At 54.9% G+C, this 57,671-nt stretch carries 50 protein-coding genes and 1 pseudogene (2 of these 51 running past the window's edge); 41 read left to right on the top strand and 10 right to left on the bottom strand.

Annotated features, from left to right (window positions below; genetic code table 11):
- From MUB23_RS18535 to MUB23_RS18490, 10 genes are all read left to right on the top strand, one after another.
- Positions 1-388, top strand: the 3' portion of a protein-coding gene (locus MUB23_RS18535) for an ABC transporter permease (RefSeq protein WP_244802247.1). The gene continues 521 nt to the left of window position 1, outside the view; the window shows 388 of its 909 coding nt (coding positions 522-909); the start codon falls outside the window, past its left edge; the stop codon is at positions 386-388.
- 2 nt (positions 389-390) lie between these two features.
- Positions 391-1,416, top strand: a complete 1,026-nt coding sequence (locus tag MUB23_RS18530) for an ABC transporter ATP-binding protein (protein WP_244802246.1) — start codon at positions 391-393, stop codon at positions 1,414-1,416.
- Positions 1,409-2,383, top strand: a complete 975-nt coding sequence (locus MUB23_RS18525; protein WP_244802245.1) for an ABC transporter ATP-binding protein — start codon at positions 1,409-1,411, stop codon at positions 2,381-2,383. The genes MUB23_RS18530 and MUB23_RS18525 overlap by 8 nt, the downstream gene beginning before the upstream one ends.
- Before the next feature lie 36 nt (positions 2,384-2,419).
- Positions 2,420-3,466 carry an aminopeptidase gene (locus MUB23_RS18520; RefSeq protein WP_244802244.1) on the top strand — a complete coding sequence of 349 codons (1,047 nt, stop codon included), beginning with the start codon at positions 2,420-2,422 and terminating at the stop codon, positions 3,464-3,466.
- A 10-nt stretch (positions 3,467-3,476) separates the two neighbouring features.
- Positions 3,477-4,712: a M20 family metallo-hydrolase gene (locus MUB23_RS18515; protein WP_244802243.1), complete on the top strand. Its 1,236-nt coding sequence runs from the start codon at positions 3,477-3,479 to the stop codon at positions 4,710-4,712.
- A gap of 201 nt (positions 4,713-4,913) precedes the next feature.
- Positions 4,914-6,356, top strand: coding sequence for a PucR family transcriptional regulator (locus MUB23_RS18510; protein ID WP_244802242.1), 1,443 nt, complete (start codon positions 4,914-4,916; stop codon positions 6,354-6,356).
- A 50-nt stretch (positions 6,357-6,406) separates the two neighbouring features.
- A complete protein-coding gene (locus MUB23_RS18505; RefSeq protein WP_244802241.1) occupies positions 6,407-7,459 on the top strand; it encodes an aminopeptidase in 1,053 nt (350 codons plus the stop codon).
- A 178-nt stretch (positions 7,460-7,637) separates the two neighbouring features.
- Positions 7,638-8,897 carry a PTS galactitol transporter subunit IIC gene (locus MUB23_RS18500; RefSeq protein ID WP_244802240.1) on the top strand — a complete coding sequence of 420 codons (1,260 nt, stop codon included), beginning with the start codon at positions 7,638-7,640 and terminating at the stop codon, positions 8,895-8,897.
- A 91-nt stretch (positions 8,898-8,988) separates the two neighbouring features.
- Positions 8,989-10,050 (top strand): L-threonine 3-dehydrogenase, encoded by a 1,062-nt coding sequence (tdh, locus tag MUB23_RS18495; RefSeq protein WP_244802239.1) that lies wholly within the window; start codon positions 8,989-8,991, stop codon positions 10,048-10,050.
- Entirely contained in the window at positions 10,047-11,225 is a 1,179-nt protein-coding gene (locus tag MUB23_RS18490) for a glycine C-acetyltransferase (protein ID WP_244802238.1), read from the top strand. The genes tdh and MUB23_RS18490 overlap by 4 nt, the downstream gene beginning before the upstream one ends.
- A gap of 243 nt (positions 11,226-11,468) precedes the next feature.
- Here the strand turns inward: MUB23_RS18490 and MUB23_RS18485 are convergent, their stop codons facing one another.
- Complete coding sequence (locus MUB23_RS18485) at positions 11,469-12,047, bottom strand: peptidylprolyl isomerase (protein WP_244802237.1); 579 nt, start codon at positions 12,045-12,047, stop codon at positions 11,469-11,471.
- A 300-nt stretch (positions 12,048-12,347) separates the two neighbouring features.
- On the opposite strand from MUB23_RS18485, the gene MUB23_RS18480 reads away from it, so the two are divergent.
- The 12 genes from MUB23_RS18480 to MUB23_RS18425 are packed head-to-tail and all read left to right on the top strand — an operon-like array spanning position 12,348 to position 22,485.
- A complete protein-coding gene (locus MUB23_RS18480; RefSeq protein ID WP_244802236.1) occupies positions 12,348-13,493 on the top strand; it encodes a PhnD/SsuA/transferrin family substrate-binding protein in 1,146 nt (381 codons plus the stop codon).
- Between the two features lie 10 nt (positions 13,494-13,503).
- Positions 13,504-14,286 carry a phosphonate ABC transporter ATP-binding protein gene (phnC, locus tag MUB23_RS18475; protein WP_244802235.1) on the top strand — a complete coding sequence of 261 codons (783 nt, stop codon included), beginning with the start codon at positions 13,504-13,506 and terminating at the stop codon, positions 14,284-14,286.
- Between the two features lies 1 nt (position 14,287).
- Positions 14,288-15,121 carry a PhnE/PtxC family ABC transporter permease gene (locus tag MUB23_RS18470; protein ID WP_244802234.1) on the top strand — a complete coding sequence of 278 codons (834 nt, stop codon included), beginning with the start codon at positions 14,288-14,290 and terminating at the stop codon, positions 15,119-15,121.
- Complete coding sequence (locus MUB23_RS18465) at positions 15,118-15,996, top strand: PhnE/PtxC family ABC transporter permease (protein WP_244802233.1); 879 nt, start codon at positions 15,118-15,120, stop codon at positions 15,994-15,996. The genes MUB23_RS18470 and MUB23_RS18465 overlap by 4 nt, the downstream gene beginning before the upstream one ends.
- Before the next feature lie 14 nt (positions 15,997-16,010).
- Entirely contained in the window at positions 16,011-16,433 is a 423-nt protein-coding gene (locus MUB23_RS18460; protein ID WP_244802232.1) for a phosphonate C-P lyase system protein PhnG, read from the top strand.
- Positions 16,430-17,029, top strand: a complete 600-nt coding sequence (gene phnH, locus MUB23_RS18455) for a phosphonate C-P lyase system protein PhnH (protein ID WP_244802231.1) — start codon at positions 16,430-16,432, stop codon at positions 17,027-17,029. Before MUB23_RS18460 ends, phnH begins: the two co-directional genes overlap by 4 nt.
- Positions 17,017-18,138 (top strand): carbon-phosphorus lyase complex subunit PhnI, encoded by a 1,122-nt coding sequence (locus MUB23_RS18450; RefSeq protein ID WP_244802230.1) that lies wholly within the window; start codon positions 17,017-17,019, stop codon positions 18,136-18,138. Before phnH ends, MUB23_RS18450 begins: the two co-directional genes overlap by 13 nt.
- On the top strand, positions 18,128-18,976 hold the full coding sequence (locus MUB23_RS18445; RefSeq protein WP_244802229.1) for an alpha-D-ribose 1-methylphosphonate 5-phosphate C-P-lyase PhnJ: 849 nt from the start codon (positions 18,128-18,130) through the stop codon (positions 18,974-18,976). Before MUB23_RS18450 ends, MUB23_RS18445 begins: the two co-directional genes overlap by 11 nt.
- Positions 18,960-19,796, top strand: a complete 837-nt coding sequence (locus MUB23_RS18440) for an ATP-binding cassette domain-containing protein (protein WP_244802228.1) — start codon at positions 18,960-18,962, stop codon at positions 19,794-19,796. The genes MUB23_RS18445 and MUB23_RS18440 overlap by 17 nt, the downstream gene beginning before the upstream one ends.
- A gap of 9 nt (positions 19,797-19,805) precedes the next feature.
- Positions 19,806-20,987 carry a phosphonate metabolism protein PhnM gene (phnM, locus tag MUB23_RS18435; protein WP_244802227.1) on the top strand — a complete coding sequence of 394 codons (1,182 nt, stop codon included), beginning with the start codon at positions 19,806-19,808 and terminating at the stop codon, positions 20,985-20,987.
- A 2-nt stretch (positions 20,988-20,989) separates the two neighbouring features.
- Entirely contained in the window at positions 20,990-21,685 is a 696-nt protein-coding gene (locus MUB23_RS18430) for a phosphonate C-P lyase system protein PhnL (protein WP_244802226.1), read from the top strand.
- The gene (locus MUB23_RS18425) at positions 21,682-22,485 is read left to right on the top strand and encodes a PHP domain-containing protein (RefSeq protein WP_244802225.1); all 804 of its coding nucleotides are present in this window, start codon (positions 21,682-21,684) and stop codon (positions 22,483-22,485) included. The genes MUB23_RS18430 and MUB23_RS18425 overlap by 4 nt, the downstream gene beginning before the upstream one ends.
- A 42-nt stretch (positions 22,486-22,527) precedes the next feature.
- Here MUB23_RS18425 and MUB23_RS18420 read toward each other — a convergent pair whose 3' ends face one another.
- On the bottom strand, positions 22,528-23,502 hold the full coding sequence (locus MUB23_RS18420; RefSeq protein ID WP_244802224.1) for a LysR family transcriptional regulator: 975 nt from the start codon (positions 23,500-23,502) through the stop codon (positions 22,528-22,530).
- 187 nt (positions 23,503-23,689) lie between these two features.
- Here MUB23_RS18420 and MUB23_RS18415 point away from each other — a divergent pair, with 187 nt between their 5' ends.
- From MUB23_RS18415 to MUB23_RS18390, 6 genes and pseudogenes are all read left to right on the top strand, one after another.
- On the top strand, positions 23,690-25,126 hold the full coding sequence (locus MUB23_RS18415; protein WP_244802223.1) for an SLC13 family permease: 1,437 nt from the start codon (positions 23,690-23,692) through the stop codon (positions 25,124-25,126).
- 21 nt (positions 25,127-25,147) lie between these two features.
- Positions 25,148-26,221: a uroporphyrinogen decarboxylase family protein gene (locus MUB23_RS18410; RefSeq protein ID WP_244802222.1), complete on the top strand. Its 1,074-nt coding sequence runs from the start codon at positions 25,148-25,150 to the stop codon at positions 26,219-26,221.
- Between the two features lie 156 nt (positions 26,222-26,377).
- The gene (locus tag MUB23_RS18405) at positions 26,378-26,914 is read left to right on the top strand and encodes a PadR family transcriptional regulator (RefSeq protein WP_244802221.1); all 537 of its coding nucleotides are present in this window, start codon (positions 26,378-26,380) and stop codon (positions 26,912-26,914) included.
- Between the two features lie 26 nt (positions 26,915-26,940).
- A pseudogene (locus MUB23_RS18400) lies at positions 26,941-27,066 on the top strand (DUF3795 domain-containing protein); the annotation flags it as partial.
- Positions 27,063-27,326, top strand: coding sequence for a TfoX/Sxy family protein (locus MUB23_RS18395; protein ID WP_330641942.1), 264 nt, complete (start codon positions 27,063-27,065; stop codon positions 27,324-27,326). The pseudogene MUB23_RS18400 and the gene MUB23_RS18395, both read left to right, overlap by 4 nt.
- On the top strand, positions 27,310-27,549 hold the full coding sequence (locus MUB23_RS18390; protein WP_244802219.1) for a hypothetical protein: 240 nt from the start codon (positions 27,310-27,312) through the stop codon (positions 27,547-27,549). Before MUB23_RS18395 ends, MUB23_RS18390 begins: the two co-directional genes overlap by 17 nt.
- Before the next feature lie 97 nt (positions 27,550-27,646).
- Here MUB23_RS18390 and MUB23_RS18385 read toward each other — a convergent pair whose 3' ends face one another.
- The 3 genes from MUB23_RS18385 to MUB23_RS18375 are packed head-to-tail and all read right to left on the bottom strand — an operon-like array spanning position 27,647 to position 29,867.
- Positions 27,647-27,883: a cupin domain-containing protein gene (locus tag MUB23_RS18385; RefSeq protein WP_244802218.1), complete on the bottom strand. Its 237-nt coding sequence runs from the start codon at positions 27,881-27,883 to the stop codon at positions 27,647-27,649.
- 13 nt (positions 27,884-27,896) lie between these two features.
- Complete coding sequence (locus tag MUB23_RS18380) at positions 27,897-29,195, bottom strand: sensor histidine kinase (protein ID WP_244802217.1); 1,299 nt, start codon at positions 29,193-29,195, stop codon at positions 27,897-27,899.
- Positions 29,196-29,867 (bottom strand): response regulator transcription factor, encoded by a 672-nt coding sequence (locus tag MUB23_RS18375; RefSeq protein WP_244802216.1) that lies wholly within the window; start codon positions 29,865-29,867, stop codon positions 29,196-29,198.
- Between the two features lie 273 nt (positions 29,868-30,140).
- On the opposite strand from MUB23_RS18375, the gene MUB23_RS18370 reads away from it, so the two are divergent.
- The 8 genes from MUB23_RS18370 to MUB23_RS18335 all read left to right on the top strand — a co-directional run bounded on the left by MUB23_RS18370 (position 30,141) and on the right by MUB23_RS18335 (position 43,143).
- Positions 30,141-32,465, top strand: coding sequence for an ABC transporter substrate-binding protein (locus tag MUB23_RS18370; protein ID WP_244802215.1), 2,325 nt, complete (start codon positions 30,141-30,143; stop codon positions 32,463-32,465).
- A 5-nt stretch (positions 32,466-32,470) separates the two neighbouring features.
- Complete coding sequence (locus tag MUB23_RS18365) at positions 32,471-33,313, top strand: carbohydrate ABC transporter permease (protein ID WP_244802214.1); 843 nt, start codon at positions 32,471-32,473, stop codon at positions 33,311-33,313.
- Between the two features lie 6 nt (positions 33,314-33,319).
- The gene (locus MUB23_RS18360) at positions 33,320-34,159 is read left to right on the top strand and encodes a carbohydrate ABC transporter permease (protein WP_244802213.1); all 840 of its coding nucleotides are present in this window, start codon (positions 33,320-33,322) and stop codon (positions 34,157-34,159) included.
- 16 nt (positions 34,160-34,175) lie between these two features.
- Positions 34,176-35,897, top strand: a complete 1,722-nt coding sequence (locus MUB23_RS18355; protein WP_244802212.1) for a biotin/lipoyl-binding protein — start codon at positions 34,176-34,178, stop codon at positions 35,895-35,897.
- The gene (locus MUB23_RS18350) at positions 35,894-37,135 is read left to right on the top strand and encodes an ABC transporter permease (RefSeq protein WP_244802211.1); all 1,242 of its coding nucleotides are present in this window, start codon (positions 35,894-35,896) and stop codon (positions 37,133-37,135) included. Before MUB23_RS18355 ends, MUB23_RS18350 begins: the two co-directional genes overlap by 4 nt.
- A 91-nt stretch (positions 37,136-37,226) precedes the next feature.
- The gene (locus MUB23_RS18345; protein WP_244802210.1) at positions 37,227-40,715 is read left to right on the top strand and encodes a UvrD-helicase domain-containing protein; all 3,489 of its coding nucleotides are present in this window, start codon (positions 37,227-37,229) and stop codon (positions 40,713-40,715) included.
- A 372-nt stretch (positions 40,716-41,087) separates the two neighbouring features.
- Positions 41,088-42,146, top strand: a complete 1,059-nt coding sequence (locus tag MUB23_RS18340) for a helix-turn-helix domain-containing protein (protein WP_244802209.1) — start codon at positions 41,088-41,090, stop codon at positions 42,144-42,146.
- A 115-nt stretch (positions 42,147-42,261) separates the two neighbouring features.
- A complete protein-coding gene (locus MUB23_RS18335) occupies positions 42,262-43,143 on the top strand; it encodes an NERD domain-containing protein (protein WP_244802208.1) in 882 nt (293 codons plus the stop codon).
- Between the two features lie 198 nt (positions 43,144-43,341).
- Here the strand turns inward: MUB23_RS18335 and MUB23_RS18330 are convergent, their stop codons facing one another.
- On the bottom strand, positions 43,342-44,325 hold the full coding sequence (locus MUB23_RS18330; RefSeq protein WP_244802207.1) for a helix-turn-helix domain-containing protein: 984 nt from the start codon (positions 44,323-44,325) through the stop codon (positions 43,342-43,344).
- Between the two features lie 379 nt (positions 44,326-44,704).
- On the opposite strand from MUB23_RS18330, the gene MUB23_RS18325 reads away from it, so the two are divergent.
- On the top strand, positions 44,705-47,749 hold the full coding sequence (locus MUB23_RS18325) for an AAA domain-containing protein (protein ID WP_244802206.1): 3,045 nt from the start codon (positions 44,705-44,707) through the stop codon (positions 47,747-47,749).
- A gap of 194 nt (positions 47,750-47,943) precedes the next feature.
- Here MUB23_RS18325 and arcC read toward each other — a convergent pair whose 3' ends face one another.
- The 4 genes from arcC to dpaL all read right to left on the bottom strand — a co-directional run bounded on the left by arcC (position 47,944) and on the right by dpaL (position 52,920).
- Positions 47,944-48,891 (bottom strand): carbamate kinase, encoded by a 948-nt coding sequence (gene arcC / locus MUB23_RS18320; protein WP_244802205.1) that lies wholly within the window; start codon positions 48,889-48,891, stop codon positions 47,944-47,946.
- A 32-nt stretch (positions 48,892-48,923) separates the two neighbouring features.
- Complete coding sequence (gene ygeW / locus MUB23_RS18315; protein WP_244802204.1) at positions 48,924-50,120, bottom strand: knotted carbamoyltransferase YgeW; 1,197 nt, start codon at positions 50,118-50,120, stop codon at positions 48,924-48,926.
- 152 nt (positions 50,121-50,272) lie between these two features.
- Positions 50,273-51,583, bottom strand: coding sequence for a YgeY family selenium metabolism-linked hydrolase (locus MUB23_RS18310; protein WP_244802203.1), 1,311 nt, complete (start codon positions 51,581-51,583; stop codon positions 50,273-50,275).
- Between the two features lie 104 nt (positions 51,584-51,687).
- Positions 51,688-52,920 (bottom strand): diaminopropionate ammonia-lyase, encoded by a 1,233-nt coding sequence (gene dpaL, locus MUB23_RS18305; RefSeq protein WP_244802202.1) that lies wholly within the window; start codon positions 52,918-52,920, stop codon positions 51,688-51,690.
- 331 nt (positions 52,921-53,251) lie between these two features.
- Between dpaL and MUB23_RS18300 the strand changes: the two genes are divergently transcribed.
- From MUB23_RS18300 to MUB23_RS18285, 4 genes are all read left to right on the top strand, one after another.
- The gene (locus MUB23_RS18300) at positions 53,252-54,730 is read left to right on the top strand and encodes a pyridoxal-5-phosphate-dependent protein subunit beta (RefSeq protein WP_244802201.1); all 1,479 of its coding nucleotides are present in this window, start codon (positions 53,252-53,254) and stop codon (positions 54,728-54,730) included.
- Positions 54,731-54,822: 92 nt separating this feature from the next.
- Positions 54,823-56,061 carry a threonine synthase gene (gene thrC, locus MUB23_RS18295; protein WP_244802200.1) on the top strand — a complete coding sequence of 413 codons (1,239 nt, stop codon included), beginning with the start codon at positions 54,823-54,825 and terminating at the stop codon, positions 56,059-56,061.
- Positions 56,062-56,112: 51 nt separating this feature from the next.
- On the top strand, positions 56,113-57,351 hold the full coding sequence (locus MUB23_RS18290; RefSeq protein WP_244802199.1) for a DUF1015 domain-containing protein: 1,239 nt from the start codon (positions 56,113-56,115) through the stop codon (positions 57,349-57,351).
- 271 nt (positions 57,352-57,622) lie between these two features.
- Positions 57,623-57,671, top strand: the 5' portion of a protein-coding gene (locus MUB23_RS18285) for a hypothetical protein (RefSeq protein WP_244802198.1). Its footprint extends 104 nt past the window's final position; only the first 49 of its 153 coding nucleotides appear in the window; its start codon is at positions 57,623-57,625; its stop codon lies off the right edge, out of view.

Genomic DNA, 57,671 nt, shown 5'->3' with positions numbered 1-57,671 from the left:
GTGGTGGCCCTGGTATACCCGTCTCGTCTATGGGCAGGCCTCCTCGATCTCCGGCGAATACTTCGTCAAGAACGCGGAGCTGGTCGGGGCCTCCAAGATGCACATCATGCTGAAAGAGATCCTTCCCAACTGCCTGTCCCCGATCTTCACCAAGATGGCTCTGGACGTGGGCTGGGTGATCCTGATGGGCGCGTCCTTAAGCTTCGTCGGCCTGGGTGAGCAGCCTCCGACGCCGGCTTTCGGCCAGATGATTTCCGACGGCGCCAGCTATATGCCGGATATGTGGTGGATGACGATTTTCCCTGCTGTCGGCGTAGCCTTCATGATTCTCGGTTTCAATTTCCTCGGAGATGGAATCCGCGATATGTTTGACAAAGGAGGGCATTAAGATTGGCAGAAAAAGTATTAAACATTCAGGACCTCTCTATCTGGTATAAGACGTATCGAGGAATGTCGAAGGTGGTGGACCACATCGACATGTTTGTCAATAAGGGCGAGAAGGTAGGCCTGGTCGGCGAGTCCGGCTGCGGTAAGACTACCACCATGAAAACGATTCTCCGGGTCATCGACAAGGACATCATCCATGTTCCGAACGGAACCGTGGAATTCAACGGGAAAAATGTTCTAAAGATGAACAAGGATGAACTGCTGGAGCTGCGGCGCAAGGGCGCTTCCATGATCTCCCAGTCCCCGATGTCTGCCCTGAACCCGGTATTCACCATTGGCGAACAGCTTTTTGACATCATCAAATTCTCCGGACAGTACCCGAAGGCGACGAAAGCGGAGATGATCGAGGTGGCAAAGCAGGCGATCACCAGCGTCATGCTGTCGGATCCGGACCGGATCATGGACAGCTACCCGCATCAGCTCTCCGGCGGAATGCGCCAGAGGATCTGTATCGCCTCCTCCCTGGTCACTCCCAGAGACCTTTTGATCGCCGATGAGCCTTGTACGGCTCTGGACGTGACGATCCAGGATCAGATCCACCGGATGCTCCGGGAGTTGGTGGAAGAGAAGGGGCGTTCTCTGATCATGATCACCCACTCCCTGGGCGTGGCGAGAGAATTGGTGGACCGGATCTATATCATGTACGGCGGCAACATCGTGGAAAGCTGCCGGACCCAGGATCTGTTCGACAATCCGTCCCACCCCTACACCGTGGGCTTGATGGAATGCGTCCCAAGGCTCTCCGGCGGCGGACTATCCGCCGGAATCTACGGGTATGTGCCGGATTACGTGAACCCGCCGGAAGGCTGCCGGTTCTGCCCCCGCTGCAAGGATGCGAAAGAGATCTGCAAGAAGAAACGGCCTCCAAAGGTGGAGATTTCTCCGGAGCATTTTGTAAGCTGCTTCAAATACGCCGGCGCCTCTGCCTCGCAGAGTGAAGAGGAAGGAGGAGCGGAAAAACATGAGTAAAGAGATACTGACACTAAAAGATTTAAAACAATATTTCCCTGCCGGGAAGGACCGCTTTGTCCGCGCCGTGGACGGCGTTAACTTTACGATCTACGAAGGCGAGGTCATGGGCCTGGTCGGAGAGTCCGGTTCCGGAAAGAGCACCATTGCCTATACGGTGATGGGCATGTATCAGCAGACGGATGGAGAAATCGTTTTCAACGGGGAAACGATCACGGGGAAAACCAAAGGTCGTTCCAAGGACTTCCGCCGGAACGCCCAGATCGTATTCCAGGATCCGGGTTCCTCTCTGAACCCCTATCAGGATGTCCGGCAGATTTTAAGCTTACCTTTGAAGGTACATAACATCGTCCCGAAAAACGAGATCGAGGATAAGATTCTGGAAATCCTGGAAATGGTGGAGCTGCCGCCGGATTTCATGTACAAATCCCCCAACTCCATCGGAGGCGGGGAGCGCCAGCTGGTCTCCATCGCGCGGGCCCTGTGCAGCGATCCGAAATTTATTATCCTGGATGAACCGACCTCTTCCCTGGACGTTTCGATTCAGGCCAAGATTTTAAATATGCTGATGAAGCTTCACGAAGAAAAGAAGCTGACCTATATGTTCATCACCCACGATATGGGCGTGATGCGGAACGTATCCACCAAAATCGCGATTATGTATCTAGGCAAGATCTGTGAGATTGCACCGACCAAGACGTTTTACGAGGAGCCGCTGCACCCTTACACCCAGATGCTGCTGTCTGCCATCCCGGTCATTTCGCCGGAGGAGGAAGCGCTGAAACCGAAGAAGATTAAATGCGAGGGCGAGATTCCGTCCCCGGTCAATCTTCCCAGCGGATGCAGTTTCCATACCCGCTGTCCGTTCAAGACGGAGCTTTGTATGAAGGAAGACCCGCAGATGCGGGAGGTGGAGCCGGGCCATTTCGTCCGATGCCACCGGTGTATGGAGCTGGCCGGAAAGTAACCAAAAACGTAGATTGTTGTAGAAGGAGGAAGCGATATGTACGAGTATGAGTTGGTAGGGGCCTGTGTGAAGCTGCTGCGAGATATGTTTATGATGCAGCCCGGCGAGTCCATTGCGATCACCTGCGACACTGAGTCCAGCATGGAGATCGTGGAGGCCACGGCGCAGGCGGCCGTAATCCTGGGAGCAAAGCCTCTGGTATTTAAGATTGCGGCTCCCGCGGGCGGAAAAGCCGGCGATAAAGATATGCCGATGGAAGCTCTGATTGCGGGAATTAAGGCCTGCGACGCCTGGATTGAGTACAATACCAAGCTGATTTTCTATTCCACCGTGTACGACAAGATCGTGGAAGATCCCAATAATCGCCCTCGCTATATGAATCAGAACGGCGTACATCCGGATCTTCTGGTCCGCAATATCGGCAAAGTCGACAATATTCTGCTGAACCAATTCATCATGGCCATGAGCGATGCTACGGAGAAGGCAAATCATATCCGCGTCACCAATCCGGCCGGAACGGATATTGAATTTGACAATGAGCCCGGACGGGAATTTGTCACGGCGGACGGCTTTGTGCGCAAGGGCGAGGTGAAAATGTTCCCCGGCCAGATCAGCTGGGCGCCTCGTTTCGAATCCATCAACGGCGTTCTGGTTGTGGATGGGTCCCAGAACCCTCCGATGGGGCTGTTGTCTGCGCCGATCCGGTTTACTGTGGAGAAAGGCGTGATCACGAAGGTAGAGGGCGGCTCCGAGGCCCAGCAGTTTGAGGAGTGGCTGAGAAGCTTTGATGATCCCCAGATGTTCCGGGTGGCGCACCTGGCCTATGGCTTTGGACCGGCGGCTAAGCTGACCGGAGATGTGGTGGAAGATGAGAGAGTCTGGGGCTGCACCGAGTGGGGCTTCGGCAATGTCGGCGCGATCCTGACTTCGGATATTCCCGAAGGAATCCCCGGCGCCAGCCATTCGGACGGCATCTGCTTAAACTGCAGCGTCTGGCTGGACGGCGTCCAGGTGCTGGATAACGGAACGGTAGTCGGACCGACCCCGGAGATTGTGGAGATGGCGAGGGCTCTGGGCAAATAGGAGGAAAAAGATGAAGGATTTGGCGTCTCTGCACGCTTTGGTGGAGGCCCGCCGGGAAGAAATGGTCGAGGATATGATGGCGATGAGCCGGATTCCCTCGATCAATCCCCGGATGAACGGGGAAGGCGAGTACCAAAGGATGCAGTGGATTGAGAATTGGCTGAGCGCTCATTCGATTACCTGCGAGGTGATCGACGTGCCGGACGATGCGGTGAAAGAAGGCGTCCGCCGGAATCTTCTGGTAAAATACGAGGGGACCGAGGACGCGAGCCGGACCCTATGGATCATCAGCCACGTGGATACGGTCAATACCGGGGATCTGTCCCTCTGGAAGACCAATCCCCTGGAGCCGGTCAGGAAAGACGGGAGGATTTACGGCCTGGGTGTGGAGGACAACAGCCAGTCGGTGATCGAGTCCCTTCATGTCTGCCAGATTCTCCAGGATGAAGGCATCCGGACGAAATGCAATCTGGCGTTTTTGTTTGCCAGCGATGAGGAGACAGGCAGCCGCTACGGGCTCCACGCGCTTCTTGACCGCGGTCTTTTTTCACCGGACGACGAGGCCATTGTGCCCGACGGCGGCAGCCCGGACGGCGCTTTTGTGGAGATCGCGGAAAAGTCCCAGGTATGGCTGAAATTTACGGTAAACGGAAAGCAGGCCCACGCGTCCATGCCTCATCTGGGCGTCAACGCGTGTTCCATCGGCATGCACCTCGGCGCGGAGATCGAAGACCGCCTGAAAGAGAAATTCGGCGAGCCTGACCTGCTGTTTAATCCACCGACCTCTACTTTTGAGCTGACCCAGAAATTTGCCAATGTGGACAGCCCCAACGTGATGCCCGGCAAGGATGTTTTTGTGATGGACCTTCGGATTCTGCCGCGCTACACGGTGGACGAGGTGATGGCGGAGATTGATGCGGTGATCCGGAAATATGAAAATCCGGAGAAGGGCGTGACCATCTCCTATGAGTTTGTGACCCGTGTGGATGCCCCTCCGGCAACCCCTTCCGATGCGCCTGTGGTGCAGAAGCTGGTGGAAGCCATCCGGGAGAGCGGAGTGGACGCTTATTTTGGAGGAATCGGCGGCGGTACCTGCGGAGCGATCCTGCGCGCCAAGAATATTCCGGCCGTGGTATGGTCCACGCTGGACGATCTGGCCCACCAGCCCAATGAGTATGTGATCATTGACAATCTGGTGAATGACACGAAGGTATATCTGACTGTGATCGAGAAATACTGTAAGTAGGCGTCTGCCCGTGACAAGGGGTCCATTGTTGTTTTCGGACAAAACATTTATTGTAATTTGTGAATTGGAAATGTTGAATGACTGGGGGCGGGCAGATAGAATTGAGTCATAAAAGATAAGGCGAAAGCATGAAATGAGAAAATTCTATCGGCCCGGCCCAGGTATAGTGGCAATGGGTTTGTCAGGAAGGATTTGCACAAAATGCTGAAAGTGGTCGATTTATTAAAAATGCCTTCGCTTGGCCAAAGTTACATCGTAGCCGGACATGACGGAATGTTTAACGTAGTAAAGAAGCTGGAGATCATGGAAGAGCCGTATCCGGCGGTGCTGGAATTCCTGGTTCCCTACGAATTCATGCTGACGAATTTTTGGAGTATGAAGGACAACAAGGAAGGGCGCCTGCAGTTGGTTCGCAGCATGATTGAAAAGCGGTGCTCCGGCCTGGGGATCATGCCTGGCCCCCATCTGAACGATGTGATTGACCCGGAAATTATCGAGCTGGCGAACCGAAGCGGGTTTGCGATCGTCTATGTCAGCAGCAATGTGCGCTGGGGGAATGTGATCTCCGAATACGGGGTTCTGACCCACTCTACCATGATGCCGTCCTTTGATGCCCAGCTGGGTGAAATCCTGAATTCTTTTTCCGACTTCCACATTGAAAAGAATGTGGGGCGGTTCTGCCGGGATTTGGAAAAGCTTTTGGGGCTGCCGATGATTATGAGCACGGACACCGTGTACAGCGGGATTTCCGGAAAGGTCAGCGTGGCCCTGGTGATCTCCAAGATCCAATCGGTATGTCAGGAAAGCCGGAATACGCTGGTTTCCCCGATTTCGATCCGGCTGGATGAGGAAAACCTGATCATCGTGTATTTCGGAAAACGATCCATGGTGGCCACCTACGTGTCCAACACCGCCTGGAATCAACCGGCCCTTCAAATGTTCCACAAGATTGTGCCGGCTATTACAAAAGAACTGGACCGGATGTGTGCGATTCCGTTTTACAAGCGGAACAGCCAGATGATCGCCAATTTAGGCGAAGCGCAGATGTTTCTGGTTTTGCTCAAGCGGGAAAATATCCAGAACGTCGCCAAGGAACTGGATTACCGTTACCTGGTCTACGAACAGAACACGTTCTTCAACTACTGCATCCTGCTGATTCCGAATGAATTCACCAAAAACAGTGAGATTTATCCGGAATACCAGAAAATCATCCAGAAGCTGTCTCCGGACTTTTTCGTCTTTTCTTCGGTCCCCCTGGACAAGAAGGAATTGCAGAAAGAAGTGGAGCCGCTGAAATATATGGTGAACACCCTGTCCTACCTGGACGGGATCTACTCTCTGGATGAGCTGCCGCTGCTTTATATTTTGTCCTACGCGCCCTTTGAGTATAAAAACCGCCTGTTCCTGAATACGGAAAAGCTGGCGGCCAAGGAAGAAAAAGCCTTTTTGGATACGCTCAGGCTCTACGCGGTGATCCGGAATATGAGCGATGTGGCGGGACTTTTGGGACTGCACACGAATTCGGTCAAATACCGGCTGGGCAAGGCGTTGAAGCAGCTGGGTTACAGCGAGGAGAACGTTCTCGGCGATATGTACCGGATCAAGCTTTTGATCCAGTTGGAACTGATTGTATTGGAGAGCTGATTAGCAAAGCTAATTTATGCGATATTGAAACGATGAAGGAGGAGTAAAGTATGTACGAGTATGAACTGGTAAATGCCTGCCTGAAGCTTCTGCGGGATATGTTCATGTTGCAGCCCGGCGAAAGCATCGCGATCACCTGCGATACCGAGAGCAGCATGGAAGTAGTGGATGCCACGGCGCAAGCAGCTGTAATCCTGGGAGCTAAACCGCTGGTGCTGAAAATTGCAGCGCCCCGCGACTGCGGAAAGGCGGGAGATATCGATATGCCGATGGACGCTCTGGTCGGCGGCATCAAAAACTGTGACGCATGGGTAGAGTACAACAACAAGTGGATCTTCTATTCTGAGACCTACGACCGCATCATCGCGGATCCGGAGAACCGTCCCCGCTACATGAACCTCTGCGGCGTGAACCCGGAACTGGTTGTACGGAACATTGGCCGGGTCGACAATGCCATGCTCAATGAGTTCATCATGGCGATCGAAGCCTACAGCAAAGCCGGAAAGCATTTCCACATCACCACTCCAGCCGGTACCGATGTCGAGTTTGACAACGCGCCTGGCCGCGAGTATTCCACGGCTGACGGCTATGTCCGCAAGGGCCAGATCGCGATGTTCCCCGGCCAGATCAGCTGGGCGCCTGCGTTTGAGAGCGTAAACGGCGTAATTGTCGTGGACGGCACCATCTCCCCGCCTCTTGGCGCAGTGAAGAACCCGATCAAGTTCACCATCGAGAAGGGCTATATCACCAAGATTGAAGGCGAAGGCACCGACGCCACCGAATACGCGGCTTGGCTGAAATCCTTCAATGATCCGAACATGTACCTGACCGCTCATCTGTCCTACGGCTTCGGCCCCAACGCCAAGCTGTCCGGCGATATCGTGGAAGACGAGCGTGTATGGGGATCCACCGAGTGGGGCTTCGGCAATGTGGGACCGCAGCTGGTATCCGATATCCCCGGCGGTATCCCGGCAGCCAGCCATTCCGATGGTATCTGCCTGAACTCCAGCGTATGGCTGGACGGCGTGCAGATCCTGGATAAGGGCGTGATCGTTGGACCGACTCCGGAGATCGTAGCTCTGGCCAGAAAGCTTGGCAAATAAAGAGTGATATTGTCTTCCTGTACGGCGGGTTAGAACGTAAGTAAGCTACATGGAACAATCTATGACGTGCGCCGCGGAGGTGCTTTTGCCTGACGGCAGAAGTGCCTCCGCCTTTCATTCATGGTGATGTCTGCGTAAGCAGACATGTCTGTTTACTGTGAAAGTCGGGGGAATGCCTGTGGAAGCCTTTGTGAATGCTTTCCTTTATCTGTTGAATTTAGGTGCGGCGGCGATCCTTCCGGTCAGCATCTTTTTGATGGGACTGCTGTTCCGGCTGAAACCGGGACAGGCGCTGAAATGCGGGATCGTAACCGGGATTGGCTATATCGGGATTTCCCTTACGATCAATCTGCTGATGGATAATCTGGGAGCGGCGGCCCAGCAGATGGTGGACCGCCTGAACCTGTCCCTGGACGTGATTGACGGGGGATGGGCTTCCGGAGCCGCCGCCGCATGGGGATTTCCCATCTCCGCGCTCCTGGTTTTGGTCTGTATCCTGGTGAATATCGGAATGATTGTGACCGGTCTGACGAAAACCATGTTCATCGACATCTGGAATTACTGGCATCTTCTCTTTATCGGCGTCACCGTCCAGGCGGTCACCGGCAGCGTGATCCTGTCTGTGGCGGCTACGGCCCTGGCGGAAGCGGCAATTCTGATCACGGCGGACAAGACGGCTCCGCTGGTCCAGTCCTACTTTGGCCTGGAGGGGGTATCTCTGCCGACAGCGTCGGCCATGATGTGGGTCCCCCTCGGCTTTGGGATCGACTGGGTTCTGGAACGGATCCCCGGCGTGAAGAACTGGAACGTGGACGGAGAGTGGATGAAAAAGCACCTGGGAATCTTCGGAGAACCAGCGGTGCTGGGCGTGATTTTAGGCTGCGGGTTAGGATTATTGGCCGGATACGACGCCGGCGCGGTCTGGAATCTGGGGATCCATATGGGCGCGGTCATGTTCCTGATGCCGAAGATGGTGGAAATTCTGGTGGAAGGACTCCGGCCCTTGACCGTGGCGGCGCAGGAAATGGTAAGCCGCCGTTTCCAGGGACGAAAACTGCTGATCAGCCTGGACGCCGGGGTGGCCATCGGACATCCGTCCGTGATCTCCACGGCCCTTCTGTTGGTTCCGGTCATGATCCTGCTGGCGGCGATCCTTCCGGGCAACCGGGTGCTGCCCTTTGGGGATCTGGCGTCCATCCCGTTTTTTGTGGCGTTCATCGTGGCCCACAATAAAGGGAATATTTTGAAATCTGTCCTGACAGGGACCGTCCTTCTGGCGGTGACTTTGCTGATGGCTTCGGATTTTGCCCCGGCCTACACGCAGGTGATGGGAGCCGCCGATTATGTATTCCCGGACGGTATGAGCCAGATGTCCAGCTTGTCCTGCGGAGGAAATCCCTTTAACTGGATTTTGATCCGGCTGGCGGGGCTCTTTTGATTTTATCAGAAGGAAAAGACTCCTTAAGAACGAGTCTGAAATGAAAACTCTGCTGAAAAAGCGGCAAGAGGAATGAGAGGAGGAGTTATCGATGAATGGCAGCATGTATGCGCTCGTCAAAAAAGAGCCTGGAAAAGGCCTGGTGATGGAACGGGTCCCGATTCCGTCCCCCAGCCCGGAGGAGGTCAAGATTAAAATCCACAAGACCTCCATCTGCGGGACGGATTTACATATCTACAACTGGGACGCCTGGTCTCAGAAGACCATAAAGACGCCCAGGGTCATCGGCCATGAGTTTGTCGGAGAGATTGTGGAGCTGGGCAGCGCCGTCCGGGGGTTTCGTGTGGGAGACGTGGTCTCCGGCGAGGGCCACATTGTCTGCGGCACCTGCCGGAACTGCCGCGCGGGCAACCGGTATCTCTGCCCCAACACGGTGGGCATCGGCGTCCAGAGGGACGGTGCTTTCGCCGAGTACCTGGTCATCCCCGCGGATAACGTGATCGTCTGTCCCCCGGAGATTTCCGAAGATCTTTGCTCCTCCTTCGATCCCCTGGGCAACGCGGTCCACACAGCGTTGACCTATGACGTGGTCGGGGAGGATGTGCTGATCACCGGGGCCGGACCCATCGGGATCATGGCCGCCGTGATCTGTGAACATATCGGCGCGAGAAAGATTGTGATCACCGACGTCAACCCCTACCGGCTGAACCTGGTGACCGAGATGTGCCGCGCCGTTCCGGTGAACGTGGCGGAGCAGAAAATCGAGGATGTGATGCACGGTCTCGGAATGCGGGAAGGGTTTGATGTTGGCCTCGAAATGTCTGGCAACGGCTCCGCTTTCCGCATGATGGTGGACACCATGAAAAACGGAGGAAAAATCGCCCTCCTCGGCATCCACAGCGCCCCTCCGCAGATCGACTGGGATAAGGTGGTGTTCCATGGCCTGACGATCCAGGGAATTTACGGGCGGAAAATGTTTGAAACCTGGTATAAGATGATTGCCATGCTGGATAGCGGGCTTGATGTGGACCGGGTCCTGACTCACCGGTTCGACGTCCGGGATTTTGAAAAAGGCTTTGAGGTGATGAACACCGGAAAATCCGGAAAAGTGGTCCTGGACTGGACCAAGCTGCATGAGGAGGGGACGAGATGACGAAAACAGCGTATTCCTATTATCAGGACACCCTGAAAGAGCTTCAAAGAGAGGGGCTGTACAAAGAAGAGCAGACGATCGTGACCAGGCAGAATTCCCGGATTGAGACAAAAGAAGCCGGGGCCTGCATCAATTTCTGCGCCAACAACTATCTGGGGCTGGCTGGAAGCGAGGAACTGGCGGCTGCGGCCAAGGAGGGGCTGGACCGCTGGGGGTACGGACTTTCCTCGGTACGGTTCATCTGCGGAACCCAGGAAATCCATAAAAAGCTGGAGAAAAAGCTGTCTGATTTTCTGGGAATGGAAGATACGATCCTGTTTGGTTCCTGCTTTGACGCCAACGGCGGAATCTTTGAATGCCTGATGGACGCGGACTGTGCGGTGATCAGCGACGAGCTGAACCACGCCAGCATTATCGACGGCGTCCGTCTCTCAAAAGCCAAGCGCTGGCGTTACCATAACAACGATATGGCTGATCTGGAACGCTGCCTGAAGGAAGCGGAGGAAGCCCGCATCCGTCTGATCGTGACAGACGGAGTCTTTTCCATGGATGGAATCCTGGCGAATCTGGCCGGGATCTGTGATCTGGCTGAAACATATGACGCGCTGGTTATGGTGGACGACAGCCACGCTGCCGGATTCATCGGAGAAAACGGCCGCGGCACGCCGGAGGCCTGCGGCGTTATGGGCCGGGTGGATATCCTGACCGGCACCCTGGGAAAAGCCCTGGGCGGGGCCAGCGGCGGGTATGTCAGCGCGAAACGGGAGATTGTGGATCTACTCCGCCAGAAGAGCCGTCCGTATCTGTTTTCCAACACTCTTGCCCCGTCCATAGCCGCGGCTTCGGTGAAGGCGCTTGAGATGGCGGAGCAGGACGGCTGGCGGAGAGAGCGGCTGCGGGAGAACACGGAATATTTCCGAAAAGAAATCCAGAAAATTGGGTTTGACATCATTGAGAGCACCCATCCCATCGTGGCGATCTTGTTTTATGAGGCGGAGAATGCCAACCGGGCGGCCGAGGAGATGATGCGGCAGGGGATTTACGTCCGGTCCTTTGTCTATCCGGTGGTGCCGAAGGGCAAGGCCAGGATCCGCGTTCAGCTCTCGGCCGCGCACACCAGAGAAGAATTGGATCTGGCGCTGGCTGCATTCCGGAAGGTGAAAGAGGAGAACTAGGGCGCGGAGGACGCCGGAAGGCGAAAGGAAAATCTAAGGCGCGGGGCGCGCCGGGTAAAGAAAAAAACGGGAATACAGGCGGTCGCTTTAACGATGAAAAATCGAAAAGGCGGCCGCCTTTTTCCACTTATTTCCACCGGCCTGTTGAAGCCGGCCGGCGTTCCATAGATTCGCCTCCCTTGTTTTTATTCCCTGAAAGATTCCGCCGGCGCAAGTACGCGCAAAGCGCACACAGGGTTTTCACTACTCACAGGCTTTGTTTTGCGGATCCTCCGGCTGAAAGAGAACCGGGTCCGGGTATTCCTGGCCGAATAATTCGATCTCCACCTTCACGATCTTCTGCGGAATTACCGGCCGGTTGATTTTTACCTGTGGAAATTCCTCCAGATGAACCGGCTCCAGCTCCAGGCTTTTCAGGCGAAGCAGCTCTTCCTTTCCTTCGATGACCCGGCCGAATACGGGATACATCCCCTTGTGCTCCGGACACGGCCTCAGCGGGAAAAAGAACTCACAGCCCGACAGGCACCGATCCCCGTCGCCGCCCATACAGACACAGCCGAAGTCGGAGTCCAAAGGCTCGGCCTCTGGGTGGAGCCGGAATTCATTGGGGATCAGATACTGCCCCTCCGGCTTGCCGAACCCGGTGTAGCTCACATCGATCCAGTCCTCCGGTACAATCCGCTCGATGGCGTGGTCATCAAAAATTTTGTGTCTGGCGGCATAGAGAAAACTGTTGACCGTGTTGGGGGCGGCCTGCGGCAAAAGTTCAATGCGGATGATCTTTCCATTGTCCAGATAGATGGCGGCGATCGGGTTTGGCATCAGAATCCCTCCTTGGTTCCTTTTTCGGTAATTATACTATTTTTCCTCTTCCTTTGCCATCTTTATTTTCCCAGCACGGAAAGATAGGTACTTCGATTTCCCTACCCCGATTTACACCAGATCGGGGGGCTCTGCGCGGATCGGTCCTTCTTTACCGTCTCTTTTCTTTTCTCCTTCCTTTTTTACCAAAGTTTAAATTTCCTTTAACCCTACCGCGGTGTCGCCGAAAATCTCCGGATGCTATACTGAACGCGTATCCAATCGAAGAAAAGAAGAGAAATGAAAAGGAGATGTATTTTCATGAAGAAAGCTCTTAGCCTCATGTTGACGGCGGTGATGGCGCTGGGCCTTGCCGCCTGCGGTTCCGGGGAAGGAACCACGACGGCTTCCGCCAAAACGTCAGCCGAGACGGCCTCCGGCGAAACGAGTTCCGCCGGAAACACCGCTGGCGCGGCTTCCTCGGCAACCAAAGAAGATGTGTCAAAGTCCACCGCTTCCGCCTCCTCCGGGGAAAAAATCGTCATGGTATGGTACCCCAATGAATCCGCCTCGGATTATCAGGCGGCCCGCGATGAATTTGCCAAGCTGATCACCCAGGCTACCGGCAGGGAAGTGGAGCAGAAACTGACCACCGACTACGCCATTGCCATTGAATCCGTGGCGTCCGGATCCGCCCAGATCTGCTTCATGGGAGCCCAGGGCTATGTGGAGGCCAACGCAAAAAATCCGGCGGTCCTTCCTCTGTTTGTCAACAGCGGTGCATCGGGAACCCTGGATGATGCCTTGTATTACAGCTGGCTCTGCGTGAACAAAGGGGATGAGGCTTCCTATAAAGATGGCGAGGAATATTCCTTGGACAACATCGAGGGGAAACGGATGTCCTTTGTCTCCAATTCCTCCACCTCCGGCTTTAAGGTGCCGACCAATTCCATCATCGAACATTTCAGCCAAACCGACCAGTGGAAAGAGATCAGCGCCGACAACCTGATTGAAAGCAACGACTTCTTCTCGGAGGTTTTATTCGGCGGGTCCCACCAAGGCTCTGCGGTGAACCTGCTCACCGGAAAGGCTGACATCGCCGCATTCTGCGATACGGAGCTGCGCCCCTATGCGGACTGTGTTTCTGGAAAAGAGAACTATCCGGATGCGGTTTATCAGGTGAAATCAGACGCATCGGCGCCTTTTGATACGCTGACCGGAAAAGAATTCACGATCATCAAATCCACGCCGGTTTTAAACGGGCCTTTTGCCTACAATAGCGAGACCTTAAGCGCCGATGAGGTGAAAAAGATTCAGGATCTTTTTACCAGCGACGAGGTGGCCGCCAATCCGCAGATTTTTGTCACGGAGGAATCGGGCCTGGTGGGAATGTTTGAGAAAACCGACAAGGAAAAGATTGTATTGGTGGATGATTCTTGGTATGATCCGGTCCGCGAATTGAAATAAGGAGAAACACATGCCGATTCTCGAATTAAAACATGTCAGCAAAATCTATGGGGCCGGTACTAAGGCGCTGGAGGATGTGTCTTTTGCTGTCGAGGAAGGCGAGTTTGTCTCTGTCATCGGCCCTTCGGGGGCAGGAAAATCGACGCTGCTGCGCTGCATCAACCGTTTGGTGGACGCGACGCAGGGCGCCGTTTTCTTTGACGGGGAGGACGTCACCGGGCTTGACAAAAAGGGGCTGCGCCGGGTGCGCACGAAAACCGGGATGATCTTCCAGCATTACAACCTGGTGGAGCGCCTCAGCGTCATGGAAAATGTCCTTCACGGCCGGCTCGGCCAGAAAGGAACCCTGGCCGGTATGATCGGCCACTACAGCGAGGAAGAAAAGGTGGAAGCGTTTGCCATCCTGGAAAAACTGGGGCTGGCGGAGCAGGCTTACAAGCGCTGCGACGAGCTGTCCGGCGGGCAGAAGCAAAGAGTCGGCATTGCCCGCGCCATCATGCAGAGGCCGCGCCTGATTCTCTGCGACGAGCCCATCGCCTCCTTGGATCCCAGTTCCTCCAAAGTGATCATGGATCAGTTAAAGGAGATTAACCAGACCATGAAGATCACCTGCATCCTGAACCTCCACCAGGTAGACGTGGCCATGCAGTATTCGGAGCGGATCATCGGGATCACCGCCGGCCATGTGGTCTACGACGGGCCGGCGTCCCGGCTGGATCAGGAAACCATCCATCAGATTTATCAGTCCAGGTCCGGCGCACTGATCACCGACCGGGCGGAAAGGGCGGTGTAGCATGGAAAAAGCACAAGATCAGATGGAAAAACAGCAGGGCTGCGCCAAGGGCACGCCGGATTTTTTCCGGAAACGCAGGCGAACGGATCTGCTCTTTGCAGCGTGTGTCCTCGGCCTGTTTGTTTTTTCCTCGGCACTGACCGGGTTCAGCCTGGCGGACGGAATCTCTTCCATTCCCCGCGCCCTGGTCTGGATGGGTCAGAACCTGATCCCCGATGAACAGGCTCTGACCAGACTTCCCAAGGTTCTTTCCCGGCTCTATGAGACAGCCATGCTCTCGGTGGCCGTGACGGTTTTGGCCGCGGTGCTTGCCTTTTTATTCAGCCTGGCCGGATCAAAAACCACCGGGCGCGGGCGCCTGTTCCCCCGCCTGGTGCGGATCGTGGCCGCTTTCTTCCGGAACGTGCCGGATGTGGTCTGGTCGATCCTTTTGATGTTTTCCTTTGGGCAGAACATCTTGACCGGCTTTTTTGCCCTGTTCTTTACCACCTTTGGGCTTTTGACCCGCGCGTTTATCGAGACTGTGGACGAGGTCAGCGCCTCCTGTGTGGAAGCGTTGACCTCCACCGGGGCAAGCTTTTTCCCGATTGTTTTCCAGGGGGTGATCCCGTCGGCCATGAGCGGGCTGATGACCTGGATCTTATATATGATTGAGACCAACATCCGCAGTTCCACACTGATCGGGATTTTGACCGGCACCGGGATCGGCTACCTGTTTGACCTGTACTACAAGCGCCTGGAATATCCGACGGCCAGCCTGGTTGTGCTGTCCATCGTGGTTCTGGTCCTGTTGATTGAAACAATATCCAATCGGGTAAGGAGGGCAATTTTATGATGAACGAAGCAGCTGGAAACGGGGTTTTTCTCGGCATGGATCCGGCCCGGTATCTGGGAAAAATGGAAAAAAGCCGCAAAGGATCCATCCGGATCAAAAGCAAGAGCCGGTCAAACGTGACGGTCCGCCTGGTGTGGATTGTCCTGATCTTGCTGACTGTCCTGGCGTTTGCCACCTTCCGCTATAAGCAGATTGATCTGACCGAGGCAGTCCAAAGCACGTTCCACAACATCGGCACGGTGTTTTTTCAGCCAGAGCTGACCTATGACACCTTCGGCGGGGCGCTCTACCAACTGTTGATCACCTTCTGCCTGGGCGCCCTTTCCACTGGGATCGGCGCGGCTGCGGCCCTGTTTTTATCCCTGCTCTGCGCCAAGAATATGGCCAATTCCAAGGTGGCTGCGGTGGTCAAAGGCTTTGTGGCTGTGATCCGCGCCGTGCCGACGGTGCTCTGGGTTTTGATCTTTGCCGTGTCGGCGGGGCTTGGAAGCGTGGCTGCTGTGATCGGCCTCTCCTTCCACAGCATCAGCTACCTGACCAAGTGCTATGCGGAATCCATCGAGGAGATGGAGGCGGGGACCATCGAAGCCCTGAAAGCCAGCGGCGCAAATTTCTGGCAGATTGTGTTTCAGGCCGTCTGGCCTGCCACGGCCAGCTATATGGTCGCATGGACGTTTATGCGCTTTGAAATTAACTTTACCAACGCCGTGGCCATGGGCGCGGCCGCCGGGGCCGGGGGCATCGGCTACAACGTATTTATGGCCGGAAGCTTCTATCTGGATCTCCATGAGATGGGCTTTTTGACTTACATGATTGTGATTGCCGTCATTTTGCTGGAGACCGTGTCGACGAAGATAAAGGCAAAAGTGAAATAAAGGAAGGAGAAAGAATGGAGAAGAAACGATTCTTTCGGATTTTGGGAAGAGCCTCGCGGCAGCAGGTGTCTGCTCTGGCAGCCCCCTATAAAGAAAAACAGCGGATCACCGTGATCAAGGAACCGGCCAAGTCCTTGGCCATGATCCGGATGCGGGAACCGGTGAAGGAAAGCCTGTTTTATCTGGGCGAGGTGATTGTCTGCGAAGCCTCTGTTTTGCTGGGGCAGACCAAAGGCACGGCCGTGACCATGGGCGATGACTTTGAAAAGGTCCTGGACATGGCGGTCCTGGACGCCGCGGTGAACGCGGGGATCTTTCAGGAGGAGGATGCGCTCCTTATCCTGGAGGCGGCCCAGACCGCAGAGACAGAAAAGGAAAATGCACTGTATTTGAATACCATGGTCAGCTTTACCGCCATGGATGCGGAGGAAGCATGAATACAAAGATACAAAAAATACACCAGTTTGACGAGGTGTTTGATTCTCAAAACGTGTTCCGCCTGGTGCTGGAGGCCATGGCCAATCCAGGCCGCCTGGTGGATCTGGCGGCCCCTGCCGGCAAAATGTTTGGGGAGGAGCCGGCTCTCCTGGCCTTGGCCATGACTTTCCTGGACAATGAGGTCAGCTTTTGGGCCGGGGAGGACGGCGTGCTTTCCGGCCAGATCTCCCAGCTGACCCTGTGCCGGAATGCAGATATCTCCGAGGCGGATTTCCTGTTTCTCACCGATGGGGAGCAGCTGGAACAGGCGGTTCAAAATGCCAAGTGCGGCAGCCTGCGGGATCCCCACAAAAGCGCGACGCTGATCGTGCGGACGGAGATCCTGGGTTCGGAGTTCATCGCCCTGTCCGGGCCTGGCATCCGGGATCTGGCGGAGCTTGCCGCTTCGCCGGATGTGGTGAGAGCCCTGCTTTTGCGAAAGGAGCAGGCCTACGAGTATCCCCAGGGAATTGATTTTCTGTTCATCGATTCGCAGCACAGGTTGATGGCGCTGCCGCGGCTGGTCCGGAAGGAGGAAAAGAAATGGGATATGTAGCTGTCTCAGGCGGGCAGGAGGCCATTGAGGCCAGCATCCGGCTGCTGGATCATTGCCGCGCCGGCGGCGGGCAGGAACTGGAGCTCTCCGCGGTGCAGCAGAAGCTGGGCCTTTTGATCGACCGGGTCATGGGGGAAGCCGGGCTTTACGCGCCGGACTATGCGGCCCTGGTGCTGAAGCAGTGCGAGGGCTGTGTGGAGGAAGCAGTTTTCCTGCTGCGCGCTTACCGGTCCACCCTGCCGCGGAATTACTATACCCAGACGGCCGATACGGATGATATGCGGATCATCCGCCGGATCTCCGCAGCTTTTAAGGATATCCAGGGCGGCCAAATTTTGGGAGCTACCTATGACTATACCCACCGCCTGATCCACTTTGATCTGAAAAACGAGGATCCGATGGAGCTGCTGCGCCGGGTCCGGGAGGAGCTGGAATGCCAGGAGCCGCAACCGCCGAAGGCCTGCCCCCGTGTCTCGGACACCCTGAAAAAAGAAGGGCTGATCGACACGTATGAGCCGGACGATTCCGAACCTTTTGACGTGACGGAGCAGATGCTGGAATTTCCCGCCCCCCGCAGCGCCAGGCTTCAGACATTGGCCCGCGCCGACACCGGATTTCTGGGCGGGCTGGCCTACTCGGTGCTCCGGGGATTCGGGGCGATCCATCCGACCGTCGGGGAGCTTCGGACCGGGTATGTGGAGCTTTTGGTGGACTACCCCTTTGGGGAAGGGGAGAGCATCTGGATCGGCGAGATCCTGATCACAGAGGTGGAATGCTTCTCCGAAGCGGACGGAGAAAAAGAGATGAAACTGGCGGACGGCTACGGCGTCGTGTTTGGCCGGAATGAGAACAAGGCCATCGCCATGTCCGTGGTGGACCGGGAGCTGGATCTGCCCGGCGATTTCCCGGCCAGGGATGAGGAATTTGTCCTGATGCACGGGGACAGCCTGGAGATGAACGGATTTATCTCCCATCTGAAACTGCCCCACTACGTGACCTTCCAGTCCAAGCTGGATGCGGTGCGCAAAACCAGGAAGAAACCGCAGGCGAGCGGCGAAGCGGAACATGGGGCGGATGAGGAAAGCCAGGGAGGATGCAATGAAGAGTGAATACAATTACGGTTTTTTGGATGAAGGTTCCAAACGGGAGATTCGCCGCTCCGTGCTAAAAGCAGTGGCGATCCCAGGCTACCAGGTGCCGTTTGGCTCCAGGGAACTGCCCATCGGGCGGGGCTGGGGGACTGGGGGCATTCAGCTGACCCTCTCTTTGATCGGCCCGGAGGATGTCCTGAAGGTGATCGACCAGGGAAGCGATGAGAGCGTGAACGCAGTCAATATTAAAAAGTTTGTCGCCCTCTGCACCGATGTGCCCACCACCATCCACACGGCTGAGGCCACCATCGTGCAGACCCGCCACCGGGTGCCGGAGGTGCCGATGAAAAACAACCAGATCCTGGTGCTGCAGGTGCCGACGCCGGAGCCTCTGCGGGTCATCGAACCCAAGGAAGAAGTGACCAAGAAGATGCACGCAGAGAAAGACTACGCCGGTATCTGGCTTCAGCTTTACGAGTGCCTGATCCGGTACGGAAAGGTGACCATCGGCGCCGAGTACCCCTGCATGGTGGAAGGGCGGTACGTGATGAATCCGAGCCCGATCCCGAAATTTGACAATCCGAAGCTGAACGATGCGGAATGCCTGTACTTATTCGGCGCAGGGCGGGAAAAAAAGATTTATGCGATTCCTCCCCACACCCAGGTAATCCCGCTGGCCTTTGAGGACGTGCCTTTTGAGCGGGAGGATTTTTCCGGCCGCAAATGCCGTCTCTGCGGCTCTGAGGACACCTATCTGGATGAAATTTTTGATGCAGAGACCGGGGAACGGTATTACCAGTGCTCCGACACTGCCTACTGCAAGGAGGTACGCGCGCGCCATGAATCCAATCACTGAACAACCGGTGCTGAAGGTCAGCCATCTGACGGTCCGCTATGGTTCGGGCTGCCCCTGCTGCGGGACTTCCCTGGAAAAAAACCGCTGCAGGAAATGCGGCACTGTCTGGGCGGCCAACGACGTTTCCCTGGAAGTGTATCCGGGGGAAATCCTGGGGATCGTCGGGGAATCCGGCTCCGGCAAGTCCACCTTGATGAAGAGCCTGTATTTTGACCTGGAGCCCACGGAGGGCACAGCCTATCTGAGGGACTACCAGGACGGCGCAAAGGATATCTGGCAGGCCAGCGCAGCGGAAAAGAGGCGGATCCGGAACTGCCTGATGGGCATGGTCTATCAGAACCCTCTTTTGGGGCTGCGGATGGAATATTCGGCGGCCGCCAATATTGCCGAGAAAATCATTGCGGCGGGCAGCCGGGATGCCGGGGCCATGACCGAACGGGCCCAGGATCTTCTGTCGGCGGTGGAGATTTTGACCTCCCGCATGGCGGAGGCCCCGAAGAATTTTTCCGGCGGTATGCAGCAGCGGGTCCAGATTTCCAAGGCCCTGGCCAATAATCCTTCCCTTCTGCTGCTGGACGAGGTGACCACCGGCCTGGATATCTCGGTACAGGCCAAGGTCCTGGATCTGATCCGCAAAATCAAGGCCCGCTATGGGATCTCCATCCTGCTGGTCTCCCACGATCTGGCCGTGATCCGGATGCTGGCGGACCGCACGGTGGTCATGCTGGACGGGAAGATCGTAGAGAGCGGCCTGACCGATCAGGTGCTGGAAGATCCCCAGCACGCTTATACCCAGCAGCTCGTCCATTCCATGCTGTAAGGAGGAAACATGTTAAGAGCCATAAAAAATGCAAAACTCGTTCTGCCGGATCAGATTCTCACCGGCAAGACTTTATTCATAGAGGACGGCCGAATTTCAGCCATCCAGGATGCGTCGGTTTCCCTGGAAGGGGCCGGCGCGGTGACCGATGCCCACGGGCGTTTTCTGATGCCGGGTTTTATCGATGTTCATTCCGACCGGATTGAACAGTTTATCCTGCCGCGGCCCACGGCCCGCCTGAATTTTGAGCTGGCCATGAAGGAGTGCGAGAGAGAACTGCTCTGTCAGGGCATCACCATGATGTACCATTCCCTTTCTCTATATAAAGATGAGCTGCTGGGAAAAAGCCCGCTGCGCACCAAGGAGAGTGTGGAGCAGATGGCCGCTTTGATCGAAGATCTCCGCACCCGCTATCATCTGATCCACCACCGCTTCCATCTCCGCCTGGAAATTGACAATGTGGACGCGTTTCCAGTGGCCAAGGAGATGATCGAGAAAAAACGGATCCACGAGATTTCGTTCATGGACCACACGCCGGGTCAGGGCCAGTACCGGAGTCTGGAAGTCTACAAAGAAACGGTCCGCACCTACGGCGGCAGGGAGAGCAAGAGCATGACCATGGAGGAGATCCTGGCCTATCACGACGGCAAGGACCGGATCACGCTGGAGCAGATGAAGGAGCTGGCGGCTCTGGCCCACGAAAACGGGATCGCCGTGGCTTCCCACGATGACGATACGGTGCAGAAGCTGGAACTGAACCGGCAGATCGGCGTGGACATCAGCGAATTCCCCATCAGCCTTGCGACCGCCAAAGCGGCCAGGGAAAAAGGCTTTGCCACGGTGGTCGGCGCGCCCAATATTCTGCTGGGCGGTTCCCACTCCGGAAACATGTCCGCGGCTGAGGCGATCCGGGAGAACTGTGCCGATATCCTCTGCTCCGACTATTATCCGCCGGCTATCCTCCACAGCATCTTTACCATGTGGAAGCAGTATGGCTGCGATCTGCCGGAGCTGGTCGCAAAAGCCACCAGAAACCCGGCCCGGGCCATGGGGCTGGATCAGGACTACGGCACGGTGGAGGTGGGCAAGAAGGCGGATCTTCTGATTGTGGAGCTTTTGGACGGTTATCCGGTGATCACCCATGTGCTGGTGGACGGCGTGCCCACGGTGCGGATGGAATACAGGAGGTAAAAATGGATATTTTGCAGATTGAGGGATTGGGGAAGCAGTTTCTTCTATATGAGCAGAACAAGCAGATCCGGTCCTGCCAGGATATTTCCTTTACGCTTCACGAAGGGGAATTTATCGGGATCGTCGGGCTGTCGGGAGCCGGGAAATCCACGATTCTAAAGTGCATTCACCGCACCTACCTGCCCAGCGCCGGAAAGATCGTCTATGACAGTAAGGCCTTCGGGCCGGTGGATCTGGCCGCGGCCGGGGAGCGGCAGATCCTGTTCTTAAGGAAACACGAGATCGGCTATGTCTCCCAGTTCCTCAGCGTGATGCCCCGCACCACGGCCAAGGAGCACGTGATGGGCGCGCTTTTGGAGATGGGGGAGGATGGAGAGAAGGCGAGGGCGGCGGCAGAGGAGATGCTTTCTTATTTCCGCCTGCCGGAAGAGCTTTGGGATGTGTACCCCAGCACGTTTTCCGGCGGGGAAAGGCTGCGCCTGAACCTGGCCCACACCATGGTGAAGCATCCGCGGCTGATGCTGCTGGATGAGCCGACCGCTTCCCTGGACAATAAGACCAAGGTGCTGGTCAAGGACATGCTGAAGCGCCTGAAAAGCCGCAACACCAGCATGATCGGAATCTTCCATGACCTGGAATTCATGGACGGCGTGTGCGACCGGGTCTTTAACATTTCGGAAGGAGGATTTGTCGGATGAAGGCGGATCTGCATATTCATTCCACGGTCTCCGACGGCAGTGAGAGCATCGAGACCATCGTGGAGATGGCGAGGGAAAAGGGACTTTCCGCCATTGCCATTACCGACCACGATACGGTCAGCCACTTTGACCGGCTGCCGGAGTTTCCGGACCTGCGCGTGCTTCCCGGTGTGGAGCTTTCCGCCTGGGATTACGGGCTGGATGTGCGGGTGCACATCCTGGCCTACCGCCTGGCCTGGCCGGAGGCGGTAGAGGCTTTTGCCCTTCCGACCCTCCTGGCCCGCCACGCCAATTCTCTGCGGCAGATCCAGGTGCTGCAGGATCACGGCTATGAGATCGACCTGGACCGGGTGCCTCGGGCGGACGGGAAGTATATCTACAAGCAGCACATCATGCAGTATTTGATGGACACCGGGGTCACCGAAGAACTGTTCGGCGATTTTTACTACCGGACCTTTAAAAACGGGGGGATCTGCCATTTTGACATCCGCTATCCGGACGCCTGCGAGGCGGTGGAGGCGGTAAAGAGAGCCGGAGGCCTGGCCGTGCTGGCGCATCCGGGACAGCAGCAGAATTTTGAGCTGATCCCGAAACTGGTCTCCCACGGGCTGGACGGCCTGGAACTCCACCACCACTCCAACTCGGAACTTGACGAGCAGCTGATCCGCCAATACGCAAAGAAATACCGGCTGTTTTTAACCGGAGGCAGCGACTTTCACGGCCGGTATGAGGCGGGAAGCCCGGCGGTTGGGGAGTATCTCGCCGAGGAGAGCGGAATCTTGGCTGTGATGGGAGAGTAACATCCGGCGTGGTAAGGACCGCGGCAGAACGATGCCGCTGCCTTACCATATTTTTTTTATATTGAAGGAATCGTCAATGGATTTGATAAAAGCGTTGGTAAAGGATTTATTTTTTCGTTTTTTCTTCACCAAAAGAATCTGATTCGTTGTGATCGGCTGCTCCAAAGGAATATAGTCTACATTTGCCATGGGCCGGAACTCTACGCTGGGATATCCGACGAAGCAGTATTTATGCCGGTTCAGAGCAATTTGGCTGCAAGTTTCTATATTGGCGGTCCGGCTGACGTTTTTCAGCTCGTGCCCTCTGCTCTGGATGATGAGCTCACTTTCCGTCTTCTGCGCCGGAGTTCCCGTATAGAGGAGCATGGGGAGATCTTCCAGGACAGAAAGGGGGATTCTATCGTAGTTGGCCAGAGGATCGTTTTTGGGCACCTGGAGACAGAGCTCATCCTCAAACAAAAAATAACAGTCATAGTATTTTTCTGTCTTTTTCTGGAACAGCGCCATTTTCTCCGGAATCTCATTGGTCAGCACCAGATCCGGCATTTCCTCTTCTTTGTTCAGTGCGAACAGATAGCTGCGGATCTGTACGCTCCCTTTTTTGTCAATCTGAATCGGCGTCTTTTCATAGTCGGCTAAAAGAGTGTTGACCGCGCCCGTGGCGAAGGGTTCCAGGAGGGAGCAGCTGGTGATGGATACCGGAAGCCTGACGTCGGAAAAATAGTTGGAGCCGGATACGTGGAAATATTGATTCAGGGCGTCGATGTCCTCCAAAATTTTCTGAATCAGTTCATATGCCTGCTCTCCTTCCTGTGTGAGCCGGACCCCTGTGCGGGAACGCAGATACAAAGTGGTATTCCACTCCTCCTCCAGTTGTATCATGGCTTTACTGACATTCTGGGGAGTGGTGTACAAAGTGGCGCTGGCTTTTCGGATGGAACCGGTCTCTGCGATTTTTTGGAAGATATAGAGCTGTTCGAGGCGCATTTCAATCAACCTTCCTTTGCTGGTTTCCACGGGTTTTCCTCTGTGTTGATCGGAATTTCTTCCCTATTATTTTCTTATTTTATCAGCTTAAAAAAGAAGTGTCAACTTGTGCTTGACACATAGACCGGTTTTTCGCTCAGCAGTTGCTTTACAGAAAACCGTACTTTTTATATGATAAAGATATCAAAACTTAGAGGTGCTAAGAGGAGGAAACACGATGAACAAGAGGTACTATATCAATAGTGCTGTTGTGGTGGCACTCATGGCATTGTTCCGCTTCATCCCGCCGTTTGGGTCTATGACCGCCATGGGAATGACGATTCTTGGAATTTTCCTTGGCGCTCTGTGGGGATGGATCAACTGTGATATGATCTGGCCCAGCGTTTTGGCCCTGGTTCTGCTTGGGTTTAGCGGCTACACGGCCAATGTCACGGAGGCGCTGACCATGACGATCAGCAATGGGACGGTTCAGCTGATTTTGTGGCTGCTGGTCTTTTCCGCTCTGCTCACAACCACCGGGGTGTCCAAGTATTTCGTCAACCGTCTGGTCAATTCTAAATTCTGCAAAGGCCATCCTTGGCGTCTGTCCTTGTTTATCTGCCTTTCAACGTGGATCTGCGCAGCGTTCGGCGCTGGTTTTGCCGCAATCTTGATCTGCTGGCAGTTGGTCTACACGATCTGCGCACAGGTGGGATACACCAAAGCGGACCGGTGGCCGAAAATGATGGTCTGTGCGATCATTTTTTTCAATGCCCTGGGAGCTCTTTCCCTTCCTTTTCAGGCCGGCGTCGTGGCAAACTTCGGTTTTCTGGCCAAAGCCTCCGAGGGAGCCTACAGTGGGTACAATTACGTTCAATATTTGATGTTCAGCATACTGCTGTGCGTTTGCACCATGACGATCTATTTTCTGTTCTGCCGTTTCATCCTAAAACCGGATATGGGCAAACTGAAAGACAATATTGATGTGGGCAAAGCGGAAGCTTTGAACCAGCGGCAGAAAATCGCGGTGGGAGCGCTGATCGCCCTGATTATCCTGACGATCATTCCCAGCTGCCTGCCTGCCGGAAGCGCAAAGACTTTTCTGAACCGTCTGGGCACTACGGCGATGGTCCTGCTGATTGTCAGCTTCGTCACATTTCTTCGGGGGAAAGACGGCAAGCCGATTTTCACCTTTAAAGAACTGGCAAACGGCGGAATCCTCTGGCCGATGCTGTTCATGGTAGCCACGGCAACCATGATCGGAGGAGCGCTGTCCTCGGCGGATACCGGATTTACCGCTTCGGTTACATCCCTGTTCGCACCGATTTTCGCCGAGTCCAGTCCGTATCTGTGCGCGGCGGTAGTCGCCATCGCAACGTTACTTTTGACCAATGTGGTGAACAACACGGTGGCAAGCGCCATCATGGTTCCGGTCATGTATCCGTTTGCCAGCCAGATCGGAGTCAATCCTTTGATGATGACGGCGGTGATTTGTTTCTGCGCCAACTGCGGCCTCCTGCTGCCCTGCGCCAGCCCGGCAGGCGCAATGCTGCACGGCAATAAAGAGTGGGTCAGTACCAAAGAGATTGAGGTGCACTCTCTGCTCGGCATCGCAGCGCTGGCTCTGTCGGCTCTCTTGATCGGAATTCCTTTTGGCAGCTGGATTTTTAAATAAGGAAAAGAAGGAGGTTACTCAATGACAGTACCATTTTCAAAAAATGAGATTATACAGGACGGGGAGAGCGGCAAAGTTACTCTGAATCCGCCAATCAGCCCGCGGGAAAATTATATTCGGGCGGCAAAGCACCAGAATCCTCTGTGGATTCCCATGAAATCCGATGCGGTTAATTTTGCGCCGCGCATCTATCCCGACAACGTGGCCCGCGCTTTCGTCGTGGAGGGCCAGCCCTACGATGGACCCGTCGGCGGACCGGATATCTTTGGTGTCACGTGGAAATACATTCCAGTGGCGGGCGGCTCCATGGTAGAGCCGGGTAAACCGTTTCTCAGCGATATTTCCCAGTGGAAGGAAAAAGTGCGCTTCCCGGATATTGACAGTTGGGACTGGGAAAAAAGCGCGGAGGAAAACCAGGAGTTTCTGAATACGGACCGGTTGATTACCGCCTGGATTTTCAGCGGGATGTTTGAACGGCTGATCTCTTTTGTGGATTTTGAGGCGGCGGCGGTGGCCTTGATCGATGAGGACCAGCAAGATGATGTGAAAGAACTTTTCCAGGCGCTTACAGATTACTATCGGAATCTGATCGACCATTTTGTGGATTATTACCATATTGACGCAGTGTTCTTCCACGATGACTGGGGTTCCCAGAGGGCCGCGTTCTTTTCCCTGGAAACCTGCCGTGAGATGCTGGTCCCCTACATGAAACAGATTGTAGACCACTGCCATAGCCGGAATGTGCTGTTTGATTTTCATAGCTGCGGAAAAAATGAGAGCCTGGTGCCGGCCATGATCGAATGCGGCATGGATATGTGGGGCGGGCAGCCGATGAATGACAAACAGATGCTGGCGAAAACCTACGGGGAAGAGATCCTGATCGGCGCGCATGACCCTTATATGCCGGGACAAAAGCCCGTGCCGGAGGACGACGATGAATTATACCGTCAGGTGGAGGGATTCCTGGAACCTTATGCGGCGGATATCAAAAAGAAACCGCTGTTTATCATGAATCTGAGACCGAATGACCGCGTGATCGCCGCTTTCTATGAATGCAGCCGAAAACTTCTCTGCGGTCAGGGGGAAGAGATTTAAAACGAAAATAATTAGGCTTGAGGGTGAAATCCAGTCGGAGGATTTCACCCTTTTTTCGGTACTTCTTCCGAATGTCTGCATTGGCGAGATACCCCAAAAAGGATTTGACATATACTATATCTTATAGTAGTATAAATTGTAAGACAGGAGGGCAATATGGCAGCGATTGACTTGGTCGTGCTCGGTATGCTGAAAGAGCAGCCCCAGAGCGCATATGATTTGCAGAAAAAAGTAGAGTACCGGAATATCTCAAGATGGGTCAAGGTCAGCACGCCGTCGATCTACAAAAAGGTCGTGCAGATGGAGGAAAAAGGCTATATTAAAGGCGAGCCCATGCGGGAAGGAAAGATGCCGGAAAAGACGGTATACCGTCTCACTGAGACCGGGGAAAAGCGTTTTCTCCAACTGATGGAAGATCTCTCCGGCCAGACCGTAAAAGTCTTTCTGGATTTCAACGCAGTGGTGATGAATCTGAATTTTGTGGACGAGCCCGCCCGGCGGGAGATGCTTTTGAGGATGCAGGAGAGGATCGGAGAGTGGGAGTCGCTTCTGATAGAAAAGCAGGAGGAGCGGCGGCAGGCTCCCCTGACCGGCCGGACGATTTTAGATCAGCAGCTCCGGCTGGCCGGGGCTCTCACCGAATGGATCACGGATTTTCAGGCGGAATACGAAAGGGAAGAGGGAATTGAATGATGTTTGAATCGAGATGCGGAATTCTGTGCGGCGAATGCCCGGATTTTCCCTGTGAAATGCTGGCAGCCATGGGGACAGACCAAGGCTATGATCCGGCTCCCAGGCTTGCCAAGTGCCGGGAGTGGGCGAAAGAAAAATCGGAGGCGATATGATGGGAGAACTGTCCAAACGGCCGAACATTGGAAACGTTGTAGAAGAACAGTTGAATCAAGCCGGTATCTTAACTTATGAACAGCTAAGGACCATCGGAAGCCGGGGCGCCTGGCTGAAGCTCCGGGAAACGGATCCCTCCGTCTGCCTTCACTGCCTCTACGCGCTGGAGGGGGCAATTCAAGGTGTTCCCAAAAGTCAGCTTCCGGCAGAAGTCAAATCATCCCTGAAAGAGTTCTTTCAAGGTGTACAGAAAAAATGATGTCTTTTCTGCCGTAACCGTTACGGAAATCGGTAAAAAAAATTTTACATACCAGGAAAAAGCGATTTTGCTGGCGCGGGAATGGATCGAGGGCGGAAGCAAGGCTCAGGCCTCGATCGCGAAGGACGCTCTGCGGGAGCTGGAAAACCTGGTCAAGGTGGAAGGCCGGGAGCGGCTGATCTCCGCCAAGTCTCAGATGGGGAGAGAGGAGATGGGAGAATAGAGTTTGGTCTCTTTTCCAACTGTTGGGATCGAAAAAGTAAGAGTGAAAAGCATGGCTGCCAGGCGGGATTTTTAGTTCCCGCCTGGCAGTCAGGCGCTTAGAGAAAATCTTTCCTCATCGGGGTAAAAATATCCAAGAGCCGGCTTTTTTCCAGGGCCTGGCAGCCGTGCTCTTGATTGGAGGCGACGTAGATGGAGTCGCCGGGATGCAGAATCACCTTCTCCACGCCTTTGATCTCATACTCGATGGATCCGGAGACCAGGTAGGAAATCTGCTCGTGGGGATACTGATGAAACGCTCCTTCCCCGCCCTCCTCAAAGGTGAGATCCACCACACCTCAACCCTTTTCATTCATCCGCGGCTTCCGTGCGCGGTAGCTGGACGCAGAAGACCGCGCCGCCGCCCGGCCGGTCTTCCACCCAGATTTTTCCTTTGTGAAGGCGTACGATTTCCTGGGCGATGCTGAGACCGAGGCCGAAGTGCTTTTTGTCCTTCCTGGACAGGTCCGCCCGGAAGAACCGGCCGAAGATCTGCTCCTTCCACTGATCCGGGACGCCGGGACCGGTGTCTTTTACCCATAGCCTCCATTTTGTTCCATCCTGGCTGAGGCCGAGGGTGATAGATCCCCCTTTTTGCGTGTAGCTGACTGCATTGTCCAGCAGGATTTCCATCACCTGCTCGATCCGCTGCCGGTCGCAGAGAGCAAACGGGACAGCGTCGGAATCCGGGAGATCGACCAGGAGTTTTAAGCCATTCTTTCCGGCTAAGGGCTGATACTTTTCATACAGGTCCGGCAGGATCGAGTCCAATGCCACGGGTTCCAAGTACATGGACCAGGCCTGGGTGTCGGAGTTGGCCAGGGCCAGCATGTCATTGATCAGCTGGGACATGCGCCTTCCCTCGGACCGGATCATCTCGTGAAAGCTGTTCCGGTCTTCCTCCTCGGCCACCGTCAGCGCATCCGCACTGGAGAGAATGACTGAAAGCGGGGACCTTAGTTCATGGGACGCAGAGGCTACAAACTGAATCTGCTTTTTTCGGTTTTCCTCGATGGGGCCCAGCATCCTGCCCGTATAAAACCAGGCGAACAGAAAAAGAAGCAGGAGGGCGGCGAGATCCACAGCCAGCAGGAAAAGCCGGAGCCCCCAGATCTGCTGATGGAGCTGCGCGCGGGAGTAGAGCACCACGGCGCAGAATGTGCCATAGGGGTGCGGGATCGAGGAGAAGGAGGCCAGATATTCTACTCCCTCTTCCTTCATAACAAATTCCAGATGCTTGGTCTTCGTGCGGGAGGTGGGCGGATTTTCCACCTGGAATCCATACTTGGCAGAGGCCAGGCCGCAGGCCGCCTTCATCCGCTCTTGCTGGACGGGATCTTGATAGAGGAAATACGGCGTTTCTTTTTCATACAGCGTGATGGTATAAAAACGCATGTCCGCGATCTGACCGAGCTTGCCGTAGTCGATCAGCGATTCCCCTTCTAATTGGTTCAGGACGGTGTTCAGAGTCTTTTCATGCACGGCGCTGTCGTTTTTTTCCAGAAGTCTTTCAAATGCAATCAGTCCCGCCAGGGTCATGGCCAGCAGAATGACGCCGGTGACCGTCCCGCAAAAGAGGGTCATTTTCATATGGAGTTTTCGGTACATCTATACCTCCAGACTATATCCGATTCCGCGGATGGTGCGGATGGAGTGAATGCTGTCGATGGATTTCAGACGTCTTCGCAGAAAATGGATGTAATTGTCCAGGTTGCCTTCCTCCACCTCGGTACTGATCCCCCACACTTTGGTCAAAATCATGTTTCGGGACAGGATTTTTCCTGGGTTTTTGAGAAATACTTCCATCAGATCCCCTTCTGTTTTGGACAGGCAGCAGGATTTTTCCCGGTAGCTCAGCACCTTGGTATCGAGTTCCAGGGAAAGTCCCTGATCGACGGCGCTCCGGCTGGAATCGTACCGCTGCGGCCTTCGGCTGATGCTCCGGATTCTGGCCATCAGCTCTTCAAAGGCAATCGGCTTGACCAGGTAATCATCGGCTCCGGCGTCAAGGCCTTCCACCCGCTCACGGACTTCCCCAAGAGCGGTGACGAGGATCACCGGAGTGACGAAGCCTTCCCTTCGGTACTGCGCGAGAAGATCCGTGCCGGACAGAGAGGGAAGCATCCGGTCCAGCAAGATCAGATCGTATGCGTTTCCTCTGGCGATCTCCAGGCCCTCGGCGCCGTCGTGGCAGAGGTCCGAGGCGATTCCTTCTTTTTTTAAACGGTAAGCCAAAGTCTGACAAAGCTCTTGGTCGTCCTCGATGATCAGGATTCTCATAGCAATGCTCCTTTTCGCATGAGTTCACCGGCCATGGATCCGGGGCCGGAATTTGTTGTATAGTATATCATTTCTTCTTCTATTTAGACAGGGGAAAGGGGAATTTAGAGATAAATTAGAGAGAGGATAGAGGATCCCTAGAGAGGGTCTGTGCTATACTGGGTCCGTACCTGTTAAGGGCCGCAGCGCGTGCTTTCATGGAGCCCGGAACAGTGACAGGTTATAGGCCGGCCTGGGGGAATCGGAATTCGAGATAGAAAGGAAATGAGAGAGATGATGAAGCATAGCAGGAGACGAAGGGGTTTTGCCGCGCTGTTTGCGGTTTTGATGGCCTTCACGTTCACTGCCTGTCAGAGCGGCGGGGAGGATCACCCGCAAGGGGCAGGGCAGAAAACCGAGACAGGGAACAATGCTGCCGAGGGCGCAAAAGGCAGATATGTGGAGCAGGCGGTCTCCGAGACCGATGGATTCATTATGGCGATGCAGCTGCTGGAGGACGGCAGCGTGCGGATCGTCACGGATCACGGTGTTTCCGACTCCAAAGATCAGGGGAAAACCTGGGAAGCATGGACAGGGATTCCATCGGAGATGAAGGCGGACATGGAAGGGGATTCTCACCTTGGCCAGGCGGCTATTTCCCCGGCCGGAGAAATCCTGTATCAGATGTCGGATGATCTGTCTTCCGGATCAGCAAAATTCGTGAAGTCAGACGGCAGCGTGCAGCAGGTCGCTCTGAAAGGGGATTCCGGGAAGGAATTCCCGATTGAAGCGATTCAGTTTGCTCCGTCCGGGGACATTCTCTGCATGAGCAAAGGAAGAGTCCACCAGTTGGATGCGAAAACCCTGACAGTGAAGCATATTTACGGAGAAGAAGCAGCGCCGTCGGCGGAAGGGATTGCCGCACAGCCGAATTTTATCGCAGTCGGGGAAAAGCTTTATATGATGGAGAGTGATATGGAGATCGCCGGTGATGGTTCGGTGAAAACAACGGATGTAAATATCACCATCTATGATTTAATCAATAATCAGGAGGAAAAGGGCCCTGACGTGCTCCGGGATTTCCTGATGGAGACCCCCTCTTTGCCTGGGAAAATCGCGGGGCCGGATGGAAAGACCCTCTACCTGGCCAGCACAAATGGGATCTTCCGTTTCCAAACGGAAGGCTCTGCGCTGGAAAAGCTTTTTGCCGGGGAGCAAGGACAGATGTTCAACCCATCCCTCTTCATTGACGGCGGGATTGCTTTCGAGGATGGATCTCTCCTGCTGTCTTATTACGGCGGGAACTACGAGGGCGCCGCGCTGTTCCGGTATGTCTATGATCCGGAAGCTCCGGTACAGGCATCGGAGACCCTGGTGGTCTACTCTCTGTATGAATCTTCTTTGATCCGGCAGGCTATCAGCGCCTTCCAGAGCAGCAACCAGAACGTGCAGGTGACCTACGAAGTGGGAATGACCGGCTCGGACGCGGTGACCAGGACGGACGCCTTAAAAACATTGAACACAAACATTATGGCAGGCGAGGGACCGGACATTTTGTTTTTGGATGGGATGCCGGTTCAGTCTTACGCAAAGAAGGGACTTTTGGCAGATCTGACAGAGGTTGTGGAAGAAGTTCAAAAATCCGGAGGACTGTTTGAAAATATCATTCGGGCTTACCAAGAAGGAGATCAGATTCCCGCCGTACCGGCCTGCTTTGCCGTGCCGGCCTTGATGGGAAATCAGAACTCGCTCCAGGAAGCACGGACCCTGGATCAGCTGGCTTCCCTGATGGAGGAGGCGCGGCGGCAAAAGCCGGAAGCGAAACAGCTCCTGGGGAATTATCCTTCGTCATCGATTCTGATGAGCCTGATGCCTGCTTCCTCGCCGGCCTGGTGGAAAGAAGACGGGACCTTGAGCAGGGAAAAATTGACTGAGTTTCTGGAGGCGGTTTCGCGGATTGCCAAAGCCCAGGGCGGAGACAACGAGGAAGGCCAGATGGAATGGCCGGAAAATGAAGCGCTGGATCTGACGCCGTTTATGTCGAACCTCGAACTCTATACTCTGGAGATGGGGTATGCCGGAGCCGATTTTACCTTCGGAAATCTGGAAAAAGGGATGGATCTTTGTTATGTCCTTTCCGCCGGAAAGAGACTTGGCGGCGGATATCAGGAGATCCCCGGACAGGCGGAGCATGTGTTTGTCCCGAAAGGAGCCGTGGGAATCAGCGCGAAGAGCGCGAATCCGGAAGCCGCTAAGCAGTTCATCCAATTTTATCTGACGGAAGGGCAATCTTTGGCTGGGATCGATGAATGGCCGGTCAATGAAAAGGCCTTTGATCAGAAGATGGAGCTGCCTTCCTTCATGAAGGATCGTCTGGGCGTGCAGTCCATGACCAGTGAGCTGGGGGAGAGCTTCCAGATGGAGGTCGCCTGGCCGTCGGAAGCGGAGATCTCGGACTTTAAGGACATGGTAAAGGGGCTGAGGGTCCCGGCCATCACCGATGAGACCATCAACCGCACGGTACTGGAAGAAGGCAAGAAGTGTCTGCTGGGCAAGACGACAGTTTCAGAGGCTGTGGACTCGATCTTGGATAAAGTGAACCTGTATCTTTCGGAGTAGCGGATATGGATAGGAAATTGGCCGTCACCGGACTTCTCTTTGTTCTTCCTAGTCTGGCCGGGGTGTGCATTTTTGTGCTGCTGCCCTTTGCCGATGTGGCGCTGCGCTCCTTCCAGAGCGCCGTGTCGCGGGATTGGGTTGGATTCGAAAATTACCGGGCGATCTTTGAGACACCGGCGTTCCGCCTGGCGGCCAAAAACACACTGGGATTCACCCTGGCCTGTATTCCGCTGCTGGTTGCCGTATCCCTTCTCATCGGCGTGTTTTTGCAGAGACAGAAGGCGTACGGAGGAATTTTGAAATCCATATTTTTAATGCCCATGGCGATTCCGGTAGCCTCGGTGGTCTTGCTTTGGAGATGTCTGTTTCATGAAAACGGGCTGCTCAATATGCTGCTATCGCCTGCGGGAGTTCAGCCGGCGGACTATATGAACTCCGGGTATGCGTTTTGGATTTTGGTGGTCAGCTATCTGTGGAAAAACCTGGGTTACGATATCGTACTTTTTATGGCGGGAATCTCCGGCATTCCGCAGACGATCTATGAGGCGGCCAGAGTCGACGGCGCCGGGGAGTGGACCTGCTTTTGGCACATTACGCTCCCCAATTTGAAGCCGGTTTTGTATACGGTCACGGTGCTTTCCCTCTTAAATTCCTTTAAAGTATTCCGGGAGAGTTACCTGGTTGCCGGGGATTACCCCCACGAGAGCATGTACCTGCTCCAGCACCTGTTCAATAACTGGTTCCGGGAGATGGATTTTGACAAGCTTGCAGCTGCCGCTGTCTTGCTGGTCCTTGTGGTCTTTTGTTTGGTCAGCTTGTTGAAGCGGGCCTGGGAATATGAGGAGTGAAGCGGTATGAAGAGGAGAATAATCCTGAGCCTGCTGATGATATTGGCGGCGGCGGTCTGCTATCCCATTTTCTTCCTGCTGGCCGGATCTTTGATGGGAGATGGGGAGCTGACGGAGCATCTGGGGGCTGTGCTCGCGGGAGGGGAGGGACTTATGACTTGGTCCGTGCTCCCGCTGGCGCCCACGCTGCGGCACTATGTGGAACTTTTGCTGGATTCCCCGGAATTTTTTCAGATGTTTTGGAATTCCATCCAGATGACGGTGGGAATCCTGGCGGGTCAGCTTATTTTTGGGGTTCCGGCAGCCTGGGGGTTTGCACGGTACCGGTTTCCATTTAAGAAAATTTTATTTACTCTCTATATTGTCCTGATGATGATGCCGTTCCAAGTGACGATGCTTTCCAGCTACCTGGTGCTTTCCGGGATGGATCTGATGGATACCCTGTGGGCTGTCATTCTCCCGGCCGTCTTTTCTACGTTTCCGGTTTTCATCATGTATCGTTTCTTTTGCAGCGTGCCTCACGCTTTGATCGAGGCGGCGCGGGTGGACGGGGCGGGGGAACTGGCGATTTTTCTGCACATCGGGCTTCCGATGGGATCCCCCGGCATCATCTCAGCCATGGTACTCGGCTATCTGGAATACTGGAACTTGATTGAGCAGCCTATGACATTTTTAAAAAATAAGGAGCTATGGCCTCTTTCCCTCTATCTGCCGAACATCAGCATGGACCGGGCAGGGGTTTCCTTTGCGGCCTCCGTGGTCACGCTGATCCCGGCTTTGCTGGTATTTCTCTGCGGGCAGGACTATCTGGAACAGGGGATTGTGGCGGCAGCGTTAAAGGAATAGAAAGGACACAAAAAGTATGGCTGGGAAATGGATCAAGAATGAGGGAAAACAGAATACTTCCGCAGCGATTCAAAAGAAAGCGCTGCGGGCATTGGCAGGGTTCTTGGCGCTGATGGTACTGTTTACCCTGCTGTCCAGGGCGGCTTCTAACCAGATCGTTCCCAATGTCGTTGTGGAGACGCCGGGAAAGGAGTCTTTAAGTTATCGGATTTCGGCTTCCGGGACGGTAAAAGAAAACCAGCTCTGCGCGGTGAATGTGGCCTCCGGAATCCGGGTGAAGAAGGTGTTGGTGAACGCGGGGGACCGCGTGGAAAAGGGGGATCTTCTCCTGGAACTGGATCCGGAAGATTTGGCGGAAAAGATTCGGATGAAGGAACGGGAGATTCAGAAGATGGAACTGGGAATCCAGGACTATGAGGCCGGGCAGGAGAGAAAGCAGAGCGATCAGGAATTGGAGCGGCGCCGGGCCGGGGAGGACTACCAGCGGGTAGAGAGGAGCGCGGATACGCAGGTGGAGCGGGCCGAGAAAGCCATGCAGGAGGCAAAAAGCCGATTGGAGGATTTTGACCGCTCCGCAGAAAGCGGAGACTTTGGGGAAGCGGAGGACCCGGTGGAGAAAACACTCCAGGATACCTGCCGGGAGAAGGCGGAACTCTTGCAGCAGGCAGAAACCGAGTGGAAGGAAAAGCAGGAGGAACTCCAAAAAGCGGAGGCTGCGGCGTCTCAGACGGCGGATTCCGCGTCCGAGGCGGGAAGCGGGCCGCAAACGCCCGCCTCATCCGGGCAAACCGGCTCTTCCCTGGAGCAGCTCCCAAAGGCAGTGAAGGAGGCGGAAGAACGGAAGGAAGCAGCCGGGCGGGAAAAGGAAGAGGCGGACGCCGCCCTGGCCCAGTATCAGGCAGAACGGGAGAGCCGGGAAGGGCAGGCGGACGCCAGTCAGAGACAGGCATTGGAAGATGCCTATACCCAGGCGAAAAACGCCTATGAGGACGCTGTGCGGCAGCGGGAGGACAGCTTGACGGATGCGGAGCGTAAAAAAGAGGATGCCGCAAAGCAGACGCTGCCGGACAGCACCGTAAAAAGCCAGACGCTGGATCTTCAGATCCTGCAAATCGAATTGGAACGGATGCGAGAACTGGAGTCGAGCCAGGGGCGGATTGTCTCGCCTGTAAAAGGGGTTGTTCGGAAGGTGAACGCGGAGCCAGGCTTCGCCACCTCGGACGGCAGCACGGTTTCCCTGGCGGATTTATCCGAGGGCTGCCGGTTTGTGGCCGCTCTTTCCGCGGAGGATGCGAAATATCTTGCCAAGGGAGATGAGGTGATTCTCATCCCAACAGCCGGAAATGAGGAGATCAAAGGTCTGACCGTGGATTCGATGAAGGAGTCTCCGGAAGATCCGGAGCAGATGGAGATCACGGTGGAGATCCGGGACGGAGAGATGGAAATCGGAGAGAGCGCCACCTTGTCGCTGGAGAAAAAGTCTCCGCGCTATCCCTGCACCCTTCCGCTGGCGGCGCTTCATCTGGATGGAAACCAATCCTATGTTTTGATTTTGCAGGAAGAAAAGACAGTGCTGGGCACGGAGCTTACCGCGGCCCGGGTGGACGTGGAGATCCTGGAGAAGAACCAGCAGCTGGCGGTCCTCAAAGAAGGGGCGCTGACGGGAAGCCAGCAGGTGATTGTCTCCTCGGACAAACCGATTGAGGCGGGCAGCCGGGTTCGCCCGAACAAAGAATGAGGGCGCGGATCTGGCAGGCGGTTCCGGTATGTTTGGCCTTTGCCTTCCTTCTCCTTCTGTCGCAGGCTCTGGCCTGCGGGGAGGAAGGAAACAGCCGGATGAGGATCCGCCTGCTGCTCCTAAAAGACCCTTATGAGGCCGGGGCGGTGGCAGAATTCCAGAAATCCGAACACAGCAAGGAGACGGAGCAGATTGACTTTGCCTTCTGGGGCGAGAGTCAGGGCGTGGTCAGGTACCCAGAGTTAAACCGCGAGTCCGAGGCTGTGATCGTAGCCGTCAGCGGAGATTCCCGCCTGGTGTTTCCAAACGCAGGAGTCCTCGGCAGCGGGGAGGGGGGATGCCTGCTTGGCAGGGGGCTGGCGGAGGCCCTGTTCGGCCATCCCTCCGCCATCGGGCAGACGGTGACAATCGGTCAGCGGAAATACAAGGTGGAGGGGATGCTGGATCAGGCGGAACAAATGGTGGTGATTCCGGCTGAGTCCGCCGGTTCCTCCCCACCGAAGGCAGGAACGGAGGCAAATCAGGGGACGGACGGATTTTTGCTGGACCGGGTATCCCTGAATATCCCGGAGGACGTGAGTCAGGAAGAGGCGGTGCGTCAATTTTCCAGCGAAGCGGGGATCACGGGGGAGGTGATTCCCGTCCACTGGTATCTTCGCTGGGCGAAAGGGGCGGCCCGGCTGATCCCTCTGCTGCTCTACGTTGTTTTGGCGGCGGGACTGGTGAAACGAGTGTTTCGTTGGAAGGGAAAGCATGGCATCGCACCGGCGCTTTTTGCCGCTTGTGTTTTGGGAGCCGCCGGCATTTTCGTGTTGGGGCTCTCCCTTGATATTCCGCGGGACTACCTCCCTGCCAAGTGGTCGGACTTTGAATTCTGGACCGGGCTTTGGGAGCAAAAAGAAAAGGAATGGGCGCTGCTGATCCGGACGGAGAAAAGCCAGGCGGAGCTTTGGGCATGCGGAGTGCTGAACCGGACCGTATGGTACAGTTTGGGGGCGGCGGTTTTAGGGGCGCTGGCTTTTCGAAAGCTCACAGTCCGCAGAGGGAGCACACTGTTTCTCTTAACCGCGGCTTCCCTCCTGGCGGCCTATCTTTTTCTGACTGCGAAACAGGGCGTCGGCCCGAATCTGGCCAAAAGCCGCATTCTTTGGCTGTTCTTGCCGCTGTGCTTTACCGTGAAATATCTCATGAACCATTTCTTGCCGCAGCCAAAAAGTGATGCCGGCGAGGAAAAATGATCCAGGAAATCCGGTTGCCGAATTTTGTCGAATATGGTAAACTAAACGACGAAGATCGGAAAAATTCTGAGAACGATTCGGAGGTGATCGGATGTATATTGGAGATTTGCATATTCACTCCCGGTATTCGCGGGCGACCAGCAAGGACTGCACGCCGGAGTATCTGGATCTGTGGGCAAGAAAAAAAGGGATCGACATTGTGGGAACCGGGGACTTCACGCACCCGGCTTGGCGGGAGGAGCTAAAAGAAAAATTGGAACCGGCTGAGGACGGTTTTTATGTATTGAAGAAGGAATACCGGATCAAGGACGAGGAGACGCCGGATGACCGGCGGCCCCGCTTCGTCGTGACCGGGGAGATCAGCTCGATCTATAAGAAATGGGACCGGGTCCGGAAGGTGCACAGTCTGTTGATTCTCCCGAACTTGGAGGACGCGGACCGGCTGGCCCGACGGCTGGAACTGATCGGGAACATTCATTCCGACGGGCGGCCGATTTTAGGGCTGGACTGCCGGGACCTGCTGGAAATTATGCTGGAGACCTGCCCGCAGGCGGTTTATGTGCCCGCGCATATCTGGACGCCCCACTTCTCCCTGTTCGGCGCTTTTTCCGGTTTTGACCGGATTGAGGACTGCTTCGGAGATCTGACTTCCCATGTCCATGCTTTGGAGACGGGGCTTTCTTCTGACCCGCCGATGAACTGGCGGATCTCGGCGCTGGACTCCTTTCAGCTGATCTCCAATTCCGACGCCCATTCTCCGGCGAAGCTGGGACGGGAGGCCAATCTTTTTGATATGGATCTCTGCTACGACAATCTGGCGCGGGCCATCAATCAGGGCGAAGGCCTGGCCGGGACGTTGGAGTTCTTCCCGGAGGAAGGAAAATATCATTTTGACGGGCACCGGAAATGCGGCCTGTCCCTGGATCCGAAGGAAGCCTTAAAATACGGAAATATCTGTCCGGTCTGCGGAAAGAAGCTGACGATCGGAGTGCTGCACCGGGTGGAGGAGCTGGCGGACCGGGAGGAGGGCTACCAGACGGAGAACGCCAAGCCCTTTGAAAGCCTGGTTCCTTTGCCGGAGGTGATTGCAGCGTCCACAGGCGGCAGCGCTGCGGGAAAGAAGGTGCAGGCCCAGTACGGCCGGATGCTCTACCGGCTGGGATCGGAGTTTTCCATCCTGCGCCAGGTCCCTGTGGAGGACATTCAGAAAGTGTCGGGGCCATTGGTCGCGGAAGGAATCAAGCGGCTGCGGGAAGGAAGAGTGGAGCGGACGCCGGGCTTTGACGGAGAGTACGGAAAAATCCAGCTGCTGGATGAATCGGAGATCAGCTCCCTTGAGGGGCAGCTCAGCCTGTTTACCCAGGAAGAGTGGAAAGAGCTGGAACGAAAGCCGGTATTTCCTGCGCTGAATTTGGCCGGGAGGGAGAGCGCCGCCGCAGACCAAAAGCTTGAGGGAGACCAGGAAAGCGGGAAAGGAGAAGGACTGCCGGAGCTTGGTTTTAGGCCGCTGGATCAAGGCAGAGCCGGGATAGATAAGCTGGGGGATGCTTCCGGGTCGAGGGAACCAAACGGCGCGGAGGAATGCGCAGAGAGCGGCGGGATGCAAAACAGGCTGCAAAATGAGCCGGATCCCTGCGGACTGGCCGCATTAAATCCCCAGCAGCGGGAGGCGGCCTGCGCAGAAGAACGGGCCGTTGCGGTCATTGCCGGGCCGGGAGCGGGGAAGACGAAGACGCTGATCACCCGCCTGCTCTATATGCTGGAAGTGCGAAAAATCGAGCCGTCGGAGATCACGGCCGTCACCTTCACCAATCAGGCCGCGGCGGAGATGCGCAGCCGTCTGGAACAGCTGCCCGGCGGAAAGCGCCTGGGAAAACAGATGCGGATCGGAACATTTCACTCGATTTGCAGCCAGCTGCTGACCGAGAGCGGCAGAACCTTTACCATTGCGGACGAAGGGATGCAGCGAGAGTTTGCAGAGCAGGCGAAAAAGAAATTCGGATTGAAACTCTCCGCCGCCAATTTCCTCCGTGAACTTTCCCTTCTCAAGAGCGGAATGGAATCCGGCGGAGCAGAGGAGGACCTGGAGGAATTTCGCGAAGTCTCCTTAGGGGAAGCTAGGGAAGAACTTTTGAAGGATGTAAGCGGATCCCCTATGGAGGAAGGTAGGGATGATTACCTGCTGGAAGCTGGCGATAAAGCCTGGAAGGAAACGCCGGAGGAGCCCTGCGAGGATCGAATTTCGAAGGAGGCGGCTGCCTTTTACCAGGAGAAGATGGAAGCGGCCGGCGCCCTGGACTATGACGATCTTCTTTTGGAAGGTCTGCGGCTCTTTACGGACGGGGAGGAAAGGCCGGCGGCGGAGGCTGATTTTTCCTATCTCCTGGTAGATGAATTCCAGGATATCAATCCGATTCAATACCAGCTGATAAAAGCCTGGAATCAAAACGGGAGAGAGCTCTTTGTTATCGGGGACCCGGATCAGTCCATCTACGGGTTCCGGGGAAGCGATTCCCAGTGTTTTACCCGCCTGAAGGAAGAGCATCCTGACCTGAGAACCATCCGTCTGGTCTATAATTACCGCTCCACACCGGAGATTCTTTCCGGCGCGCTTTCCGTCATCGGCCATAATAGCGGGGAGGCAAGGCGGATGGAGGCGGCCGGAAAAGCTGGTCGGCCGGTCCGCATCGTAAAAGCGCCGGGTGAGAAGAGCGAGGCTATTTTCATTGCCAAGGAGATTAACCGGCTGATCGGCGGAATCGATATGGTGGACGTGGAGGAAAACGAGAGCAGGCAGGGCAAGGAGGTCCGAAGTTTTTCCGACCTTGCGGTCCTGTACCGGACTCACCGGCAGGCCAAGCTTTTGGAGGAATGCCTGCGCCAGGAAGGGATTCCCTATGTAGTGGCGGGACGGGAGGATTTTCTTTTGGAACCTAAAGTAAGGGGGGCGCTGTACTTTTTCCAGTATGTGCTGCACCCGGATGACATGACGGCGAAAGAGCAGGCGGAGAAGCTGATCTGGCCGTCGGAGGAAGAGACGGCTGGGGACCGTTTGGCGTTGCTGGCGGAGAAGTACCAAAAAAAGGCGCAGAAGGGAAAGCCGGTAAAGCTGTTGGAAGAGTGGGCGAAAGATACGGATGCCGGGGAGGATGAGGCGATGAAAAAACTGGCCGATCTTTCGGTGCTTTCCGTCTCGATGGAAGCTTTTCTGCACACGTTATCTTTTGGAGAGGAAGGCGATATCCGGCGCAGCGGCGGCAGGAAATTTACTTCCGACGCAGTGACCTTGATGACGTTTCACGGCTCCAAGGGCCTGGAATTTCCCGTGGTTTTCCTCTATGGAATCCGGAAAGGGCTGGTGCCTTTGGAGGTCAAAGGAAAGGCCTCGGATTGGGAGGAAGAAAGGCGGCTGTTTTTCGTCGGCATGACCCGTGCAAGAGAGGAGCTGATTCTGACCACCTCTGGGGAAGAGTCCGCTTTTCTGAAAGAGATCTTGCCGGAATCTGCGATCCGGGAGGCGGCGAAAAAGGAAAAGCCGGCGGAAGAGATAACACAGCTTAGTTTGTTTGACTTTATATAACTTTCGGCAGTCTTTTCGTTTCTCGTTTGGATGGACGCCCTCACATTTGCGCGAAAAACTGGCGTTTTCACTTTTCAGGAACCATCCCAGCTCGTTTCAGCGGCACGCCGGGATTAACCAGCAGTTAATTAATTCTCTTTTTATTTAAGAAAGGCTCAGTTGTATCGGGATAAAGAATCTGCTACACTTTAAGAACAAACCGGTTTGATATCGAACAAGGAAAGCAGTCCTGCCGCGATCAGGAAACGGGAAGCCAGAAAGCTTCCGGCCGAGCCTGCGGCAGAAAAATGACGCCCTCGGACGGCGGCGAAAGCCGGACGATTGGCAAGGTCCAAGTTTTGCGCAGCCAATCTTTAAAAAGGAGTGATAAAAATGCCGATGAATACCGTGATACGGGATAGACGAAAAAACCTGGGGCTGACCCAGGAACAAGTGGCGGATTATCTGGGCGTATCCGCGCCTGCGGTCAATAAATGGGAGAAAGGGGCTTCCAGCCCGGACGTCTCTTTGCTGCCCGCCCTGGCCCGCCTGCTGGAAGTGGATTTGAATACGCTGTTTTGTTTTCAGGACGGACTTTCGGAGCAGGAGATCTCTGCCTTTTCTTCCGCGGTCGGAAAGGAAATCAAGAAAAACGGGATGGAGAGCGGTTTTCAGATGTGCGTCGATAAAATCCAGGAATATCCCAACTGCAGCGGTCTGATTCATACGGCGGCGTTGGTAGTGGAAGGGGCTCTGCTTTTGTCCGGGCTGACGTCTGAGGAAAAAGGAAAGTATGAGAAGACGATTTTATCCTGGTATGACCGTGTAGCCAACAGCGGCGAAGAACCGTACCGCACGAGAGCCGCCTACATGCTGGCGTCCAAATACATTCTCCGTGAGGAATATAAAAAAGCCCAGGAAATGCTGGATTTGCTGCCGGAAGCGGATGCTCTGGACAAGAAAAAATTGCAGGCGGACCTCTACATCCGGCAGAACAAGCTGGAAGAGGCGGGGAAAATCCTGGAACGAAAACTTGTGATGGCGTTGAATGAGCTTCAGGTGTATCTGATGAACCTGGTGGAAGTCGCCTTTCGGGAAGGGCGGGAGGAGGACGCCTCCAAGCTTGCCGAAGCCGCGAAAACGTCCGCCAAGCTTTTTGGACTGTCGGATTACAATGCGAATTTAGTTCCCTTTCAGCTTGCCACGGCAAAAAAGGATGTTCCCGGCAGCCTTTCTTTGATCCGGACCATTCTAACCGCCACCCTTGTCCCGTGGGACACAAGGAAAATCCCTCTGTATCACCACATCTCAGATACCTGGAGCCAGGCGCCTGTCAGTTCCCTGGTGCTGGCGCCGCTGCTGTCGGATCTGGAACACAATCCGAAATATGAATATCTTAAGGACGATCCGGAATTTCTCCGGATCTTGAAAGAGTTCCGCGCCAAGTGCTGACTGGCGGGCAGGGGACGCCTCATTTTGTTTTTACCTCCATCCGGTTGCCGAATCCTGTCGGATCTGGTATACTAAACGACGAGAGTCGGAAAAATTGGATGTGGGGAGAGAGAACATGGGGTTGTTTGAGAAAAAAGGAGATCCGATCTTTTGGAAAGAGGACAGCCATGCGGAGGCGGAGCTTCAAAGATTGAACGAGCTGCGGGAACACGCCCCGGAAGAGATCGCGCGGCAGATGGATCAGGATATAAAGTTGATTGCGGCGGGACTGTCGGGAGAAAAAAATGTGGCATATGAACTGAAAAACAGCCATATCCCTATGTATGTTCTCCATGATCTCTACCTGGTAAAGGATGAGTTGAGCGCGCAGATCGATTATCTGGTGCTTACAAAAAAGTGCAGCATTGTGATTGAGTGTAAAAATCTGTTTGGGAATATCGAGATCAATTCCCGCGGGGATTTTATCCGTACGCTTCCCCAGGGCCGCGGTTACAAAAAAGAATGTATCTATTCGCCGATCACCCAGAATCAGAGGCATATGGAGTTGATCCGGGATCTCTGTCTGGAGGCCAAGGGTGCAGTCATGGGCTACTTTTTTGACAGGTGGTTTCCTGATTTTTATAAGCCGATTGTGGTGTTGGCAAACCCGAAGACGGTCTTAAACGACCGCTATGCGAAAAAGGAAGTAAAGGCCCAGGTGATCCGGGCAGATCATCTGATCGAAACCATCCGGGAGCTGAACCGGGCTTCCAAAAGCGCTTCCAGCAGCGATAAACAGATGAAGGAAACGGCGGAAAAATTCTTGGAATGGAATCAGCCGCAGCCCATGTCCTTTGTGGAAAAATACGAAAAGCTCCTGGCGCAGCAGGAAAAAGTCTGTCCTCTGTGCGGCGGCAAAATGGTGAAGCGGGTGGCGAAAAAGGGAGCCTATGCGGGAGAAGAATTCTGGGGATGCGAGAACTTCCCGCACTGCCGCCATATGGAGAAAATCATTTAGCCCGGCGGCCCGTATTTGGGGTACTTAACGTGTGAAGCATGAAAAAAGCCGGCAAGGTATTTATGAGCGCAGTGATTCGCACAAAAGAGGAAACAGCAGCATCTTCTTCCCGGTATGACCGGAAAAGGACGCTGCTGTTTTTGTTCACCATTTACCGGCGCTTCGCGCAGCAAACAGGCTGTGGAATAGAAAACCAGTTTACGAATTCTGTTCCTTCTGATTAAAAAATACGGCGATTGCCCCGAAGAGGACTCCGGCGACCGGCCAGATGATCCACGTTCTTGCCCAATTCATGGTGATAAAACTGACCAGGAGGTAGAGGGAGACGACCACGCACCAGTAAACTCCGGCTACCCCGGCAATCTTTTTGTTGGCGATCTTTATTTCTTTGGCGTAGTCCCCGGTCTGCAACAGTTTCTCGTAGCTGCCGTGGATCATGCCGACGCGGACAAACAGATAGACAGCGGCGGAAACCACAAGGAGCAGGAAATCCAGACTGAGGAGAACCGCAAACTGAGAAATCCCCAGGATACTGACCACCACCAGGGGAACGGCCGAGAGAATGCAGAGCATGACTCCGCTGGTGATTCCCTTAATAAAGGTTGGCTCGTATTTTTCCTTCTTCCCCTGGACCAGGCCGGAGATTCCGTATTCCAGCTCAAATACTTCTTTTTCCAGATATTCATACTTGGTCATCGGAATCCCGTGGATGATAAAGGAGGCCACGGCACCGGTGACCATGACCAGCAGGAACGCGAGCCCGACGCTCAGAGCCGCTTTCTGGGAGAAGGTGGAATCCGGCCGCTGGCTCAGTCCGAGGAGAAACAGCAAAACAACCGGGGACAGGATGCAGAGGGACACGGTGGGGGCGAATTTGCGGGAAGTCTTCTCCATCAGATCCAGGTAACTGGAAGCCTCTTCCATGGAAATTCTCCGAACCGTGCTGTCATCCTCCGATTTGATAAAGGAAAGGTCCTCTTCACCCTGATCGTCCTTTAATAAGTAATCGGTGCTCACGCCGAAGATCTGGCTGAGCTTGATAATCTTATCCAGATCTGGGACGGAGACCGCGCTTTCCCACTTGGAGATGGACTGGCGGGAGACGTTTAATTTTTCAGCCAGATCCTCCTGGGACCAGCCGCACTTCTTTCTTAATAGGGATATTTTGTCCGCTAAAATCATAACGGAAATCCTCCTTGCTTGAGTTTGTTTGGAACGATATCGTTACCGGTATCTTAGCAAAAAAGCCGGCTGACAACCACCAAGTGCGATTGGAAATTCCGCAACCGCCGGTTGCAACCGGGGGAACGCGGCGGAAAACTGGTTTTTTTATCTGCGCAGACCTCCTATCAGTTTACCGTTCCTCCTGAATACTGTCAAATGAAATCCGAAAGGGAACGAATGCCAAAAAAGAGGCGCGATAACGGACCGGGAAAATAATGCAGGAATCTCACAAAACTACTTCCCGTGGGTTCTGTTTCATATTATAATGAGGGGAAAATGATGACAAAACGGCAGGGATGGAGGGAAGAGCCCGTCTCTGCAAAAGGACAAACATTTTATGAACAATACGCCGCAGAATCTGCTCCGGGCCATCCATGAGGGAAAGTGGCTGAGCATTGAGTACAAAAATAAGCAGGAGGAGATCACGAAATATTGGATCGCCGTCTACGGGATCCATGCCGTCCGCCGGAGTCTACAGGTGGAAGGTTTTCATTTGTCCGAACACACCGTCAAAAAATTTGATACGATCTATCTCGACGCCATCCAGTCCTCCGCTGTGGTGGAAGGATCCTACTATGAAAGGAATCCGGAGCTGATTCGGGATATCGATGAGAATCCGGAAAAATACGAGGGTATCTTCGGCGCGGCGGCCAATCTCAAGGTCCTGAATTACCTGATCGATTGCAGCCGTCTGGACTGCGAACCCTATCAGTGCGATTATTCCCTGATCCACCATCTGGACGGCGATTGCCTGTCTTCCGGGGAATACCCGCTGGAAGAAGAACAGTTTGCCGAGATCGTCCGGGTGTTCCAGGAAGAGTCGGTACAAAGCGACCGGCAGAAGCACTTTAAGCTCCGACGGCTCTGTCTGAATCTGCTGAGCCTTGCCATAAAGGGAAAGAGCGCGAAGAAGCCGGGCGCAGGGGAAGCCCTCTACGTGCTGGCCTACCGAAGAGTGTATTTGGACGTGAAAAACCGCGTGTTAAAACCGGCCAAGGAAGTGACCATCTGCCGGGAATTTACCATAGACGGGGAGAGGCAGAGCATCCGCAAATATTTAGATCCGGAGGATTTCGATCTGCTTGAAGATTACGATCGCTGCCAAGAGGAGATCAAAGACAAGATCACCAGGCGGAATCCTCAGCTTGCGGGGGTGGACGACCGCCCGTATCTGATTGCTTTGGGGTCGGATATCCATGTGGATTTGAATCAGGAATACAATTTTATTATCCGGAGTTTTGAGGAGGGGAAGGTCAGCGACCCGCTCAAAGCATTTTTCGGCAAACTGACCAGCCGGCCGGACCGGCGGAAGGATTACCCGATTACCTTGCTCAAGCGCCAGGCCAATCTGGATCAGCTTTTGGCGATTCACAATGCCATGAAATACCCGGTGACCTATGTCCAAGGCCCGCCCGGAACCGGAAAGTCCTATACGATCGTGAATGCGATTGTCACGGCTTTTTTTAACGAGAAGACCGTCCTGCTTGCCTCTTACAACAATCATCCGATTGATACCGTGGCGGAGAGCCTGCAAACGATTCCTTACCGTTCCGGAGTGATTCCATTTCCCATCATCCGCCTGGGGAACGATAAGCTGGTGGCCGAGGCGCTGAAACAGATAAAGCGTTTGTATGCTCTTGTGCGGAATTGGAAAGTCTATGAAAATACACTGGAAAAGAACCGGGGCGACAAGGTGGAGAGAACCAAAAGACTGACGGCTCTCCTAAAAAAGCACGAGGAAATATTAAGCCTCAGGGAGCAGAAGGAAGCCATCGAGCGCCTGATGGAGGCAAATCACCATCTGACCTTTCAGACGGATTTGCAGGGCCGCCAACTGGCCGGGGTCAACCATCGGCTGGAAGAGATCGGATCGGTGACGGACGAGCAGGCGCTGGTTTTGCTGACCGATGACGAGGATGAATTTAAGAAATACCTGAATTATACTTCCGTAAAATATTTAAAACGGCTGGGCGAACCGAAAAATGAGGACCTGCAGCGAATCTTGGAATTAAAAAAGGAAGAGAAGCAGGTGGAAGCCTTCAACCACTATCTCAGCCAGGAAGAAAACGTGAAAAAGTTTCTGCGGATTTTTCCGGTGGTGGCTACCACTTGTATTTCCGCCCATAAGATCGGTACGCCGAACCGGTACTTTGACCTGGTGATTATGGATGAGGCCAGCCAGTGCAGCACTGCTCTTTCCCTGGTTCCCATCCTCCGGGGAGACCGCCTGCTGCTGGTCGGAGACCCCCAGCAGCTGAACCCGGTGATTCTTCTGGATCCCGCCGACAATGAGGCGCTGAAAAAACGGTATCTGGTGGCGGAAGAGTACGATTATATCAAAAACTCCGTTTACAAGGCGTTTCTGGCCAACGATGCCGTCAGCGATGAGATCCTGCTTCGCCACCATTACCGCTGTGACCCGCGGATCATCCAGTTCAACAATAAAAAGTATTATAACAACAAGCTGAAAATTGACAGCAAAGCGCAGTCGCCTCATCCACTGATCTACGTGGAAATGGAAAACAATCAGACCCACTATAAAAATACAGCGCCGGAGGAAGCGGCGAAGATTGTGGATTATGTGATGCAGCACCGGGAGAAGAAAATCGGGATCATCACGCCCTTTACCAACCAAAAGGAATGTATCAGCGAGGCGCTTCGGGAAAACGGTATCGAGGATGTGACCTGCGGTACGGTTCATGCGTTTCAGGGGGATGAAAAAGATGTGATTCTATTTTCTCTAGCCTTGACGGATCAGACCGGAGGAAAGACGTATCACTGGCTGAAAAATAACCGGGAGCTGATCAACGTGGCTACCTCCCGCGCAAAAGAAGAGCTGGTGGTGTTTTCCAGCAGCAAAAACCTGGAACGTCTGCACCAGGACGGCAGCCAGGATGACGTATACGAATTGGTGAAGTATGTCAAATCCAACGGCACCTGCGGCGTGACGAGCGACGCCGTATCTTCCAGGGCCCTGGGGATCAAGCCATACAGCACGGAGACCGAGGAAGCTTTCCTGCAAAGCCTGAACCATGCGCTGGAAAATGTGCTGAACAACAACCGCCGGTGCGAGGTGCACAAAGGAGTGGCGATCTCCCAGGTTTTCCAGGACAATCCCTCGAAAGCCAGCCTCTTTTACAATGGCCGGTTTGACTTTGTGATCTACGAGAAGGAGTATGGCGGAGGGAAGTTCCCGATTCTTGCCATCGAGCTGGACGGTAAGGAGCACATGACCGACGAGGCGGTAAAAAAGAGGGACTGTCAGAAAGCGGAGATCTGCCGCCGGCACGGATTCGAACTGATCCGGGTAGAGAATTCTTATGCCAGGAGATATTATTATATTAAGAAGATTCTGGAGAAGTATTTTCGGAATGTGCGGTAAGGCGCGCGGGTTGGAGCCTACAAAACCGCTCCGGTGTCCCGATAGACGAGAAACCGAAGCGGTTTTGTTATTCAGCAAGAGGGAACATGGATTCCCCGTTCTGAAAGTTTCATTTTTCTAGCATTCTGATTGGAATCCGCCGATATGTTTGTTAGCCGTTTCAACCGTTCCTGGGATTTCAGAAAGCCATGTCTTTACGAGTGAATCCGGGTCCCTGTCTTCCCCAAAATCCCATCCTTCGCCTTTTCCAGCAAAGTGATCAGCGCCGTGCGCCCTGGTTTGGACTCTGCAAACTCAATCGCCGCCTGAACCTTCGGCAGCATGGAACCAGGAGCAAAATGCCCCTCCGTCACATACCGTTTGGCCTGATCCGTGGTCAGATCTGACAGCCATTCCTGATCCGGCTTCCCGAAGCGAATCGCCACCTTTTCCACCGCGGTCAGGATGATCAGGCAATCCGCATTCAGCTCCTTTGCCAGCAAGCAGCTGGCAAAATCCTTGTCGATCACAGCGCTGGCGCCTTTCAGGTGATTCCCCTTTAACGTGACTGGGATGCCGCCGCCGCCGCAGGCGATGACCAGCTGACCGGCGTCCACCAGAGTCCGGATGGCCCCGATTTCAATGATCTCAGCCGGTTTCGGGGAGGCGACCACACGGCGGTAGCCTCTGCCCGCGTCCTCTTTCATGATATAGCCGTACTTGGCCTCCGCCACCTCTGCCTGCTCTTTGGTCATAAAATGGCCGATGGGCTTGCTGGGGTTCTGGAAGGCAGGATCCTCCGGGTCCACCCGCATCTGGGTGACCATGGTGGCTACGGGGATGTGCTCAATTCCACGGTTTTTCAATTCCTCCCGCAGCGCGTTCTGCAAATCATAACCGATATAGGCCTGGCTCATGGCCACGCAGACGGAGAGAGGAGTGTTGGGCTGATTCGGGTTTTCCCTGGTCAGGGCGGCCATCGCGTTATTGATCATGCCGACCTGGGGGCCGTTGCCGTGGACGACCACGACCTCGCAGCCCTCCTCAATCAGATCGACAATGGCCCGCGCGGTGATCTTCACCGCAGCCATCTGTTCCGGGAGCGTATTGCCCAGGGCATTTCCGCCGAGGGCGATGACGATGCGTCTTTTTTTCGTTTCCATAGAAACCTCCTGGGGGGCTTCGAGCCGTCCCTTTATTTCATCAGCCGGGGAGTACCCTTTTCTTCCAACTGCTTTAACATGGCGGCGGGATCTTCGAATTTGCTCAGGAAGATCATCGCGGCAATGATATAAGGCTTGAAACTTGCTTCTTTATAAAGCGGCACACGGTAGCGGTCGAACACGCTGGCGTCCACCTCTCCGGTCTCACAGCTGACGCCGGTGATGTCGGCGGGCAGGCAGTGCAGGTACAGCGCTTTGCCGTCCTTGGTTTTCGCCATCATTTCTTCGGTGCAGGCCCAATCTTTGTGCTGCGCGTTCTGGGCCAGCAATTCTTTTTCCAGCTTGTCGATCCCGTCAAAATCGCCCTTGCCGTAGAGGTCGGTTCTCTTTTCCATGGCGGCGAAGGGAGCCCAGCTCTTCGGATATACGATATCCGCATCCTGGAACGCTTCTTCCATGCTGTTCGTGCGGCGGAAAGAACCGCCGGAGGCCGCCGCGTTTTTCTTCGCAACTTCCTCGACTTCAGGCATCACCTCATATCCTTCGGGATGAGCCAGGACGACTTCCATTCCCATACGGGTCATCAGGCCGATGACGCCCTGAGGGACCGAGAGGGGTTTGCCGTAAGAAGGAGAGTAGGCCCAGGACATGGCCAGCTTCTTGCCCTTCAGATTTTCCACGCCGCCGAAGTGATGGATGATGTGGAGCATATCGGCCATACACTGGGTGGGATGGTCGATGTCACACTGCAAGTTGACCAGAGTCGGGCGCTGCTCCAAAATTCCGTCTTTGTGGCCTTCCTGAACCGCTTCGGAGACGGCGTGCATATAGGCGTTGCCTTTGCCGATATACATATCGTCGCGGATTCCGATGACGTCGGCCATAAAGGAAATCATGTTGGCCGTCTCGCGGACCGTCTCGCCGTGAGCAATCTGGGATTTCTTTTCGTCCAGATCCTGAACCTCAAGGCCAAGCAGGTTGCAGGCGGAGGCGAAGGAGAACCGGGTACGGGTGGAATTGTCGCGGAACAGGGAGATGCCGAGGCCGCTCTCAAAAACCTTGACCGAGATGTTGTTTTCCCGCAGGTAACGCAGGGCGTCAGCCACGGTGAAGACGGCTTCCAGTTCGTCGTCGGTCTTCTCCCAGGTCAGGAAGAAATCGTTGTTGTACATTTCCTTAAAATTCAGAGCGTTCAGTTTGTCGATGTATTTTTGCAGCTGCTGGTCCATGATTATATCTCCTTTTTTGATTGTTTTCGCCCAATTCTGGGGAGCGAGGGGGCCGAGCTCAGAGTCTTAATGCCCGCACGGCCCCCTCCCGCCCCCCCTCTTGGGCACGCTTAGGCGGGGGGAAGTGGAAACTGGTGTATCGGATGGGGAGTTTATTTGCAGTAGGTGGAGGGGAGAGCGGCGTATACGGCGGCGCATCTCACCAGGTCTTCTTTCCAGGTCTTTTCGTTGGGGGCATGGGCTTGGGCTTCGGCTCCCGGTCCGAAACCGATGCAGGGGATGCCATTGCGGCCCATGATGGTAACGCCGTTGGTGGAGAAGGTCCACTTGTCGGTCAGCGGGCGGCTCTTTCTCATCTCTACAGTGACCGGATCGCCCTGGCGCTCATTGCCGTAAAGGCCGTGATACGCTTCTTCCAGAGCCTTTGTGACATCGTGATCTTCCGGGATGACCCAGGTCGGGAAGTAGCACTCGATGGGATAAGTCAGGCCGGTCCAGGACGGACGGGCGTATTCATACATGGAGACTTTGACGTCCTCCCCGTATTTCTGAACCGAAGGAAGGTTCCGGATTTCTTCGAGGCAGCTCTCCCAGGTCTCGCCGGCCGTCATGCGGCGGTCCAGAGAAACCGAGCAGGAATCCGCCACAGCGCAGCGGCTCGGAGAGGTAAAGAAGATCTCGGAGGTGGTCACGGTACCGCGGCCCAGGAAGCGGGCTTCTTTCCACTCCTTGTTGTATTTCTCATCCAGCATCTTGACGAGGCCTTTGATTTCGGTGCCGTCCTCGGCATCGTTTTCATTTAAAGCGCGGACCTCCTGGAGAATATCGGCCATCTTGTAGATCGCGTTGTCGCCGCGCTCCGGAGCGGAGCCGTGGCAGGAAATTCCTTTGACGTCGATGCGGATTTCCATCCGTCCGCGCTGGCCGCGGTAGATGCCGCCGTCGGTGGGCTCGGTGGAGACCACGAAAGCCGGGCGGACATGGTCCTCATGGATGATGTACTGCCAGCAGAGGCCGTCGCAGTCCTCTTCCTGGACCGTGCCTGTAACCAATACCGTGTACTTGTCGTTCAGCATGCCGAGGTCTTTCATGATCTTGGCGCCGTATACGGCAGAGACAATGCCGCCCAGCTGGTCGGAGGTACCGCGGCCGCCGATCTCGGTTTCGGTCTCAAAGCCCTCGTAGGGATCAAACTCCCAGTTGTTCCGGTTTCCGATGCCCACGGTGTCGATATGAGCGTCAAAGCCGATCAGCGTTTCCCCGGTGCCCATGTAGCCAAGAATATTTCCCATCGGGTCAATGACAACTTTGTCGAAGCCCAGGGCGTTCATTTCCTGCTCAATGCGCTTTACATGGCCTTCTTCACCGGCGCTTTCTCCGGGAATGCGGACCAGGTCACGCAGGAACTGAGTCATATCTTTTTCATAGCTGGCAGCGGCTGCTTTGATTTTGTTGAAATCCATGGTGGTTTCCTCCTCCTATAATAGGTTTTTAAGATGGCTGATGAATGAGAAGTTACATTATTTTATTTGTATTCAAAATCAGTTACGCTTGATGAATAGAGAGGTTATTCCTGGTCTCTCCTTTTGTGGATTCCATAGAGGCCATCCCAGACGACTTCGCGGAAGCGGGTGGGGTCGGTGTTGCCCTCGGTGGAGATCAGCAGAACTTCGGAATTTTCGTCCAGCTTCAAGGCTTCCTTCAGATCTGCGTAGCGGGAGTAAGTCAGGATGGAAGCCAGAAGGCCCATGGTGACGGAACCGGACTCACCGGAAATAACGGTGGGATCACCGGCTAAAGGAACGCCGTACATGCGGGTGCCTTTGGCGCTCATCCAGTCAGGGCAGGAGACGAAGGCGGAGGCGTGATTGCGGAGGATCGTCCAGGCAATCGTGTTGACCTCCCCGCAGGCAAGGCCCGCCATGATGGTATCCAGATCGCCGCCCACATTGACGATTTCTCCGGTGCCCTTGGCGGCGGAGCGGTAGATACAGTCCGCGGCGCTGGCTTCTACGACCACCATGACCGGCGGGTTATCCGGGTAACGGTTGGCAAAGTAGCCGACCACGGAACCGGCAAGGGAGCCGACACCTGCCTGCACGAAGACGTGGGTCGGGCGGTCGCAGCCCTCGGCGAGAAGCTGCCGGTCCGCTTCCAATGATAGAGTTCCATAGCCCTGCATAATCCAGCTGGGAATCTCTTCATAGCCATCCCAGGCCGTATCCTGAACCATGACGCCGTGGGGCGTGTCTGCCGCCTGGGCGGCTGCCATGCGGACGCACTCGTCATAATTGCAGTTTTCGATGGTAACTTCTGCGTTTTCTTTGCGTATATTTTCGAGACGGGTCTGCGTGGATCCCTTCGGCATTCTTACCACTGCCTTCTGCCCAAGCTGATTGGCGGCCCATGCCACGCCGCGGCCGTGATTGCCGTCGGTGGCGGTGAAGAAGGTGGCCTGCCCGAAGGTTTCCCGGAGCTCCTTTGAGGTCAGGACGTTGTAGGGGACTTCGCTTACGTCTTTGTTGATCTGTTTTGCCACATAGCGGGCAATGGCGAAGGAACCGCCCAGCACCTTAAAGGCGTTCAGGCCGAACCGGTAGGATTCGTCCTTCACATAAAGCCCCTTGATCCCCAGATAACCGGCCATTTTTTTCAGTTTTGCCAGCGGGGTGACGCTGTACTGAGGAAAACTGCGGTGAAAGCTGATGACCTTCCGGATATTGTCCTGTGACATGATGGACAGATAAGGGTCATCCGAAGGGGGGAGTTCATTGAGAACCCATTTCAAGTCCGTTTCCATTTGTATCCTCCTGTCTCGGATTTGAGTGATTTTTTACCTTGGATATTCTGAAATCATGGTTGATTGGGAAAAAGATTCTGTTTCCCTGCATCTTCATCATAGCATAAAAAAAGGAAAATGCAATAGGAAATCTAAAAAATTTTTAGGAAATCTAAAAAAGTTTTAGGGGCAATGGATAATGGCTTGTCTCAGGCTAAAAAATTTTTAGGGAACCACAAAAAGAGTGGAAGTTTCCTTAAGAAAGAATTGCTTCCATTTTTTAGTTGTGTTATGATAAAAAAGACGGGGAACGTTGCCGCCGAAAAAATGAATGGAAAGGGAGAGCAAGCCCATGATTGATCTGACGAGAAACGAAGCGGCCTTGGAACGAAATATTGAAAAGGCGAAGGAGAACCATATCATTATCCCTACGATTGCCCAGATGAAGGACCCAGATCAGGTTCCGGAGAAGATCAAGGAGAAGCTGAAGCAGGTGGGACTTTGGGACGTGAATCCGTTGAACCTGTTCCGTATTACCTGGAAGAATGAGAGGAAGGAATTCGGCGGCCTTTACGGCGGCAGCAACTATATTGTTCTGCCCTCTGAGCTGACGGGCGTCAAGGCGAAGATCATCTGCATGGTCGGCAAATGGTTCCCCACCGGCTGCCACAAAGTAGGCGCTTCCTTCGGCTGTCTGGCTCCGCGTCTGATCACCGGCCAGTTCGACGCCAGCTATCATAAGGCTGTCTGGCCCTCCACCGGAAACTACTGCCGCGGCGGCGCATTCAACTCCAAGCTTCTTGCCTGCGATTCCATCGCGATTCTGCCGAAGGAGATGAGCAGAGAGCGCTTTGAGTGGCTGAACAGCATTGCCGGCGAGGTGATTGCAACGCCCGGCTGCGAGAGCAATGTAAAAGAAATTTTCGATAAGACCTGGGAACTCCGGAATACGAGAGAGGATGTCCTGATCTTCAACCAGTTTGAGGAGATGGGGAATTACCTGTGGCATTATAATGTGACGGGAAGCGCCATCGCCGATGCCTTCGAGGAGATGAAGCAGGACGGCGACCGCTTTGCCGGAGCAATCTTTACTTCCGGATCGGCGGGCACCATGGCTTCCGGCGATTATCTGAAACAAAAATATCCTCATTCCAAGCTGGGAGTCGGCGAGGCGCTCCAGTGCCCGACCTTGTTGAACAACGGTTTCGGCGGCCATCGGATCGAGGGAATCGGCGACAAGCATGTGCCGTGGATCCATAATGTGAAAAATACCGACCTGGTTGTGGACATTGACGATGAGGACAGCCAGCGTCTGCTGCGATTCTTCAATGAGCCTCTGGGCCGCGAATATCTGGTAAAAGAGTGCGGCCTGGATCCGGAGTTTGCCGGGCTTTTGGATTTCTTCGGTATTTCGGGCATTGCCAATATGCTCTGCGCGATCAAGATGGCGAAATACTACGAGCTGACCGAGCACGACGTGCTGGCGACGGTCCTGACCGACTCCGCGGTGATGTACCAGTCCCGGATCAAGGAACTGCAAGACGAGACCGGAGAGTATACGCCTGTGATGGCCGCCGTGGACTACCAGACCCATCTGGCCGGAATCAAGACGGACAGCATGCAGGAGCTGACCTATGTGGACCGGAAGCGCGTACACAATTTGAAATACTACACCTGGGTGGAACAGCAGGGCAAGGAGACCGAGGAGTTAAATGCTCTCTGGTACGACACCGAGCACACCTGGGAGGCCGTCCAGAAGCAGGCGCCTCAGATCGACGCCCTGATCAACGAGTTCAACGAGAGAACCGGATTGCTTAAAACGCTTGATTGACGGGAACGAATCTGAACTCTGGTTATCGGATGTCTGACCGGGGACAACGGTCTATCCGGCGGGCAGTTCAGCAAAAAAGGAGCGTGAGAAAGATGAAAAATGTGATTTCGGCCGTCTGCGTCAGCTGCGGTGCGGAGCATGAGGCTCTGCCCGGCATTACGACTTGCAGGAAATGCGGCGGTATTTTGGATATCAAGTACGACTATACCTATATCCGTTCCCAGCTGACCAGAAAGCAATTAGAAGAGCGGCGGGAGAATTCCATGTGGCGTTACCGGGAATTCCTTCCGGTGGAGGGAACCGGCAGCCGTCCGAAGCTCCGGGTGGGCTGGTCTCCCTTTTATGAGGCGAAAGCCCTGGCCGAGCGGCTGGGCGTGGCTAAACTTTATATCAAGGACGACGGCGTGAATCCGACGGCAAGTTTAAAAGACCGGGCGTCCGCCATGGCCGTGGTAAAGGCCGAGGAGGCGGGGGCGGATACGATCGCCTGCTCCTCCACGGGGAATGCGGCGTCTTCCCTGGCCGGGAATGCGGCGGCGGCCGGATTTTCCACCTATATCTTTGTGCCGGAGCGGGCGCCAAAGGGAAAAGTGGCCCAGCTGATGATGTTCGGCGCCCATGTGATCAGCGTACAGGGGAGTTATGAGGACACCTTCCGCCTGTCGGCGGAGGCCATCGACCGCTGGGGCTGGTATAACCGGAACGCAGCCATCAATCCTTATTTAATGGAAGGCAAAAAGACAGTCTCTCTGGAAATCGCCGAGCAGCTCCACTGGCAGATGACCGACTATGTGGCGGTCTCGGTGGGGGACGGCTGCACCATCGGCGGCGTCTTTAAAGGTTTTAAAGATCTATATGAGGCTGGTTTTATCGACCGCCTGCCCCGGTTGATCAGCGTTCAGGCCGAAGGGTGCTGTCCGCTGAACCGGGCGGTTGCCGAGGGGAGGCCCTGGGAGCCAATGGAGGAAAATACACTGGCGGACAGTATCGCGGTGGGGGTGCCCAGAAATCCGGATAAGGCTTTGAATGCGATCCGGGAGTCAAACGGCGTTGTGGTCAACGTGTCCGACGACGAGATTCTGGCCGCCATGCGCCTGCTTGGGACCTGCGGCGTGTTTGCCGAGCCGGCCGGGGCGGCCGGTACGGCCGGCGTGAAAAAAGCCGTGGAGCAGGGACTGATCCCGGCGGATGCCACGGTGACCTCTATCGTCACCGGCAGCGGATTAAAGGACGTGGCCAATGCGATCAAAGCGGCCGGAGAGCCGATTGCGATCCCGCCTCAGATGGATTTACTTTTGGAGGCGTTTCGGAAAACCGGAGGTCCCCGGTAGGCCGCCGTGGGAGCTACGAAAGAATTCCATGCAGAAAAGGAGATTTAAAATATGGCAGTATTGAGACCTTTTGCGGCCATCCGGCCCGTGCCTGAACTGGCGGAGCGGGTGGCGGCGCTTCCCTATGACGTCATGAACAGCGAGGAGGCCCGGCAGATGGTGGAGGGAAATCCTTATTCCTTCCTCCACGTGGATAAGGCGGAGGTGGACCTGGATCCCTCCATCGACCTCTATGACCATCGGGTCTATGAGAAAGCGGCGGAAAATCTGCAGAAAATGATTGACGACGGCGTCTACCGGCAGGAGACTGCGGCCTGCTATTATATCTACCGCCAGGTAATGGACGGCAGGGTGCAGACCGGCCTGGTCGGCTGCGCGTCCATCGACGACTATCTGAACAACCACATTAAAAAGCATGAGCTGACCCGCGCCGAGAAGGAAGTGGACCGGATTCATCATGTGGACGTTTGCAACGCCAACACAGGCCCGATCTTTCTCACCTATCGTTCGGAGAAGGCCATCGGAGATGTGATCGACGCATGGGCTGCGGAACATGAGCCGGTCTATGACTTTACGGCCGAGGATCAAATCCGCCATACCGTGTGGCTGGTGGACGATGCGGCGGTGATCGGGAAATTGGAAGAGGAGTTCGGGAAGGTTCCGGATTTCTATATCGCCGACGGTCATCACCGGGCGGCTTCGGCGGTCAAGGTCGGTATCAAGCGCCGGGAAAATCACCTGGACTATACCGGCGAGGAGGAGTTCAATTATTTCCTGGCCGTGTTGTTTCCAAGCAGCGAGCTCTCCATCTGGGATTATAATCGGGTGGTGGCAGATTTGAACGGGCTTGGCGAGGAGGAGTTCCTGAAAAGGGTGGAAGAAGCCTTTACGGTGGAGCCTGTCGAGTCAGAGGAGAAGCCTGCGGAAAAGCACACGATGGGAATGTACCTGAATCACCGCTGGTACCGTATCCGCGCGAAAGAAGGAACCTTTGAGGAAAGCGACCCGGTGGGGCGGCTGGATGTGTCGATCCTCCAGAAAAACCTGCTGACTCCGGTATTGGGCATCGGAGATCCGCGGACCGACGATCGGATCGAGTTCATCGGCGGGATCCGCGGCCTAAAGGAACTGGTGCGCCTGGTGGACGGCGGAAAAGCCGTTGCCTTTGCCATGTATCCGACCACCATCGAGGATCTGATGGATATCGCAGACAGCGGCAATATCATGCCTCCCAAGTCCACCTGGTTCGAGCCGAAGTTGCGCAGCGGGCTGTTTGTGCACCGGCTGTAAGACGGGACGAGCGGAGAATAGCGGCGTCGTGAGGAGACGCTCCGGCGGGAAGCATTTGAAACAGAATAAGAAACAGGGACGGATGATTAAGAATGACGGATCATCCGTCTTTTTGTGATTTCATTGTATGAGATTTTTTCCTCTGATTCATCCATCATACGAACCTCTATTTATCCTTTGGGATGTTTTTGGTTATTATTCCGAATATTCTTCCACATACTTTGATTGGCTGCGGGAGAAAAATGTCCAGCAGGAGAAGATACAGGGAAAGTTGGAAAAATTGTCGAAAGAAGCATTCAGGCAAATAGACAGAAAGCAAT

Source organism: Cuneatibacter sp. NSJ-177, assembly GCF_022867805.1.
Lineage (GTDB): Bacteria > Bacillota > Clostridia > Lachnospirales > Lachnospiraceae > Pseudolachnospira.
This window is presented reverse-complemented; position numbering and strand designations above follow the sequence as displayed.

Coding starts and splice junctions, on each gene's coding strand:
- MUB23_RS18525 (WP_244802245.1), top strand. CDS start 1,409: ATGAGTAAAGAGATACTGACACTAAAAGATTTAAAACAATATTTCCCT.
- MUB23_RS18520 (WP_244802244.1), top strand. CDS start 2,420: ATGTACGAGTATGAGTTGGTAGGGGCCTGTGTGAAGCTGCTGCGAGAT.
- MUB23_RS18515 (WP_244802243.1), top strand. CDS start 3,477: ATGAAGGATTTGGCGTCTCTGCACGCTTTGGTGGAGGCCCGCCGGGAA.
- MUB23_RS18510 (WP_244802242.1), top strand. CDS start 4,914: ATGCTGAAAGTGGTCGATTTATTAAAAATGCCTTCGCTTGGCCAAAGT.
- MUB23_RS18505 (WP_244802241.1), top strand. CDS start 6,407: ATGTACGAGTATGAACTGGTAAATGCCTGCCTGAAGCTTCTGCGGGAT.
- tdh (WP_244802239.1), top strand. CDS start 8,989: ATGAATGGCAGCATGTATGCGCTCGTCAAAAAAGAGCCTGGAAAAGGC.
- MUB23_RS18490 (WP_244802238.1), top strand. CDS start 10,047: ATGACGAAAACAGCGTATTCCTATTATCAGGACACCCTGAAAGAGCTT.
- MUB23_RS18485 (WP_244802237.1), bottom strand. CDS start 12,047: ATGCCAAACCCGATCGCCGCCATCTATCTGGACAATGGAAAGATCATC.
- MUB23_RS18480 (WP_244802236.1), top strand. CDS start 12,348: ATGAAGAAAGCTCTTAGCCTCATGTTGACGGCGGTGATGGCGCTGGGC.
- phnC (WP_244802235.1), top strand. CDS start 13,504: ATGCCGATTCTCGAATTAAAACATGTCAGCAAAATCTATGGGGCCGGT.
- MUB23_RS18470 (WP_244802234.1), top strand. CDS start 14,288: ATGGAAAAAGCACAAGATCAGATGGAAAAACAGCAGGGCTGCGCCAAG.
- MUB23_RS18465 (WP_244802233.1), top strand. CDS start 15,118: ATGATGAACGAAGCAGCTGGAAACGGGGTTTTTCTCGGCATGGATCCG.
- MUB23_RS18460 (WP_244802232.1), top strand. CDS start 16,011: ATGGAGAAGAAACGATTCTTTCGGATTTTGGGAAGAGCCTCGCGGCAG.
- phnH (WP_244802231.1), top strand. CDS start 16,430: ATGAATACAAAGATACAAAAAATACACCAGTTTGACGAGGTGTTTGAT.
- MUB23_RS18450 (WP_244802230.1), top strand. CDS start 17,017: ATGGGATATGTAGCTGTCTCAGGCGGGCAGGAGGCCATTGAGGCCAGC.
- MUB23_RS18445 (WP_244802229.1), top strand. CDS start 18,128: ATGAAGAGTGAATACAATTACGGTTTTTTGGATGAAGGTTCCAAACGG.
- MUB23_RS18440 (WP_244802228.1), top strand. CDS start 18,960: ATGAATCCAATCACTGAACAACCGGTGCTGAAGGTCAGCCATCTGACG.
- phnM (WP_244802227.1), top strand. CDS start 19,806: ATGTTAAGAGCCATAAAAAATGCAAAACTCGTTCTGCCGGATCAGATT.
- MUB23_RS18430 (WP_244802226.1), top strand. CDS start 20,990: ATGGATATTTTGCAGATTGAGGGATTGGGGAAGCAGTTTCTTCTATAT.
- MUB23_RS18425 (WP_244802225.1), top strand. CDS start 21,682: ATGAAGGCGGATCTGCATATTCATTCCACGGTCTCCGACGGCAGTGAG.
- MUB23_RS18415 (WP_244802223.1), top strand. CDS start 23,690: ATGAACAAGAGGTACTATATCAATAGTGCTGTTGTGGTGGCACTCATG.
- MUB23_RS18410 (WP_244802222.1), top strand. CDS start 25,148: ATGACAGTACCATTTTCAAAAAATGAGATTATACAGGACGGGGAGAGC.
- MUB23_RS18405 (WP_244802221.1), top strand. CDS start 26,378: ATGGCAGCGATTGACTTGGTCGTGCTCGGTATGCTGAAAGAGCAGCCC.
- MUB23_RS18395 (WP_330641942.1), top strand. CDS start 27,063: ATGATGGGAGAACTGTCCAAACGGCCGAACATTGGAAACGTTGTAGAA.
- MUB23_RS18380 (WP_244802217.1), bottom strand. CDS start 29,195: ATGTACCGAAAACTCCATATGAAAATGACCCTCTTTTGCGGGACGGTC.
- MUB23_RS18375 (WP_244802216.1), bottom strand. CDS start 29,867: ATGAGAATCCTGATCATCGAGGACGACCAAGAGCTTTGTCAGACTTTG.
- MUB23_RS18370 (WP_244802215.1), top strand. CDS start 30,141: ATGATGAAGCATAGCAGGAGACGAAGGGGTTTTGCCGCGCTGTTTGCG.
- MUB23_RS18365 (WP_244802214.1), top strand. CDS start 32,471: ATGGATAGGAAATTGGCCGTCACCGGACTTCTCTTTGTTCTTCCTAGT.
- MUB23_RS18360 (WP_244802213.1), top strand. CDS start 33,320: ATGAAGAGGAGAATAATCCTGAGCCTGCTGATGATATTGGCGGCGGCG.
- MUB23_RS18355 (WP_244802212.1), top strand. CDS start 34,176: ATGGCTGGGAAATGGATCAAGAATGAGGGAAAACAGAATACTTCCGCA.
- MUB23_RS18350 (WP_244802211.1), top strand. CDS start 35,894: ATGAGGGCGCGGATCTGGCAGGCGGTTCCGGTATGTTTGGCCTTTGCC.
- MUB23_RS18345 (WP_244802210.1), top strand. CDS start 37,227: ATGTATATTGGAGATTTGCATATTCACTCCCGGTATTCGCGGGCGACC.
- MUB23_RS18340 (WP_244802209.1), top strand. CDS start 41,088: ATGCCGATGAATACCGTGATACGGGATAGACGAAAAAACCTGGGGCTG.
- MUB23_RS18335 (WP_244802208.1), top strand. CDS start 42,262: ATGGGGTTGTTTGAGAAAAAAGGAGATCCGATCTTTTGGAAAGAGGAC.
- MUB23_RS18330 (WP_244802207.1), bottom strand. CDS start 44,325: ATGATTTTAGCGGACAAAATATCCCTATTAAGAAAGAAGTGCGGCTGG.
- MUB23_RS18325 (WP_244802206.1), top strand. CDS start 44,705: ATGAACAATACGCCGCAGAATCTGCTCCGGGCCATCCATGAGGGAAAG.
- arcC (WP_244802205.1), bottom strand. CDS start 48,891: ATGGAAACGAAAAAAAGACGCATCGTCATCGCCCTCGGCGGAAATGCC.
- ygeW (WP_244802204.1), bottom strand. CDS start 50,120: ATGGACCAGCAGCTGCAAAAATACATCGACAAACTGAACGCTCTGAAT.
- MUB23_RS18310 (WP_244802203.1), bottom strand. CDS start 51,583: ATGGATTTCAACAAAATCAAAGCAGCCGCTGCCAGCTATGAAAAAGAT.
- dpaL (WP_244802202.1), bottom strand. CDS start 52,920: ATGGAAACGGACTTGAAATGGGTTCTCAATGAACTCCCCCCTTCGGAT.
- MUB23_RS18300 (WP_244802201.1), top strand. CDS start 53,252: ATGATTGATCTGACGAGAAACGAAGCGGCCTTGGAACGAAATATTGAA.
- thrC (WP_244802200.1), top strand. CDS start 54,823: ATGAAAAATGTGATTTCGGCCGTCTGCGTCAGCTGCGGTGCGGAGCAT.
- MUB23_RS18290 (WP_244802199.1), top strand. CDS start 56,113: ATGGCAGTATTGAGACCTTTTGCGGCCATCCGGCCCGTGCCTGAACTG.